Origin of the sequence: Pseudomonas morbosilactucae, from assembly GCF_023241715.1 — a bacterium.
Lineage (GTDB): Bacteria > Pseudomonadota > Gammaproteobacteria > Pseudomonadales > Pseudomonadaceae > Aquipseudomonas > Aquipseudomonas morbosilactucae.
The window spans coordinates 1-56,115 of sequence record NZ_JALQCW010000038.1 but is presented as its reverse complement, the minus strand read 5'-3'; the positions used below and the strand labels follow the sequence as shown (position 1 = coordinate 56,115).

52 protein-coding genes and 2 pseudogenes (1 of these 54 only partly in view) are annotated in these 56,115 nt (G+C 61.8%); 20 read left to right on the top strand and 34 right to left on the bottom strand.

Annotated features, from left to right (window positions below):
* The 17 genes from nuoI to M1B34_RS16570 form a co-directional block, all read right to left on the bottom strand.
* Positions 1-509, bottom strand: partial view of an NADH-quinone oxidoreductase subunit NuoI gene (gene nuoI, locus M1B34_RS16650; protein WP_007920177.1) — the 5' portion only. Its footprint begins 40 nt before the window's first position; 509 of the gene's 549 nt are visible here — the first part of the coding sequence; its start codon is at positions 507-509; its stop codon lies off the left edge, out of view.
* 11 nt (positions 510-520) lie between these two features.
* Positions 521-1,528, bottom strand: a complete 1,008-nt coding sequence (nuoH, locus tag M1B34_RS16645; RefSeq protein WP_123335509.1) for an NADH-quinone oxidoreductase subunit NuoH — start codon at positions 1,526-1,528, stop codon at positions 521-523.
* Complete coding sequence (gene nuoG / locus M1B34_RS16640; protein ID WP_268265668.1) at positions 1,525-4,239, bottom strand: NADH-quinone oxidoreductase subunit NuoG; 2,715 nt, start codon at positions 4,237-4,239, stop codon at positions 1,525-1,527. The genes nuoH and nuoG overlap by 4 nt, the downstream gene beginning before the upstream one ends.
* A 135-nt stretch (positions 4,240-4,374) precedes the next feature.
* Positions 4,375-5,730, bottom strand: coding sequence for an NADH-quinone oxidoreductase subunit NuoF (gene nuoF / locus M1B34_RS16635; RefSeq protein WP_123335513.1), 1,356 nt, complete (start codon positions 5,728-5,730; stop codon positions 4,375-4,377).
* Entirely contained in the window at positions 5,727-6,224 is a 498-nt protein-coding gene (nuoE, locus tag M1B34_RS16630; protein WP_123335515.1) for an NADH-quinone oxidoreductase subunit NuoE, read from the bottom strand. The genes nuoF and nuoE overlap by 4 nt, the downstream gene beginning before the upstream one ends.
* Before the next feature lie 2 nt (positions 6,225-6,226).
* On the bottom strand, positions 6,227-8,011 hold the full coding sequence (nuoC, locus tag M1B34_RS16625) for an NADH-quinone oxidoreductase subunit C/D (protein WP_123335517.1): 1,785 nt from the start codon (positions 8,009-8,011) through the stop codon (positions 6,227-6,229).
* A gap of 73 nt (positions 8,012-8,084) precedes the next feature.
* Positions 8,085-8,759, bottom strand: a complete 675-nt coding sequence (locus M1B34_RS16620) for a NuoB/complex I 20 kDa subunit family protein (protein ID WP_123335519.1) — start codon at positions 8,757-8,759, stop codon at positions 8,085-8,087.
* Between the two features lie 10 nt (positions 8,760-8,769).
* The gene (locus tag M1B34_RS16615) at positions 8,770-9,183 is read right to left on the bottom strand and encodes an NADH-quinone oxidoreductase subunit A (RefSeq protein ID WP_011062185.1); all 414 of its coding nucleotides are present in this window, start codon (positions 9,181-9,183) and stop codon (positions 8,770-8,772) included.
* Between the two features lie 585 nt (positions 9,184-9,768).
* Positions 9,769-11,094, bottom strand: a complete 1,326-nt coding sequence (aceA, locus tag M1B34_RS16610) for an isocitrate lyase (protein ID WP_123335521.1) — start codon at positions 11,092-11,094, stop codon at positions 9,769-9,771.
* A 514-nt stretch (positions 11,095-11,608) separates the two neighbouring features.
* Positions 11,609-12,364, bottom strand: a complete 756-nt coding sequence (locus M1B34_RS16605; protein WP_268263418.1) for a secretin N-terminal domain-containing protein — start codon at positions 12,362-12,364, stop codon at positions 11,609-11,611.
* Between the two features lie 220 nt (positions 12,365-12,584).
* Positions 12,585-13,010: a GNAT family N-acetyltransferase gene (locus tag M1B34_RS16600; RefSeq protein WP_123335525.1), complete on the bottom strand. Its 426-nt coding sequence runs from the start codon at positions 13,008-13,010 to the stop codon at positions 12,585-12,587.
* Complete coding sequence (locus M1B34_RS16595) at positions 13,003-14,169, bottom strand: ribosomal protein uL16 3-hydroxylase (protein ID WP_268265667.1); 1,167 nt, start codon at positions 14,167-14,169, stop codon at positions 13,003-13,005. The genes M1B34_RS16600 and M1B34_RS16595 overlap by 8 nt, the downstream gene beginning before the upstream one ends.
* Before the next feature lie 83 nt (positions 14,170-14,252).
* Positions 14,253-15,623, bottom strand: coding sequence for an adenylosuccinate lyase (purB, locus tag M1B34_RS16590; protein WP_123335529.1), 1,371 nt, complete (start codon positions 15,621-15,623; stop codon positions 14,253-14,255).
* A 126-nt stretch (positions 15,624-15,749) separates the two neighbouring features.
* Positions 15,750-16,373 (bottom strand): high frequency lysogenization protein HflD, encoded by a 624-nt coding sequence (hflD, locus tag M1B34_RS16585; RefSeq protein WP_123335531.1) that lies wholly within the window; start codon positions 16,371-16,373, stop codon positions 15,750-15,752.
* Positions 16,370-17,491, bottom strand: a complete 1,122-nt coding sequence (mnmA, locus tag M1B34_RS16580; RefSeq protein WP_123335533.1) for a tRNA 2-thiouridine(34) synthase MnmA — start codon at positions 17,489-17,491, stop codon at positions 16,370-16,372. The genes hflD and mnmA overlap by 4 nt, the downstream gene beginning before the upstream one ends.
* Before the next feature lie 71 nt (positions 17,492-17,562).
* A complete protein-coding gene (locus M1B34_RS16575) occupies positions 17,563-18,009 on the bottom strand; it encodes an NUDIX hydrolase (protein ID WP_123335535.1) in 447 nt (148 codons plus the stop codon).
* A 139-nt stretch (positions 18,010-18,148) separates the two neighbouring features.
* Positions 18,149-20,374: an NADP-dependent isocitrate dehydrogenase gene (locus tag M1B34_RS16570; RefSeq protein ID WP_268265666.1), complete on the bottom strand. Its 2,226-nt coding sequence runs from the start codon at positions 20,372-20,374 to the stop codon at positions 18,149-18,151.
* 493 nt (positions 20,375-20,867) lie between these two features.
* On the opposite strand from M1B34_RS16570, the gene icd reads away from it, so the two are divergent.
* Positions 20,868-22,124 carry an NADP-dependent isocitrate dehydrogenase gene (gene icd, locus M1B34_RS16565; RefSeq protein WP_268265665.1) on the top strand — a complete coding sequence of 419 codons (1,257 nt, stop codon included), beginning with the start codon at positions 20,868-20,870 and terminating at the stop codon, positions 22,122-22,124.
* A 77-nt stretch (positions 22,125-22,201) separates the two neighbouring features.
* Here icd and cspD read toward each other — a convergent pair whose 3' ends face one another.
* Positions 22,202-22,459 (bottom strand): cold shock domain-containing protein CspD, encoded by a 258-nt coding sequence (gene cspD / locus M1B34_RS16560; protein ID WP_123335539.1) that lies wholly within the window; start codon positions 22,457-22,459, stop codon positions 22,202-22,204.
* 225 nt (positions 22,460-22,684) lie between these two features.
* Between cspD and clpS the strand changes: the two genes are divergently transcribed.
* Positions 22,685-23,047 (top strand): ATP-dependent Clp protease adapter ClpS, encoded by a 363-nt coding sequence (gene clpS, locus M1B34_RS16555; RefSeq protein ID WP_011062173.1) that lies wholly within the window; start codon positions 22,685-22,687, stop codon positions 23,045-23,047.
* Positions 23,048-23,076: 29 nt separating this feature from the next.
* Positions 23,077-25,347, top strand: coding sequence for an ATP-dependent Clp protease ATP-binding subunit ClpA (gene clpA / locus M1B34_RS16550; RefSeq protein ID WP_123335541.1), 2,271 nt, complete (start codon positions 23,077-23,079; stop codon positions 25,345-25,347).
* Positions 25,348-25,467: 120 nt separating this feature from the next.
* On the opposite strand, the gene infA is transcribed toward clpA, so the two are convergent.
* From infA to trxB, 4 genes are all read right to left on the bottom strand, one after another.
* Positions 25,468-25,686: a translation initiation factor IF-1 gene (gene infA, locus M1B34_RS16545; protein WP_002553999.1), complete on the bottom strand. Its 219-nt coding sequence runs from the start codon at positions 25,684-25,686 to the stop codon at positions 25,468-25,470.
* Positions 25,687-25,786: 100 nt separating this feature from the next.
* Positions 25,787-26,494 carry an arginyltransferase gene (locus M1B34_RS16540; protein ID WP_123335543.1) on the bottom strand — a complete coding sequence of 236 codons (708 nt, stop codon included), beginning with the start codon at positions 26,492-26,494 and terminating at the stop codon, positions 25,787-25,789.
* A gap of 57 nt (positions 26,495-26,551) precedes the next feature.
* The gene (aat, locus tag M1B34_RS16535) at positions 26,552-27,232 is read right to left on the bottom strand and encodes a leucyl/phenylalanyl-tRNA--protein transferase (RefSeq protein WP_123335545.1); all 681 of its coding nucleotides are present in this window, start codon (positions 27,230-27,232) and stop codon (positions 26,552-26,554) included.
* A gap of 71 nt (positions 27,233-27,303) precedes the next feature.
* Positions 27,304-28,254 (bottom strand): thioredoxin-disulfide reductase, encoded by a 951-nt coding sequence (trxB, locus tag M1B34_RS16530; protein ID WP_268263416.1) that lies wholly within the window; start codon positions 28,252-28,254, stop codon positions 27,304-27,306.
* A 297-nt stretch (positions 28,255-28,551) separates the two neighbouring features.
* On the opposite strand from trxB, the pseudogene ftsK reads away from it, so the two are divergent.
* From ftsK to cysG, 6 genes and pseudogenes are all read left to right on the top strand, one after another.
* Positions 28,552-30,959, top strand: a pseudogene (gene ftsK, locus M1B34_RS16525) (DNA translocase FtsK).
* 68 nt (positions 30,960-31,027) lie between these two features.
* Entirely contained in the window at positions 31,028-31,651 is a 624-nt protein-coding gene (gene lolA / locus M1B34_RS16520; protein ID WP_123335551.1) for an outer membrane lipoprotein periplasmic chaperone LolA, read from the top strand.
* Positions 31,652-31,685: 34 nt separating this feature from the next.
* Positions 31,686-33,011: a replication-associated recombination protein A gene (locus M1B34_RS16515; RefSeq protein ID WP_123335553.1), complete on the top strand. Its 1,326-nt coding sequence runs from the start codon at positions 31,686-31,688 to the stop codon at positions 33,009-33,011.
* Positions 33,008-33,382, top strand: coding sequence for a fluoride efflux transporter CrcB (crcB, locus tag M1B34_RS16510; RefSeq protein ID WP_123335555.1), 375 nt, complete (start codon positions 33,008-33,010; stop codon positions 33,380-33,382). The genes M1B34_RS16515 and crcB overlap by 4 nt, the downstream gene beginning before the upstream one ends.
* Positions 33,383-33,398: 16 nt before the next feature.
* Positions 33,399-34,679, top strand: a complete 1,281-nt coding sequence (gene serS / locus M1B34_RS16505) for a serine--tRNA ligase (protein ID WP_123335557.1) — start codon at positions 33,399-33,401, stop codon at positions 34,677-34,679.
* A complete protein-coding gene (gene cysG / locus M1B34_RS16500; RefSeq protein ID WP_268265664.1) occupies positions 34,680-36,074 on the top strand; it encodes a siroheme synthase CysG in 1,395 nt (464 codons plus the stop codon).
* A gap of 66 nt (positions 36,075-36,140) precedes the next feature.
* On the opposite strand, the gene M1B34_RS16495 is transcribed toward cysG, so the two are convergent.
* The 9 genes from M1B34_RS16495 to M1B34_RS16455 all read right to left on the bottom strand — a co-directional run bounded on the left by M1B34_RS16495 (position 36,141) and on the right by M1B34_RS16455 (position 41,297).
* The gene (locus tag M1B34_RS16495; RefSeq protein ID WP_268265663.1) at positions 36,141-37,139 is read right to left on the bottom strand and encodes a glutathione S-transferase family protein; all 999 of its coding nucleotides are present in this window, start codon (positions 37,137-37,139) and stop codon (positions 36,141-36,143) included.
* 89 nt (positions 37,140-37,228) lie between these two features.
* On the bottom strand, positions 37,229-38,230 hold the full coding sequence (locus tag M1B34_RS16490) for a glycosyl transferase family protein (RefSeq protein ID WP_123335563.1): 1,002 nt from the start codon (positions 38,228-38,230) through the stop codon (positions 37,229-37,231).
* The gene (locus M1B34_RS16485; protein WP_268265662.1) at positions 38,227-38,562 is read right to left on the bottom strand and encodes a TusE/DsrC/DsvC family sulfur relay protein; all 336 of its coding nucleotides are present in this window, start codon (positions 38,560-38,562) and stop codon (positions 38,227-38,229) included. The genes M1B34_RS16490 and M1B34_RS16485 overlap by 4 nt, the downstream gene beginning before the upstream one ends.
* On the bottom strand, positions 38,559-38,855 hold the full coding sequence (gene tusB, locus M1B34_RS16480) for a sulfurtransferase complex subunit TusB (RefSeq protein ID WP_123335579.1): 297 nt from the start codon (positions 38,853-38,855) through the stop codon (positions 38,559-38,561). The genes M1B34_RS16485 and tusB overlap by 4 nt, the downstream gene beginning before the upstream one ends.
* Entirely contained in the window at positions 38,855-39,217 is a 363-nt protein-coding gene (tusC, locus tag M1B34_RS16475) for a sulfurtransferase complex subunit TusC (protein WP_123335581.1), read from the bottom strand. The genes tusB and tusC overlap by 1 nt, the downstream gene beginning before the upstream one ends.
* Position 39,218: 1 nt before the next feature.
* A complete protein-coding gene (tusD, locus tag M1B34_RS16470) occupies positions 39,219-39,611 on the bottom strand; it encodes a sulfurtransferase complex subunit TusD (protein WP_123336095.1) in 393 nt (130 codons plus the stop codon).
* Between the two features lie 65 nt (positions 39,612-39,676).
* The gene (locus M1B34_RS16465; RefSeq protein WP_123335583.1) at positions 39,677-40,381 is read right to left on the bottom strand and encodes a YoaK family protein; all 705 of its coding nucleotides are present in this window, start codon (positions 40,379-40,381) and stop codon (positions 39,677-39,679) included.
* Between the two features lie 43 nt (positions 40,382-40,424).
* Positions 40,425-40,760: a DUF6388 family protein gene (locus tag M1B34_RS16460; protein ID WP_268265661.1), complete on the bottom strand. Its 336-nt coding sequence runs from the start codon at positions 40,758-40,760 to the stop codon at positions 40,425-40,427.
* 36 nt (positions 40,761-40,796) lie between these two features.
* A complete protein-coding gene (locus tag M1B34_RS16455) occupies positions 40,797-41,297 on the bottom strand; it encodes an RDD family protein (protein WP_268265660.1) in 501 nt (166 codons plus the stop codon).
* 184 nt (positions 41,298-41,481) lie between these two features.
* On the opposite strand from M1B34_RS16455, the gene M1B34_RS16450 reads away from it, so the two are divergent.
* The gene (locus tag M1B34_RS16450) at positions 41,482-42,234 is read left to right on the top strand and encodes an outer membrane beta-barrel protein (protein ID WP_268263610.1); all 753 of its coding nucleotides are present in this window, start codon (positions 41,482-41,484) and stop codon (positions 42,232-42,234) included.
* 115 nt (positions 42,235-42,349) lie between these two features.
* Here the strand turns inward: M1B34_RS16450 and M1B34_RS16445 are convergent, their stop codons facing one another.
* Together M1B34_RS16445 and M1B34_RS16440 are read right to left on the bottom strand one after the other, a co-directional pair.
* The gene (locus tag M1B34_RS16445) at positions 42,350-43,612 is read right to left on the bottom strand and encodes an OprD family porin (RefSeq protein WP_268265659.1); all 1,263 of its coding nucleotides are present in this window, start codon (positions 43,610-43,612) and stop codon (positions 42,350-42,352) included.
* Between the two features lie 151 nt (positions 43,613-43,763).
* Positions 43,764-44,651: a LysR family transcriptional regulator gene (locus M1B34_RS16440; protein WP_123335593.1), complete on the bottom strand. Its 888-nt coding sequence runs from the start codon at positions 44,649-44,651 to the stop codon at positions 43,764-43,766.
* A gap of 124 nt (positions 44,652-44,775) precedes the next feature.
* Here M1B34_RS16440 and M1B34_RS16435 point away from each other — a divergent pair, with 124 nt between their 5' ends.
* From M1B34_RS16435 to M1B34_RS16390, 10 genes are all read left to right on the top strand, one after another.
* On the top strand, positions 44,776-45,924 hold the full coding sequence (locus M1B34_RS16435) for a muconate cycloisomerase family protein (protein WP_268263612.1): 1,149 nt from the start codon (positions 44,776-44,778) through the stop codon (positions 45,922-45,924).
* Positions 45,925-45,934: 10 nt separating this feature from the next.
* Positions 45,935-46,225 carry a muconolactone Delta-isomerase gene (gene catC, locus M1B34_RS16430; RefSeq protein ID WP_123335597.1) on the top strand — a complete coding sequence of 97 codons (291 nt, stop codon included), beginning with the start codon at positions 45,935-45,937 and terminating at the stop codon, positions 46,223-46,225.
* 52 nt (positions 46,226-46,277) lie between these two features.
* Positions 46,278-47,207 (top strand): catechol 1,2-dioxygenase, encoded by a 930-nt coding sequence (gene catA, locus M1B34_RS16425; protein ID WP_123335599.1) that lies wholly within the window; start codon positions 46,278-46,280, stop codon positions 47,205-47,207.
* Positions 47,208-47,370: 163 nt separating this feature from the next.
* Positions 47,371-48,327 carry an AraC family transcriptional regulator gene (locus M1B34_RS16420; RefSeq protein WP_268265658.1) on the top strand — a complete coding sequence of 319 codons (957 nt, stop codon included), beginning with the start codon at positions 47,371-47,373 and terminating at the stop codon, positions 48,325-48,327.
* Between the two features lie 586 nt (positions 48,328-48,913).
* A complete protein-coding gene (benA, locus tag M1B34_RS16415) occupies positions 48,914-50,278 on the top strand; it encodes a benzoate 1,2-dioxygenase large subunit (RefSeq protein WP_123336097.1) in 1,365 nt (454 codons plus the stop codon).
* On the top strand, positions 50,275-50,763 hold the full coding sequence (gene benB, locus M1B34_RS16410; protein WP_123335602.1) for a benzoate 1,2-dioxygenase small subunit: 489 nt from the start codon (positions 50,275-50,277) through the stop codon (positions 50,761-50,763). The genes benA and benB overlap by 4 nt, the downstream gene beginning before the upstream one ends.
* Before the next feature lie 10 nt (positions 50,764-50,773).
* Positions 50,774-51,787, top strand: coding sequence for a benzoate 1,2-dioxygenase electron transfer component BenC (gene benC / locus M1B34_RS16405; protein WP_268265657.1), 1,014 nt, complete (start codon positions 50,774-50,776; stop codon positions 51,785-51,787).
* 87 nt (positions 51,788-51,874) lie between these two features.
* The gene (locus tag M1B34_RS16400; protein ID WP_268265656.1) at positions 51,875-52,648 is read left to right on the top strand and encodes a 1,6-dihydroxycyclohexa-2,4-diene-1-carboxylate dehydrogenase; all 774 of its coding nucleotides are present in this window, start codon (positions 51,875-51,877) and stop codon (positions 52,646-52,648) included.
* Between the two features lie 249 nt (positions 52,649-52,897).
* Entirely contained in the window at positions 52,898-54,226 is a 1,329-nt protein-coding gene (locus tag M1B34_RS16395) for an MFS transporter (RefSeq protein ID WP_268265655.1), read from the top strand.
* Between the two features lie 63 nt (positions 54,227-54,289).
* Positions 54,290-55,501 (top strand): benzoate/H(+) symporter BenE family transporter, encoded by a 1,212-nt coding sequence (locus M1B34_RS16390; RefSeq protein WP_268265654.1) that lies wholly within the window; start codon positions 54,290-54,292, stop codon positions 55,499-55,501.
* On the opposite strand, the pseudogene M1B34_RS16385 reads toward M1B34_RS16390, so the two are convergent.
* Positions 55,486-55,974: pseudogene (locus M1B34_RS16385) on the bottom strand (methyl-accepting chemotaxis protein); the annotation flags it as partial. The gene M1B34_RS16390 and the pseudogene M1B34_RS16385 sit on opposite strands and share 16 nt — an antisense overlap.
* Positions 55,975-56,115 lie beyond the last annotated feature (141 nt).

The window sequence follows — 56,115 nt, the reverse complement described above, 5'->3', positions numbered from 1 at the left end:
TTTTGCGCGGAGCCTTTTGGCTTACCGGCAATGGCCATACCTGCAACACGATAGAAGTTGTAATCAGGGTTCTTTCCGGGACCGGAGATCAGCAGATCTTCTTTCTCGTAAACCAGGTCCTGACGTTTGAACTCGGCCATCTCGAAATCCGGTGTCAGCTGGATCGCGGTGGTCGGGCAAGCTTCCTCGCAGAGGCCGCAGAAAATGCAGCGCGAGAAGTTGATGCGGAAGAAGTCCGGGTACCAGCGACCGTCTTCGGTTTCAGCTTTCTGCAGCGAGATGCAACCCACCGGGCATGCCACGGCGCACAGGTTGCAGGCTACGCAGCGTTCTTCGCCGTCGGGGTCGCGGGTGAGCACGATGCGGCCGCGGTAGCGCGGCGGCAGGTACACCGCCTCTTCGGGGTATTGCAGGGTGTCGCGTTTGCGGAAGCCATGGCCGAAAACCATCACCAGGCTGCGCAACTGGGTACCGGTACCCTTAACGATGTCGCCAATATATTTGAACATGGGTCAAATCCTCACTGAACCGCGCCCGCTGGCGTGTTCAACAACACGATCGCAGCGGTCACCAGCAAATTGATCAGGGTCAGCGGCAGGCAGAATTTCCAGCTGAAATCCATCACCTGGTCATAGCGCGGACGCGGGATAGAAGCGCGCAGCAGGATGAACAGCATGATGAAGAACGCGGTCTTCAGGGCGAACCAGACGAAGGACAGTTGCGGCAGGATGCCGAACGGACCGTGCCAGCCACCGAAGAACAGGGTGACCAGCAATGCCGAGATCAAGATGATGCCGATGTACTCACCGACGAAGAACATGCCCCATTTCATGCCGGCATATTCAATGTGGTAACCGTCGGCCAGTTCCTGTTCCGCTTCCGGCTGGTCGAAGGGGTGACGGTGAGTCACGGCCACGCCAGCGATGAAGAAGGTACAGAAGCCGAAGAACTGCGGAATGATGAACCACAGGTTCTGCGCCTGGTACTCGACGATGTCGCGCATGTTGAAGGAGCCGACCTGAATCACGATGCCCATCAGCGCCAGGCCCATGAACACTTCATAGGACACGGTCTGGGCCGAAGCCCGCAGGGCGCCCAGGAGGGCGAACTTGTTGTTACTCGACCAGCCGGCGAACAGCACCGCGTAGACCGACAAGCCGGCCATGGCGAAGAAGAACAGCAGGCCGATGTTCAGGTCCGCGACACCCCAGGTCGGGGTGATCGGGATGATGGCGAAGGCGATCAGCAAGGCGCTCATGGCCACGACCGGTGCCAGGGTGAAGATCACCTTGTCGGCAAACGGCGGGGTCCAGTCTTCCTTGAAAAACATCTTCAGCATGTCGGCGGCGATCTGGAACATGCCAAACGGGCCAACGCGGTTCGGACCGTAACGGTCCTGCCACCAGCCCAGCAGGCGACGTTCGACAAAGCTCAACAGCGCCCCGCAGACCACAACGGCCAGCAGGATGACGATGGCTTTGATGACCGTCAGGATCACGTCGATCACTTCAGGGGTGAACCAGGTCATTGCGCTGCCTCCTGCAGACCGTCAACGGATTTGCCAAAGATCGCCGGTGGAATGCCCGCCAGGCCAGCAGGCAGGCCCACCAGGCCAGCACCCAGCTCTTCGTTGATGCGCAGTGGCAGACGCAAGGTCTGGCCAGCGACATTCACCGCGAGCAGGGCGCCCTCGTTGACACCCAGGCGATCGGCTTCGGACTTGGCCAGGGCGACATAAGGCGCCGGGATGCGTTCCTGGACCGGAGCGGCTTTGGAAGAGTTCTCTTCGCTGCCGAACAGGTGGTAGAACGGCACCGCTTGCCAAGTGCCTTGCGCCGGGGAGAAGGCGCGTGGCGCAGTGGCGAACCAGTTGAGCCGGTCGCCCTGGGTTTCGATCAGGCGGGTGCCCGGGTCACCGGCACGCAGATGACCACCGACTTCGTCCTGGAACTTGTTCCACGCCTGCGGCGAGTTCCAACCTGGCGACCAGGCGAATGGCACTTGCTGACGGGGTTCGGCGGAGCCCGAGTAACCTTCCATGGAGAAGGCGAACGCGGTGTCGGTGTCTTGCGGGGTGCGCGGTTCGTGCACGCTGATGTTGGCGCGCATGGCTGTACGGCCGGAGTAACGCAGCGGCTCACGGGCCAGCTTCATGCCCTTGATGCGGAATGCTGCGGACGGTGCGGCGTCGACGATACGGGCCAGTTGCGGTGCGCTGGAAGCGACGGCAGCCGTCACGTGGTCGAGCTGGGTCCAGTCGATCGGCTGGTTCAGCAGGGTGGCACGCAGGGCATGCAGCCAGCGCCAGCCTTCGTGGACCAGGATGCTGGCGTCCATGTACTTCGGATCGAAGACCTGGAAGAAGCGCTGGGCACGCCCTTCCTGGCTGACCAGAGTACCGTCGCCTTCGGCGAAGCTGGCTGCTGGCAGGACCAGGTGGGCGCGGTCGCTGGTGGCGGTTTTCTGGTGGTCGGCGACGATCACGACTTTCGCCGCGTTCAGCGCTGCATCCACCTTGGCCGAATCGGTGCGGGTGTAGAGGTCGTTTTCCAGGACCACGAGTGCATCGGCCTGGCCGTCGATCACCGCTTGCAGGGCGGCATCCACCGACTCGCCACCGAGCATGGCCAGGCCGAGGCTGTTGGCTTCCGGCACGATCAGGCTGATGGAACCGGCTTTTTCGCGCAGCTTCAGGGCCTTGGCGATGTTGGCAGCGGCTTCGATCAGCGCCTTGGAACCCAGGGAGGTACCGGCAATGATCAACGGACGCTTGGCCGCCAGCAGGGCGTCGGCGATGCGCTTGGCCAGCTCCAGGGCTTCGCTGTCCAGGCCTTCAACGGCCGGGGCGCTGGCGTCGAGGGCGTGGGCCACAGCGAAACCGATACGCGCCAGGTCGTCGGGGGCTGCGTGTACGCATTCCTCGGCCACGTCGTCGAGCTTGGTTTCAGCCAGGCTGGCGATAAACAGCGGGTTCAGCGCGTGCTGGCCGATGTTCTTCACCGCGGCGTCGAGCCAAGGCTGGACGCGCATGGCGTCGGCCATTTCTTCGGCCTTGCCCTTGACCGACTGGCGCAGGGCCAGGGCCATGCGGGCGGCGGTTTGGGTCAGGTCTTCACCGAGGACGAAAATCGCGTCGTGGTCTTCGATGTCGCGCATGTTCGGTACCGGCAGCGGGCTGTCGTTCAGCACTTGCAGGACCAGACGGATGCGCTCCAGCTCGGAGGCTTCGATACCCGAGTAGAAGTGCTCGGCGCCGACCAGTTCACGCAACGCGAAGTTGCTTTCCAGGCTGGCGCGTGGCGAACCGATACCGACGATGTTGCGACCGCGCAGCAGGTCGGCGGCTTTATCCAGCGCGTCGTCCAGGCTCAGCTTGGCGCCATCGGCCAGCAATGGCTGACGTGGGCGGTCTTCGCGGTTGACGTAGCCATAGCCGAAACGGCCACGGTCGCACAGGAAGTACTGGTTGACCGAACCGTTGTAACGGTTCTCGATGCGGCGCAGCTCGCCGTAACGTTCGCCCGGGGAGATGTTGCAACCGCTGGAGCAGCCATGGCAGATGCTCGGCGAGAACTGCATGTCCCATTTGCGGTTGTAGCGCTCGGAGTGAGTCTTGTCGGTGAACACACCGGTCGGGCAGACCTCGGTGAGGTTGCCGGAGAACTCGCTTTCCAGCACGCCGTCTTCAACGCGACCGAAGTACACGTTGTCGTGTGCGCCGAATACGCCGAGGTCGGTGCCGCCGGCGTAGTCCTTGTAGAAACGCACGCAGCGATAGCAGGCAATGCAGCGGTTCATTTCGTGGGAAATGAACGGGCCGAGGTCCTGGTTCTGGTGGGTACGCTTGGTGAAGCGATAACGGCGCTCGTTGTGGCCGGTCATCACCGTCATGTCTTGCAGGTGGCAGTGACCGCCTTCCTCACAGACCGGGCAGTCGTGGGGGTGGTTGGTCATCAGCCATTCAACAACACTGGCGCGGAAGGCCTTAGATTCTTCATCGTCGATGGAGATCCAGGTGTTGTCGGTGGCCGGCGTCATGCAGGACATGACGATACGACCACGGGTGTCGTTCTCGTCGGTGTACTGCTTGACCGCGCACTGGCGACAGGCACCGACGCTACCTAAAGCGGGGTGCCAGCAGAAATAAGGGATGTCGAGGCCTAGTGACAGACATGCCTGTAACAGGTTGTCTGCCCCATCGACTTCGAGCGCTTTGCCGTCTACGTGGATAGTGGCCATGGTTCAAAGGTCTTCGTTGGCCCGGTGTCAGCGGGCGTGGCTAATGGAATCTTGTTATGCATGCGAATCAACACAGCCGTTCACGGCGTCATCGCACGGCGGGCGAGGGGCACGGACCCTTCGCCCTTTTAAGCGTTACGCGCCGACTACGATCGGTCGGGCCAGAGGCGGGACGGCGGCGCTGGTAGGCGCGATGCCGGCTTCGAACTCTGGACGGAAGTATTTGATGGCACTGCCCAACGGCTCCACGGCACCCGGTGCGTGAGCACAGAAGGTCTTGCCCGGGCCGAGGAAACCCACCAGGCCCAGCAGGGTCTCGATGTCACCGGGCTGGCCTTCGCCTTTCTCGATGGCCATCAGGAGCTTGACGCTCCACGGCAGACCGTCGCGGCACGGGGTGCAGAAACCACAGGATTCACGGGCGAAGAACTGCTCCATGTTGCGTAGCAGGGACACCATGTTGACGCTGTCGTCCACCGCCATGGCCAGGCCGGTACCCATACGGGTGCCGACTTTGGCGATGCCGCCGGCGTACATTTGTGCGTCCAGGTGTTCAGGCAACAGGAAACCGGTACCGGCGCCGCCTGGCTGCCAGCACTTGAGCTTGAAGCCGTCGCGCATGCCGCCGGCGTAGTCTTCGAACAGCTCGCGCGCGGTCACGCCGAACGGCAGTTCCCACAGGCCTGGGTTCTTCACTTTGCCGGAGAAGCCCATCAGCTTGGTGCCGTGGTCTTCACTGCCTTCGCGGGCCAGGGATTTGTACCACTCCACGCCGTCGCCGATGATCGCCGGCACGTTGCACAGGGTCTCGACGTTGTTCACGCACGTCGGCTTGCCCCACACGCCCACGGCGGCAGGGAAGGGCGGCTTGGAGCGCGGGTTGGCGCGGCGGCCTTCCAGGGAGTTGATCAGTGCGGTTTCTTCACCGCAGATGTATCGCCCGGCGCCGGTGTGGACGAACAGCTCGAAATCGAAGCCGCTGCCCAGGATGTTCTTGCCCAGCAGGCCCGCGGCCTTGGCTTCTTCCACGGCACGGTTGAGGTGCTTGGCGGCGGTGGTGTATTCGCCACGCAGGAAGATGTAGCCACGGTAGGTTTTCAGTGCGCGGGCACTGATCAGCATGCCTTCGATCAGCAGATGGGGCTGTTGCTCCATCAGCATGCGGTCCTTCCAGGTGTTGGGTTCCATTTCATCCGCATTGCACAGCAGGTAGCGGATGTTCATGGATTCGTCTTTGGGCATCAGGCCCCACTTCACCCCAGTGGGGAAGCCAGCACCGCCGCGACCCTTGAGGCCGGCGTCCTTGACGGTCTGGACGATGTCGTCCTGGGACAGGTCGGCGAAGGCCTTGCGCGCTGCCGCGTAGCCATTCTTGGCCTGGTATTCGTCGAGCCAGATCGGCTCGCCGTCGTCACGCAGACGCCAGGTCAGGGGATGGGTTTCTGCGCTGCGCTGGATGCGGTTGGCAGGGCCGAAGGATGTCAGGGTCATACGTAGCCCTCCAACAGTTTGGCGACGCCAGCAGGCTGTACGTCACCGAAAGTGTCGTCGTCGATCATCAGCGCCGGGGCCTTGTCGCAGTTGCCCAGGCAGCACACCGGCAGCAGGGTGAAGCGGCCGTCGGCAGTGGTTTGGCCCAGGCCGATGCCCAGCTTGCTCTGGATCTCGCTGACCACCGATTCATGGCCGCCGATGTAGCAGACCATGCTGTCGCAGACACGGATGATGTGTCGACCGACCGGCTGACGGAAGATCTGGCTATAGAACGTCGCTACGCCTTCTACGTCGCTGGCCGGGATGCCGAGGATTTCGCCGATGGCGTAGACCGCGCCATCCGGCACCCAGCCACGTTCCTTCTGGACGATCTTCAGGGCTTCGATAGACGCCGCGCGCGGGTCTTCGTAGTGATGCAGCTCGTGCTCGATGGCCGAGCGCTCGGTTTCGCTCAGGGCGAAACGGTCTGTCTGGATAAGCGTGCTGTTCATGCTTAGCGGTCCACGTCGGCCATAACGAAGTCGATACTACCCAGGTACGCGATCAAGTCCGCGACCATGCTGCCGCGGATCACCGAAGGGATCTGCTGCAGGTGCGGGTAGCTTGGGGTACGAATCCGGGTGCGGTAGCTCATGGTGCCGCCATCGCTCGTCAGGTAATAACTGTTGATGCCCTTGGTCGCTTCGATCATCTGGAAGGATTCGTTGGCCGGCATGACCGGGCCCCACGAAACTTGCAGGAAGTGCGTGATCAAGGTCTCGATGTGCTGCAGGGTGCGCTCTTTCGGCGGCGGCGTGGTCAGCGGGTGATCCGCCTTGTACGGGCCTTCCGGCATGTTGCGCATGCACTGGTCGATGATCTTGATGCTCTGGCGCATTTCTTCGACGCGAACCATGCAACGGTCGTAGGCATCGCCATTGGCCGCCAGCGGTACTTCGAATTCGAAGTTCTCGTAGCCGGAGTAAGGGCGCGCTTTACGCAGGTCGAAATCGCAGCCGGTGGAACGCAGGCCTGCACCGGTGACGCCCCATTCCAGGGCTTCCTTGGTGTTGTAGGCGGCGACACCGATGGTCCGGCCTTTGAGGATGCTGTTCTGCAGGGCGGCCTTGGTGTATTCGTCCAAGCGCTTGGGCAACCATTCGACGAAGTCCTTGACCAGCTTTTCCCAGCCGCGAGGCAGGTCGTGGGCAACACCACCGATGCGGTACCAGGCCGGGTGCAGACGGAAACCGGTGATGGCTTCGATCACCGTGTAGGCCTTCTGGCGGTCGGTGAAGGTGAAGAACACCGGGGTCATCGCGCCCACGTCCTGGATGTAGGTGCCCAGGAACAGCAGGTGGCTGGTGATGCGGAAGAACTCGGCCATCATGATGCGGATGACGTCGACCTTCTCTGGGACCTTGATGCCGGCCAGCTTCTCGACCGAGAGCACGTACGGCAGGTTGTTCATCACCCCGCCGAGGTAGTCGATACGGTCGGTGTAGGGGATGAAGCTGTGCCAGGACTGACGTTCGGCCATCTTCTCGGCACCACGGTGGTGGTAGCCGATGTCCGGAACACAGTCGACGATCTCTTCACCGTCCAGTTGCAGGATGATGCGGAAGGCACCGTGAGCCGAAGGGTGGTTCGGGCCGAGGTTGAGGAACATGTAGTCCTCGTTGGCCCCGGAACGCTTCATGCCCCAGTCTTCCGGACGGAAGCGTGCGGCTTCCTCTTCCAGTTGCTGCTTGGCCAGGCTCAGGCTGAACGGGTCGAATTCGGTGGCGCGGGCCGGGAAGTCCTTGCGCAGCGGGTGACCTTCCCAGGTCGGCGGCATCATGATGCGCGACAGGTGCGGGTGGCCCGGGAAATCAATGCCGAACATGTCCCAGACTTCACGCTCGTACCAGTTGGCGTTCGGCCAGATACCGGTCACGGTCGGTACGCTGAGGTCGCTTTCGGATAGGGCGACCTTGATCATCACGTCGCTGTTACGTTCGATCGACAGCAGGTGATAGAACACGGTGAAATCGGCGCCGCTCGGCAGACCCTGGCGCTTGGTACGCAGACGCTCGTCCACGCCATGCAGGTCATAGAGCATGACGTACGGCTTGGGCAGGTTGCGCAGGAAGGTCAGGACTTCAACGAGTTTGGAGCGGGTAACCCACAGCACCGGCATGCCGGTGCGGGTGGCCTGGGCGGTGAACGCCTCAGGGCCAAAACGGTTATTGAGTTCGACGACCACATCCTGGTCGTCAGCCTTATAAGGCGGGATGTACAGAGCACTGCCTGTAGTCATGGTTTTTTATCGCTTTCGGTCAACGTAAAGAATGAAGCCAGCTTCTCGTTTCTTTCTTAAGAGCAGATCTGGATCAGACTTCGTCGGGGCTGCGCAGGTTGGTGACCTGAATACGCTGTTCGCGGCGCTGTTCCTTTTGCGAAGGCATCTCGGCGCGGTATACGCCTTGATCGCCAACGACCCAGGAAAGTGGACGACGCTCCTTGCCAATCGACTCTTGCAAGAGCATCAAGCCTTGCAGGAAAGCTTCAGGGCGCGGTGGGCAGCCAGGCACGTAGACGTCCACGGGCAGGAACTTGTCCACCCCCTGAACAACGGAGTAGATGTCGTACATGCCACCGGAGTTGGCGCACGAACCCATGGAGATAACCCACTTCGGCTCGAGCATTTGCTCGTAGAGACGCTGAATGATCGGCGCCATCTTGATGAAGCAGGTTCCGGCAATAACCATGAAATCCGCCTGACGCGGCGATGCCCGGATCACCTCGGCGCCAAAGCGCGCGATGTCGTGGGGCGCCGTAAAGGCGGTGGTCATTTCCACGTAGCAGCAGGACAGGCCGAAGTTGTACGGCCACAGGGAGTTTTTACGCCCCCAGTTGACCGCGCCACTCAGCACGTCTTCCAGCTTGCCCATGAAGATGTTCTTGTGAACCTGATCCTCTAACGGATCGGAAACGGTTTCCCGTTCGCCGATCGGGTACTGATCGTTAGGAGCATCGGGGTCGATCCTGGTGAGATTGTATTGCATCGCCAAAGCCTCATTGTTTTAGCTTCGCCTGCCGCTTACGACGACCTTCCGGAGCCCAATCAAGAGCCCCCACCCGCCAAAGGTAGACAAGACCTGCCAACAGAATTGCTATGAAAACGAGAGCTTCGACGAATCCGGTCCAGCCGCTTTCGCGGACGGACACAGACCAGGCAAAGAGAAAGAGGGCTTCGATATCGAAGATCACGAAGAGCATCGCGACCAGATAGAATTTGGCTGAGAGCCGCAAGCGGGCGCCACCTGTAGGTAGCATGCCGGACTCGAACGGTTCGTTTTTGCTGCGGCCCCAGGCTTTTGACCCGAGGAGGCTGGAGACACCGAGCATGAAGGCGCAGAGGCCGACAACACCCAGAAGGAAAATGGCAAAGCCCCAGTTGTGGGCCATGAGTCCTGTCGCTTCGGGCATGCTGGTAATCCTTAACAGAGAGCAAGGGTCTCTGAGCTTGATAAAGAGATAAAGCAGTGACGATATGTCGCAGCGCAATGAATCGCGGTGATTTTATGGCTAAACATCGGGCAAGTAAAATTTCTAAAGCGAAATTGTTTATTGGAATAACGACATAGGTCACCTTTGAAGGGCCACAAGCCGCGCCCTGCGGGCATTAGCGGGGGTTTTGTTAATTATGTTTTGTTGTTCATGTAACGACTGTTATTAGGGCTAAATGATAATCAGTATTATTTGGAATGCTTTTTAAACTGTTTTCCATCCCACCCTCGGAAAGTTGCTGTTTATATGCCTGTTACTGCAAGTAGCAGGGGTGCACCTTTTAACCTGTTTCGCCACCGGTAACACCGCCCTGGATCAATATTTTTGTCGGTTGGGTCGGGGGTGTTTGGCCGGCAAAGGGTAGGGCGGCGAGGGCAATCGCGACGAGCTGGCTTCTACCGGGCAAAAAAAACGCCCCGAACCAGTCGGGGCGTCAGGTGTGCAGCACAGCCGTTAGTGTCTAGCGGGTCGGCTGTGGCTGTTTGTTCAAGCCTTGCAGCTCAATCAGTGGAACTGTTCTTCTTCGGTGGAGCCGGTCAGGGCGGTCACCGAGGACGAACCGCCCTGGATCACGGTGGTCATGTCATCGAAGTAGCCGGTGCCCACTTCCTGTTGGTGAGCCACGAAGGTGTAGCCCTTGGCGGCGTCGGCGAACTCCTGCTCTTGCAGCTTCACGTAGGCGGTCATGTCGTTGCGGGCGTAGTCGTGCGCCAGGTTGAACATGCTGTGCCACATGTTGTGAATGCCGGCCAGGGTGATGAACTGGTGCTTGTAGCCCATGGCGGACAGTTCGCGCTGGAACTTGGCGATGGTCGCGTCGTCCAGGTTTTTCTTCCAGTTGAAGGAAGGCGAGCAGTTGTACGACAGCAGTTGGTCCGGGTATTCCTTTTTGATCGCTTCGGCGAAGCGACGGGCCTCGTCCAGGTCCGGCTTGGCGGTTTCGCACCAGATCAGGTCGGCATAAGGCGCGTAGGCCAAGCCACGAGCGATGGCTTGGTCCAGGCCGGCGCGTACTTTATAGAAGCCTTCCTGAGTACGTTGGCCAGTGACGAAAGGCTGATCGTACGGGTCGCAGTCAGAGGTCAGCAGGTCTGCGGCGTTGGCGTCGGTACGGGCCAGGATGATGGTCGGCGTACCGGCAACGTCGGCGGCCAGGCGGGCAGCGGTGAGCTTCTGCACGGCTTCCTGGGTTGGAACCAGTACCTTGCCGCCCATGTGGCCGCATTTTTTCACCGAAGCCAGCTGGTCTTCGAAGTGCACGCCGGCGGCGCCTGCTTCGATCATGCTTTTCATCAGCTCGTAGGCGTTCAGTACGCCGCCGAAACCGGCTTCAGCGTCAGCCACGATCGGCGCGAAGTAGTCGATGTAGCCGTCGTCGCCCGGGTTCTTGCCGGCTTTCCACTGGATCTGGTCGGCACGACGGAACGAGTTGTTGATGCGCTTGACCACGGTTGGAACCGAATCCACCGGGTACAGCGATTGGTCGGGGTACATGGATTCTGCGGAGTTGTTATCCGCAGCCACTTGCCAGCCGGACAGGTAGATCGCCTGGATACCGGCTTTGACCTGTTGCACAGCCTGGCCGCCGGTCAGGGCGCCCATGCAGTTGACGAAATCTTTCTCAGGACGGAAGGACGGCTTGGCCCCTTGGGTGACCAGGTTCCAGAGTTTCTCGGCGCCCATGCGTGCCAGGGTGTGCTCAGGTTGCACAGAGCCACGCAGACGGACCACGTCGGCAGCGGAGTAGGTACGAGTCACGCCTTTCCAGCGCGGGTTTTCAGCCCAGTCTTTTTCAAGGGCTGCAATTTGCTGTTCGCGTGTCAGTGCCATGGAGATAAACCTCGTCGCGTCTTGTGTAAAAAGTCGTTCTTGGGCGGAAAATTCCGGATCGCCATTCACGCATCACAGAAGTGGGCGTGTAGGGCTGCTCGCTGACCAGAAGCTTAGGCGCTCAAGTCGGGTTTGGCGGGGATGGCGACGGGTGAACGATGGGCTCGAGGGGAAAGTGAGCAGGTGAAGGCCAGCTGTCGGGCGTATTCGGGCGTCGTGGGCCTTTATACGATCCATCAGTGTGTTGCCGATCTACCTAATTACGCTTCCGTCCCTCGGGACAACTTCGTTCCAGTCGCAATCTCGTCAAACACACCTTGTGGGCGGTACAGACACGAATCGGCTCAGGTGGGTAGGTTAGAGCGGCGATCCGAAGGCCCTTGCCAGGGCCCCTGATTAGCGGGAGCGAGGCCATCATGCCTTCGGTTTTTTGGCTCGTCAAACGTTTTGTAGTGCTTTTTTTCAAGCACTACATCTTTAGTCTAAGACGACTAATCAGTCAGTTTTTGGTGCTTTAGTCCAAGGCGTCGACCTTGACCCGCAAGGTCATGTCATCCCGGCCTTGAGTCGAGTAGCTGCGGCCCAGGCCCTGTTTGTCGGCCAGTGTCTGGCGGTTGACGCCGGCCAGGGTGATCCACTCGCCCAGACGTCCGCTGACCGTTGTGTCGGTACTTTGTACGTTCACTACATCGGGACGTTCCTGGCTCATTCGGTCACGATTGGTGCTGATACTCAGGTGCACGGTCTCGCCGGTGACACTGGCGGTGACGTAGAAGCCCTGGGTGACGTTGCGGTACTGGGTCTGGTTCTGCGGGCGGCCGTATGCATCGGGCTGGGTGGTGGTCAGCGGTACGCTTTGCCCAACCTGGATCAGTGCCGGCACGCCTTCACTGGCCTGGATCTGTTGAATCCCGCCGTCGCGGCTTTCCGTGCTGCGGCTGATGATGCGGGCCTGCGGTGCGCCATTGATTGAATAACCCTGGCTGTCCTGGACGTTGTTTTCGTTGGTGTCCACGGTGATCAGCAAGCGCTTGGCAGCGGTGTCCAACTGGGCGAGAAACGCCCGCAGTTCGTTGATTTTTTCGGGTTCGGCGTTAACGATCAGTTGGTTGCCGTAGGCGCTGACCTTGCCGTCCTTGCCGATAAAGTTCTGCGCCACGGGGAGCAGGTCGGCGCTGGTGCGGTTGTTCAGGGGCACGATCTCGGTGGCGGCCATGACCGAAAAGCTGAAGGTCAGAAGCAGCGTTGTGAGCAGGGTGCGTAGGGACATTTCCGTTATCTCCACAGGAAAGGGGGCGCGTACAGCCTGGAGTTTGACAGTTTGTCGGCGCTGGCGGGGGCAAGTTGAATCGCAGATGGCAAAACGCCCCGGCCTCCTGGGGTCCAGCTTAGCGTGCCGGATTGGGGAGGGCGGGGCGTTTTTGGGTGTTGCTCAAGCGCCTGTGCGGGCGGCGTACATCCTGTGGGATGAGGCTGCACGCAATGGCTGCCTAGTCGTCTGCGCGAACCATGTCGACGTGAGGAATCCCGGCTTCAAGGAATTCTTCGCTGACAATGCGAAAGCCCAGGCGCTCGTAGAACGGGGTGGCCTGGACCTGGGCGCTGAGCATCTGTTGCTTGAGCCCGCGTTCCTGGGCTTCGCCGATCACCGCGTGCATCAGGGCGTCGCCGACCTTCAGCCCGCGCCAGTCCTTGAGCACTGAAACCCGGCCGATATGGCCGTCGGTCAGCAGGCGCGCGGTACCGATCGGAAAGTCGCCTTCGAACGCGAGGAAATGCACCGCGCTGTTGTCATCGGCGTCCCATTCAAGCTCGGGTGGAACGGATTGCTCGGCGATGAACACCGCTTCACGAATGCGCCGGATCTCGGCGTTGTCCTTTTGCCAGTCTGCGACACGTACGCGAATCTTATTCATCGGCAAACCCCAGGCTTCCTTGCTTGATCAGTTCGCACAGCAGGCCACGGCTGTCTTCATCCGCCAGCCATGGGCCGAGGTTGTCGATGTGCAGGGCGTCGGCGGCGCAGATCATCTTCAGCAGTTCGCGCAGGTTGCCCGGCAGCAAACGGCTCTGGCCGCTGGCGAACAGCAGCAGGTCGTCGTCCACTTCAGACCAGGCCAGGCGCGCGCTTGGGTTGCGGATCAGCACCGCGCCTTGCTCCAGGCTGCCCAGCAGGTCTTCTTCTTCCAGTTCCGGGCCGACCACCAGTTCCGGGTAGCGCGGTTCGGTCATGAACTGGCCGAACCAGGTCAGCAGCAGGCGTTCGTCGCTCATGTGCTCGGCCAGCAGGCCCTTGAGGCGATCGAGGGCGTCGTGCTGGATCTGGTGCGGGTCGCTGACCGGCTGCGCGTCGGCGTCGGTGTAGCGATCTTCGTCAGGCAGGAATTGGCTGAGGAAGTCGGTGAAGTGGGTCAGCACTTCGGCGGCGCTTGGGGCGCGGAAACCCACCGAGTAGGTCATGCAGTCATCGACGGCCACACCGCAATGGGCCAGGCGCGGCGGCAGGTAAAGCATGTCGCCGGGTTCCAGGACCCATTCCGCGGTCTCTTCGAATTCGGCGAGGATGCGCAGGTCGGCATGGGCCAGCAGCGGGCTCTCGGAGTCGCACATCTGGCCGATTTTCCAGTTGCGCTTGCCGTGGCCCTGAAGCAGGAACACATCGTAATTGTCGAAGTGCGGGCCCACGCTGCCACCCGGGGCGGCGAAGCTGATCATCACGTCATCGATGCGCCAGCTCGGCAGGAAGCGGAAGTGCTCCAGCAGTTCGGCCACTTCCGGTACGAATTGGTCGACCGCTTGTACCAGCAGGGTCCAGTCGCGCTCCGGCAGCTTGCTGAATTCGTCTTCGGCGAAGGGGCCGCGACGCAGCTCCCAGGGGCGCTCGCCGTTTTCGATGATCAGGCGCGATTCGACTTCTTCTTCCAGGGCCAGGCCGGCCAGTTCGTCGGCATCGATCGGGCTTTCGAAGTCAGGCAGGGCCTGGCGGATCAGCAGGGGTTTCTTCTGCCAGTAGTCGCGCAGGAATTCCCGTGCGGTGATGCCGCCCAGAAGTTGCAGAGGAGTATCAGGATTCATGTGTAACCTATTGAAAAATTGCATTTTTCAGACAGAAATAAAAACGCCCGGCGCGGCCGGGCGTCTCAGGGGCTTGCAGTCGGTCAGATGCGCTTGGCTTGTGCCACGGCATTGCCGATGTAGCTGGCCGGGGTCAGCTTTTTCAGTTCAGCCTTGGCGGCTTCTGGCATTTCCAGGCCGTCGATGAAAGTCTGCAGGGCTTCTGGGCTGATGCCTTTGCCACGGGTCAGTTCTTTCAGTTTTTCGTAAGGGTTTTCGATGTTGTAGCGGCGCATCACGGTCTGGATCGGCTCGGCCAGGACTTCCCAACAGGCGTCCAGGTCGTCGGCGATCTTCTGAGCGTTGAGCTCCAGCTTGCTGATGCCTTTGAGGCTGGCTTCATAGGCGATGACGCTGTGGGCGAAACCGACGCCCAGGTTGCGCAACACGGTGGAGTCGGTCAGGTCGCGCTGCCAGCGGGAGATCGGCAGTTTGCTCGCCAGGTGCTGGAACAGGGCGTTGGCGATCCCCAGGTTGCCTTCGGAGTTTTCGAAGTCGATCGGGTTGACCTTGTGCGGCATGGTCGACGAGCCGATTTCGCCGGCAATGGTGCGCTGCTTGAAATAGCCCAGGGAAATGTAGCCCCAGATATCGCGATCAAAGTCGATCAGGATGGTGTTGAAGCGAGCGATCGCGTCAAACAGCTCGGCGATGTAGTCGTGGGGTTCGATCTGGGTGGTGTAGGGGTTGAAGCCCAGGCCCAGCTCGTCTTCGATAAAGGCGCGGGCGTTGGCTTCCCAGTCGATTTCCGGGTAGGCCGACAGGTGAGCGTTGTAGTTGCCCACGGCGCCGTTGATCTTGCCCAGCAGCGGGACGGCAGCCACTTGAGCGATCTGGCGCTCCAGGCGGTACACCACGTTGGCCAGTTCTTTGCCCAGGGTGGTTGGCGAGGCCGGTTGGCCGTGGGTGCGCGAGAGCATCGGCACGTCGGCGAAGCGGATCGCCAGCTCACGGATGGCTTCGGCGGTCTGGCGCATCAGCGGCAGCATCACGTCATCGCGGCCTTCACGCAGCATCAGGGCGTGGGACAGGTTGTTGATGTCCTCGCTGGTGCAGGCGAAGTGGATGAACTCACTGACGTTGGCCAGCTCAGGCAGCTTGGCAGCCTGTTCCTTGAGCAGGTACTCAATGGCTTTGACGTCGTGGTTGGTGGTGCGCTCGATCTCTTTCACACGCTCGGCGTGCTCCAGGGAGAAGTTTTCCGCCAGGGTATTGAGCACGGCGTTGGCTTCGGCGGAGAACGCCGGAACTTCGCTGATGGCGCTGTGGGCGGCCAGGCGCTGGAGCCAGCGCACTTCAACCAGAACGCGAGCACGGATCAGGCCGTATTCGCTGAAAATAGGGCGCAGGGCCTGGGTTTTGCCGGCGTAGCGGCCGTCAACAGGGGAAACCGCAGTGAGCGAAGAGAGCTGCATGGGGTGTTCTCGGACAGTCGGGCAACGAAATGGGGCGCGTATCATACATGAAAATATCCGCCGGTCCGTTGCCAACTGACCAGCGTCTTACGCGTTACTGACTACAAAAAGTCTTTCGGGCGCGGCTCAGCTGCTGCGCATCAATGGGTAGAGCTCTTTCAACAATTTGCGTCGGCTGATTACCAGCTGCCAGCGATGGCCGCCCAATTGCCGCCACAACCGGGCGGAACGAATGCCGGCCAGGAGCAGGGCGCGGATCTTCGAGGCGTTGCTCGGCTGCTGCAGGTTGCGCATGTCGCCGTGCACCTGGATGCGCTGGCGCAGGGTGCTCAGGGTGTCCTGATACAGCCCGCCACACGCGGCGATCACGTTTTCGTGGGCGGGGCCGAAGTGCTCCACCTGGGACTGGATCTGCGGCAGGCGCTTGCCGATGGTCTCCAGCAAGTCTTCACGCTTGGCCAGTTGGCGCTCCAGGCCCAGCATCGACAGCGCGTAACGCAGGGGTTCGCGTTGCAGGGTGCTGGGGTCGCGTTCCAGGGCGCCGATCAAGGCGCGATAACCTTCGCGCAGGTTGATGTCGTCGCCGCCGTAGACTTCCAGGGTGTCTTTCGGGTCGCGGATCAGCAGGCTACCGAGCATGCAGCTCAGGCCGGCTTCGGTGACTTGACCGGTCTTGGCGATCTTGTCCACCAGTACCGCGGCCAGGAATACACCGCCCAGGGCCGTCAGTTGCTCCTGAGTCGGGCTCATTTGCTGCTCCAGGGTTCGGCCACTTCGATCACGCCGCCGCCGAGGCAGACTTCGCCGTCGTAGAACACCACGGACTGGCCGGGTGTCACTGCGCGTTGCGGGTCGTCGAAGGTGGCGCGGTAGCCAGTGGCAGTCTGCTCCAGGGTGCAGGGCTGGTCGTTCTGGCGATAGCGCACTTTTGCCGTCAGCCGCCGTGGCTGGCTCAAATCGATGGGGTTGACCCAATAAATCTCGGACGCCAACAGGGCGCGGGAGAACAGCCAAGGATGATCGTTGCCCTGGCCGACGATCAGCTCGTTGTGCTCCAGGTCTTTGATCAGCACGTACCACGGCTCGTCACTGGCGTCTTTCAAGCCGCCGATGCCCAGGCCCTGACGCTGGCCGATGGTGTGGTACATCAGGCCATGGTGGCGGCCGATGATTTCACCTTCGGTGGTCTTGATCTCGCCCGGCTGGGCCGGCAGGTACTGCTTGAGGAAGTCGCTGAAGCGACGCTCGCCGATAAAGCAGATGCCGGTGGAGTCTTTCTTCTTCGCCGTGGCCAGGTCGTGTTTCTCGGCGATGGCGCGGACTTCTGGTTTTTCCAGCTCGCCCACCGGGAACAGGGTCTTGGCGATCTGTTCGCCACCTACGGCGTGCAGGAAGTAGCTCTGGTCCTTGTTCGGGTCCAGGCCCTTGAGCAGTTCGGTGCGGCCATCGATGTCGCGGCGGCGCACGTAGTGGCCGGTGGCGATCAGGTCGGCGCCGAGCATCAGGGCGTAGTCGAGGAACGCCTTGAACTTGATTTCGCGGTTGCAGAGGATGTCCGGGTTCGGCGTGCGACCGGCCTTGTATTCGGCCAGGAAGTGCTCGAACACGTTGTCCCAGTATTCAGCCGCGAAGTTAGCGGTGTGCAGCTTGATGCCGATCTTGTCGCACACGGCCTGGGCGTCGGCCAAGTCGTCCATGGCGGTGCAGTATTCCGTTCCGTCGTCTTCCTCCCAGTTCTTCATGAACAGGCCTTCCACCTGGTAACCCTGCTCCATCAGCAGGAGGGCGGAAACGGAAGAATCCACGCCGCCGGACATGCCGACGATGACGCGCTTCTTTTGGGTGTCAGAAGGGGCTGGATCACGCATAGGAATTCAATGGGTGTCTTGAAAAAGGACGCGATTCTAACAGGCTGCGGCCTGCAAGGCGAAAACTGCGGTTAAAGCGACGGGCGGATCAGCGCCAGGCTGTGCAATTGGCCGTCGAGGTAGTCGTCCAGGCATTGCAGGATCAGCTCGCTGCGCCAGTTGGCGCGCTGTGCCAGCAGCTCGTCACGGCTCAGCCAGCGTGGGCCGATGATGCCGTGGTCCAACTGATAGTCGGGGTGGTGGCGCAGGGGCTTGGCGGCAAAGCACACGCGTTGGTAGGTCACGCCGTTGCTGGGTGCCGTGTAGAGGTAGATGCCGACAACGCCGGTCAACTCCACGTCCCAGCCGGTTTCTTCCAGGGTTTCGCGGATGGCGGCCTGCAGCAGGCTCTCATCGGCATCCAGGTGCCCCGCGGGTTGGTTGAGCACAGCCTGTTCGCCCTGATACTCCTCGACGAACAGGAAGCGACCCTGGTCTTCGACGACGGTGGCGACGGTGATATGGGGTTGCCATTCCATAAAGGCATTCCTTTATTAAGTGCAGGAGCCGGCTTGCCGGCGAAGCGAGCGCCGCTTTTTTCACCGGCAAGCCAGCTCCGGCGGTGTCTAGAAGCACAAACCCCGGCACATGGCCGGGGTTTGTGTAGGGCGGGCCTGCTTACACCAGCGCAGCGATGGCTGCGTTGAGGGTAGCGCTCGGGCGCATGGCCTTGCTCACCAGTTCAGGCTTGGCGCTGTAGTAGCCGCCGATGTCCACAGGCTTGCCTTGAACGGCGTTGAGCTCGGCAACGATGGTTGCTTCGTTCTCGGTCAGGGTCTTGGCCAGGGCGCTGAACTGCGCTTGCAGGGCAGTGTCCTCGGTCTGGGCTGCCAGGGCTTGTGCCCAGTACAGCGCCAGGTAGAAGTGGCTGCCGCGGTTGTCGATGTTGCCGACTTTGCGCGAAGGCGACTTGTTGTTGTCGAGGAACTGGCCAGTGGCCTGGTCCAGAGTCTTGGCCAGAACCAAGGCTTTCGGGTTGTTGTAGGTGTGACCCAGGTGCTCCAGGGAAGCGGCCAGGGCCAGGAACTCACCCAGGGAGTCCCAGCGCAGGAAGTTTTCTTCCAGCAGCTGTTGTACGTGTTTCGGCGCCGAACCGCCGGCGCCGGTTTCGAACAGGCCACCGCCGTTCATCAGCGGCACGATGGACAGCATCTTGGCGCTGGTGCCCAGTTCCATGATCGGGAACAGGTCGGTCAGGTAGTCACGCAGCACGTTGCCGGTCACCGAGATGGTGTCCTTGCCTTCGCGGGTGCGGGCCAGGGTGAAGTTCATGGCTTCAACCGGGGACATGACGCGGATGTCCAGGCCAGCGGTGTCGTGATCCTTCAGGTAAGCCTGAACTTTCTCGATCATCACACCGTCGTGGGCGCGCATTGGGTCCAGCCAGAAGATCGCTGGGGTGTTGCTGGCGCGAGCACGGTTGACGGCCAGTTTGACCCAGTCCTGGATCGGCGCGTCTTTGGTCTGGCACATGCGGAAGATGTCGCCGGCTTCGACGTTCTGTTCCAGCAGCAGGTTGCCCTTGCCGTCGGTGACGCGGACCACGCCGTCAGCCTTGATCTGGAACGTCTTGTCGTGGGAACCGTACTCTTCGGCTTTTTTCGCCATCAGGCCAACGTTTGGCACGCTGCCCATGGTGGTCGGGTCGAAAGCGCCATTGGCTTTGCAGTCTTCGATCACCGCCTGGTAGATGGTGGCGTAGCAGCGGTCCGGGATCACCGCCTTGGTGTCGTGCAGCTGGCCATCGGTGCCCCACATCTTGCCGGAGTCACGGATCATGGCCGGCATCGAGGCGTCGACGATAACGTCGCTCGGCACGTGCAGGTTGGTGATGCCTTTGTCGGAGTTGACCATCGCCAGGGATGGGCGGGCTGCGTAAACAGCCTGGATGTCCGCTTCGATCTGCGCCTGCTGTTCAGCCGGCAGGGCCTTGATACGGGCGTACAGATCGCCAATGCCGTTGTTCAGGTTGAAGCCGATTTCCTTGAGCACGTCAGCGTGCTTGGTCAGGGCGTCTTGATAGAACTCGGCAACGATCTGGCCGAACATGATCGGGTCGGAGACCTTCATCATGGTGGCTTTCAAGTGCACCGACAGCAGTACGCCTTGTTTTTTGGCGTCGTCGATTTCGGCAGCGATGAAGGCGCGCAGGGCCTTTTTGCTCATCACGGCGCAATCGAGGATCTCACCGGCTTGCACGGTGGTCTTTTCTTTCAGGACGGTGGCGGTGCCGTCTTGAGCGATCAGCTCGATTTTAACGCTGTCCGCGGCTTCGATCAGGGCGGCTTTTTCGCTGCCGTAGAAGTCGCCGTTGCTCATGTGAGCAATGTGGGACTTGGAGTCTTTGGCCCAGGCGCCCATTTTGTGCGGGTGCTTGCGTGCGTAGTTCTTCACCGACAGCGGAGCGCGACGGTCGGAGTTGCCTTCACGCAGGACCGGGTTCACGGCGCTGCCCTTGACCTTGTCGTAACGTGCACGGGTTTCTTTTTCCGCGTCGGTGGTTACGGTTTCCGGGTAGTCCGGCAGGGCGTAGCCCTGGGCCTGCAGTTCCTTGATCGCGGCTTGCAGCTGCGGAGTCGAGGCACTGATGTTAGGCAGCTTGATGATGTTGGCTTCCGGAGTGACGGCCAGTTCGCCCAGTTCGGCGAGGTGGTCCGGCACCGCTTTGGCGCCCAGCTGCTCGGGGAAGCTGGCGAGGATACGGCCAGCCAAAGATATGTCCCGGGTTTCCACGGCGATATCAGCGGAAGCGGTGAAGGCCTCTACGATAGGCAGCAGCGAATAGGTGGCGAGGGCGGGAGCTTCGTCGGTGAAGGTATAGATGATCTTCGAGCGGGTGGGCATATTCGGATTAACTCTCTTCTTTGCTATAGCGTGCGCAGAAACTCGAGGTGCGCCGGGTAAGCGCGTTCGTTCAAAGGTCATCCATGAGCCGAATGTCGAGATTTCTTCGCGGTGATGTTGGGTGCATCAGTCGAGCGTCAAGCGGGTGGGCTGCGATAACAACCCGGCTTTTTCGGGCGGAAAGTCTCGTAATAGACAGGTCAGCCGTCGTGACTCTGTGGTCAGCGGCGGCATTATACATAGGTAGCTAGCAAAACGCCGATGCTTCATAAGCAAGCGAAGTCGTCCATTGGTCTAAAGGTCGCAGGCGGGGCAGGGGCGTAGAGTCGCGGCGGATGCTTGAATTTGGCGCTTTTCCCTTTGCATTCAGGCTTGTAGGCCAGGATTGGTGCGGCTTTCAGCGCATATGACGGGATCCTGAGGTTCCCGTGCAGATTCAACTGGGTTACGCTCGAACGCAGCCAGATGTTCAACCCACACAACGGAGTTCAGCATGGGATACAAGAAGATTCAGGTTCCAGCCGTCGGCGACAAAATCACCGTCAACGCAGACCATTCTCTCAATGTTCCTAACAACCCGATTATCCCGTTCATCGAAGGCGATGGCATTGGCGTCGATATCAGCCCGGTCATGATCAAGGTCGTCGATGCTGCTGTTAAGAAAGCCTACGGGGGCGAGCGCAAGATTTCCTGGATGGAAGTGTATGCCGGGGAAAAAGCGACTCAAGTGTACGATCAGGACACCTGGCTGCCTCAGGAAACCCTGGACGCAGTCAAGGATTACGTGGTTTCCATCAAAGGCCCGCTGACCACGCCGGTGGGTGGCGGCATTCGCTCCTTGAACGTGGCGTTGCGTCAACAGCTGGACCTGTATGTGTGCCTGCGCCCGGTGCGCTGGTTCGAAGGCGTGCCCAGCCCGGTGAAGAAGCCTGGCGACGTCGACATGACCATCTTCCGTGAAAACTCTGAAGATATTTACGCCGGCATCGAGTGGAAGGCCGGTTCGGCAGAAGCCACCAAGGTCATCAAGTTCCTTAAAGAAGAAATGGGCGTCACCAAGATTCGTTTCGACGAAAACTGCGGCATCGGCGTCAAGCCGGTTTCCCTGCAGGGCACCAAGCGTCTGGCGCGCAAGGCGTTGCAGTATGTCGTGGATAACGACCGTGACTCGCTGACCATCGTGCACAAAGGCAACATCATGAAGTTCACCGAAGGTGCCTTCAAAGAGTGGGCCTATGAAGTGGCGGCCGAGGAGTTCGGGGCGACCCTGCTCGACGGCGGCCCGTGGATGCAGTTCAAGAACCCGAAAACCGGCAAGAATGTTATCGTCAAGGACGCCATCGCCGACGCCATGCTCCAGCAGATCCTGCTGCGCCCGGCCGAATACGATGTGATCGCGACTCTCAACCTCAACGGTGACTACCTGTCCGACGCCCTGGCGGCGGAAGTGGGGGGCATTGGTATCGCACCAGGTGCCAACCTGTCCGACACCGTGGCCATGTTCGAGGCCACCCACGGCACCGCGCCGAAATACGCGGGCAAAGACCAGGTGAACCCGGGCTCGCTGATTCTCTCTGCGGAAATGATGCTGCGGCACATGGGGTGGATCGAAGCCGCTGACCTGATCATCAAGGGCACGAACGGCGCTATCTCGGCCAAGACCGTGACCTATGACTTCGAGCGCCTGATGGATGGTGCGACGCTGCTGTCGTCGTCCGCATTCGGTGATGCTTTGATCTCGCACATGTGAGCTGACCCACGCTGAAATGAAACCGCCACTCAATCCCTTGAGTCGGCCGGTTTTTTATGACTGGATGTGGAAAAAAATCAGCTGAGAACGCTTTCTGCCTGAGTGTCGGTGGCAGCGATGTCGCCGGGAACCACCAGGGCGCTGATTTTTACGGCGTGCAAGCCTTTGGGGCCTTGGATGATCTCGAAGCTCACGGCCTGGCCGGCTTTCAGGGTTTTATAACCATCCATTTCGATGGCCGAGTAGTGGGCGAAGAGGTCATCGCTCTTGCCTTCCTCATTAATGAAACCGTAGCCCTTGGCATTGTTGAACCACTTGACCTTGCCGCTTGCCATACTCATATCCCTCTGCAACAGACTCCATCACTGGAGTATCATCCAGTTCATCCGCAGCCAAACCCGATAAATAAGGTTGACGCTGTGGACCTTTATTACCCAATGTGGGCTCTATTGGTTGTAACACCGTTTTGCCGATAGTCAAGGTGACCCGGCGGTCGGAGTTGAAATCCTCCCAGGGCGCCCCCACCACTGTATTTGCTCAACTAACGAACCTTTCTTTCCATGCATGCAATCAGCCAGATTCGACTAACATTCAATCAGGATCGCCCGGACTTGCACGACGACGATTCCGCTGGCTTGGCTGTACAGGAAGCTAAGCCTGCGTTACAGGCGCCGCCGATGTACAAGGTGGTTTTATTCAACGATGACTACACGCCGATGGATTTCGTCGTCGAAGTGCTCGAGATGTTTTTTAACCTGAATCGCGAGCTGGCAACCAAGGTCATGCTGGCCGTCCATACAGAAGGACGTGCAGTATGTGGATTGTTTACCCGCGACATCGCCGAGACCAAGGCCATGCAGGTCAATCAGTACGCCAGGGAAAGCCAGCATCCGCTACTCTGTGAAATCGAGAAGGACGGTTAACGCCGACCACTTGGGTATGAGGTGAAGCTATGTTAAACCGCGAGCTCGAAGTCACCCTAAATCTCGCCTTCAAGGAGGCCCGTTCGAAACGTCATGAGTTCATGACCGTCGAGCACCTTTTGTTGGCTCTTTTGGATAATGAGGCCGCCGCCACTGTTCTACGTGCCTGCGGAGCAAACCTCGACAAACTCAAGCACGATCTGCAGGAGTTCATCGACTCCACCACGCCACTGATCCCTGTCCATGACGAGGACCGTGAAACTCAGCCAACCCTGGGTTTCCAGCGTGTACTGCAACGTGCTGTCTTTCATGTGCAGAGCTCGGGCAAGCGGGAAGTGACTGGCGCCAATGTGCTGGTAGCCATTTTCAGTGAGCAAGAGAGTCAGGCGGTGTTCCTGCTGAAACAGCAGAGCGTTGCCCGTATCGACGTGGTCAACTACATCGCCCATGGCATCTCCAAGGTGCCGGGGCATGGCGATCATTCTGAAGGTGAACAAGAGATGCAGGATGAAGAGGGTGGTGAGTCTTCTTCTTCGAGTAATCCTCTGGACGCTTATGCCAGCAACCTCAATGAGCTCGCGCGCCAGGGTCGTATCGATCCGTTGGTAGGGCGTGAGCTGGAAGTTGAGCGCGTTGCGCAGATTCTTGCCCGTCGACGCAAGAACAACCCGCTGCTGGTGGGTGAGGCGGGCGTCGGTAAAACCGCCATCGCCGAAGGCCTGGCCAAGCGCATTGTCGATAACCAGGTGCCTGATCTGCTGGTCAACAGCGTGGTCTACTCCCTGGACCTCGGCGCGTTGCTGGCGGGGACCAAATACCGCGGTGACTTCGAGAAGCGCTTCAAAGCGTTGCTCGGCGAGCTGAAAAAACGTCCTCAGGCAATTCTGTTCATCGACGAAATCCACACCATTATCGGTGCCGGTGCGGCATCCGGTGGGGTGATGGACGCCTCGAATCTGCTCAAGCCGTTGCTGTCTTCGGGTGATATCCGTTGCATCGGCTCGACCACCTTCCAGGAATTCCGCGGCATCTTCGAGAAGGATCGGGCCTTGGCTCGGCGCTTCCAGAAGGTCGATGTGTCCGAGCCTTCGGTGGAAGACACCATCGGCATCCTGCGGGGCCTTAAGGGGCGCTTTGAAGCGCATCACGGCATCGAGTACAGCGATGAAGCCCTTCGCGCCGCAGCGGAACTGGCCTCGCGCTACATCAATGATCGGCATATGCCGGACAAGGCCATCGACGTTATCGACGAGGCGGGCGCCTATCAGCGTCTGCAGCCGGCCGAGAAGCGTGTGAAGCGCATCGAAGTGGCTCAGGTGGAAGACATCGTGGCGAAAATCGCCCGGATTCCCCCAAAGCACGTCACCAGTTCCGACAAGGAATTGCTGCGTAACCTCGAGCGTGACCTGAAGTTGACGGTGTTTGGCCAGGACGCGGCGATCGATTCGCTGTCCACAGCGATCAAGCTGTCCCGTGCCGGGCTCAAGTCGCCGGACAAACCGGTCGGTTCCTTCCTGTTCGCCGGTCCAACCGGTGTCGGCAAGACCGAAGCGGCGCGGCAACTGGCCAAGGCGCTGGGGATCGAGTTGGTGCGTTTCGACATGTCCGAGTACATGGAGCGCCATACAGTTTCCCGTTTGATCGGTGCCCCTCCCGGCTATGTCGGTTTCGACCAGGGCGGTCTGTTGACGGAGGCCATCACCAAGCAGCCGCATTGCGTGTTGCTGCTCGATGAAATCGAGAAGGCCCATCCGGAAGTCTTCAACCTGCTGTTGCAGGTGATGGACCACGGTACCCTGACCGATAACAATGGGCGCAAGGCGGACTTCCGCAACGTCATCGTCATCATGACCACCAACGCCGGCGCCGAAACGGCTGCCCGGGCTTCCATTGGCTTCACTCATCAGGATCACTCTTCCGATGCAATGGAAGTGATCAAGAAGAGCTTCACGCCGGAGTTCCGCAACCGTCTGGACACCATTATCCAGTTTGGTCGCCTCAGCCATGAGGTCATCAAAAGCGTGGTGGACAAGTTCCTTACCGAACTGCAGGCGCAGCTGGAAGACAAGCGCGTGCAGTTGGAAGTCACCGATGCTGCTCGCAGCTGGTTGGCGCAAGGCGGTTACGACGCGGCAATGGGTGCGCGGCCGATGGCTCGCTTGATTCAAGACAAGATCAAGCGTCCGCTGGCGGAGGAGATTCTGTTTGGCGAGTTGGCCGACCATGGCGGTGTGGTTCACATCGACATCAAGGACGGCGAGCTGACCTTCGACTTCGAAACCACGGCGGAAATGGCCTGATAGCCATTTGAAGCAACACAGCCAAAGGCACCGCAAGGTGCCTTTGTGCTATCTGGCCCGTGGGTTTTTTCGACGCACACAAAAACGCCCGGCATAACCGGGCGTCTTGTATTGACTTGCTTAGCGGGCGCGGTAAGTGATGCGCCCTTTGCTCAAGTCATAGGGCGTCAGCTCGACGCGCACTTTGTCACCGGTAAGAATACGAATGTAGTTCTTGCGCATCTTGCCGGAGATATGCGCGGTTACGACGTGCCCATTTTCCAACTCCACACGAAACATGGTGTTGGGCAGGGTGTCGACGACAGTGCCTTCCATTTCGAAGCTGTCTTCTTTCGACATGCAGTAAAGCCCTCGGTGTCCAATGAATGGCCCGGTGCAACTGCGCCAGGCAAAAGCGGCGTGCATTGTGCCCGAAAAATGGGGTTTAAGCCAAGACCTTCTAGTTGAGGATCACCCAGCGTTGATTAATCAGCAGCTCTATGGGGCGATATTGGGTTTTGTAATTCATTTTTTTGCAGTTCTTGATCCAATAGCCGAGGTACACCGCGTCCAGGCCCATTCGCAAGGTTTCGCCGATTTGCCACAAGATGGCATAACGCCCAAGGCTGCGACGCTCTTCGTCGGGTTCATAGAAGGTGTAGACCGCAGAGAGCCCGTTGGGCAGTTGGTCGGTCACGGCCACCGCCAGTAGGCGACCTTCCAGGCGAAACTCATAGAAACGGGAAAACGGCAGGTCGCGCACCAGAAAAGTCGAAAACTGATCGCGACTCGGGGGGAACATGTCGCCATCGGCATGGCGCTGTTCGATATAGCGTTGATAGAGGTCGAAATACTCTTCGCTGAATACTGGCTTGACCGGTGCCACCGTCAGGTCGGCATTACGCTTGAGAATACGTTTCTGCTGTCGGTTGGGCAGGAACTGCGCCACCGGAATGCGTGCTGGGACGCACGCGTTGCAGTTTTGGCAGTGAGGCCGATAAAGATGATCGCCACTGCGACGAAATCCCATTTCCGACAGGTCTGCATAGACGTGCACATCCATGGGCTGGCTGGGGTCGAGGAACAGGGTCGTCGCCTGTTCGTCGGGCAGGTAGCTGCAGGAGTGGGGTTGAGTGGCATAAAACTTCAAGCGCGCCAACTCGGTCATGAGGCAACCCTCGGAATAAGCGTTGAATTAAGTGTAAGCCACCGCTGTGAAAACCGCTCAGGAAACCCATATGGCGCGGCTGGGCTGATCCAGGTGGCGTTTCAGGTAGCCGGCGAATTCCTCGCGGGCAATGGCGCGGGCACCGAGGCTGTGCAGGTGCTCGGTGGGCATCTGGCAATCGATCAAGGCAAAGCCCCAATCCCGCAAATGCTTGACCAGGGTGGCAAAGCCGACCTTGGAGGCGTTGTCGGCACGGCTGAACATCGATTCGCCGAAAAACAGCTGGCCCATCGCCAAGCCATAAAGGCCTCCGACCAATTGGCCCTGGTCCCAGACTTCCACCGAATGGGCGTAGCCGCGTTGATGCAGTTGCAGGTAGGCCTGCTGCATGGCCTCGGTGATCCAAGTGCCGTCGGCGTAGGCCCGGGGTTGCGCGCAGGCGTGAATGACGGCGGCAAAATCCTGGTCGAAGGTGACTTGGTAGCGTTCTTGGCGCAGCAACTTGCCGAGGCTGCGAGAGACGTGCAGCTCGTCTGGAAACAGGACCGTGCGCGGGTCCGGCGACCACCAGAGAATCGGCTGGCCTTCGGAGAACCAGGGGAAGCAGCCGTGGCGATACGCCTGGATCAGGCGATCGGCGGACAGGTCGCCACCGGCGGCCAGCAAGCCGTTGGGGTCGCGCAGGGCTTTTTCCAGAGGTGGAAAATCCAGGGTGTTGCGTTGTAACCAGGTCAGCATGGTATTCAGACTTGCGGAAGGGGAGGGCAGTGGCGGGCATTCGCAGCCCGCCGCTAGCGTAGGACGGCGGGTCAGTGGTCGTCGAGGAATTTCTCTGCGTCCAGGGCCGCCATGCAACCGGCACCCGCTGAAGTAATGGCCTGGCGATAGACGTGGTCAGCCACATCGCCCGCCGCAAACACCCCCTCGATCCCAGTGGCGGTGGCATTGCCCTCACTGCCACCCTTGACCAGCAGGTAGCCGTCGCGCATCTCCAGTTGGCCCTGGAACAGCTCGGTGTTGGGTTTGTGGCCGATGGCGATAAACACGCCGGCCAGCGCCAGCTCCCGGGTTTCGCCGCTGAGGCTGTCACGCAGGCGCGCGCCGGTTACGCCGCTGGCATCCCCCAGCACTTCGTCCAGGTTCTGGTTCCAGTGCAGGCGGATATTGCCGTTGGCGGCCTTTTCGAAGAGTTTGTCCTGGAGGATTTTCTCCGAGCGCAGTTTGTCGCGGCGATGCACCAGGTGCACTTCCTTGGCGATGTTCGACAGGTACAGGGCTTCCTCCACGGCGGTGTTGCCGCCGCCGACCACTGCGACCACTTGGTTGCGATAAAAGAAGCCGTCGCAGGTGGCGCAGGCCGAGACGCCCTTGCCGGCAAACGCCTCTTCGGACGGCAGGCCCAGGTACTGGGCTGAAGCGCCCGTGGCGATGATCAGCGCGTCGCAGCTGTAGACGCCGCTGTCACCCTTGAGGATAAACGGCCGCTGCTGCAACTCCGCGGTATGGATGTGGTCGTAGACGATCTCGGTGTCGAAGCGCTCGGCATGCTTTTGCATACGCTCCATCAGCGCCGGGCCGGTCAGGCCTTCCACATCCCCCGGCCAGTTATCGACTTCGGTGGTGGTGGTCAACTGGCCGCCGGCCTGCAAGCCGGTGATCACCGTCGGTTTGAGGTTGGCGCGGGCGGCATACACGGCGGCGCTGTAACCGGCAGGGCCGGAGCCCAGGATAATCACGCGAGAATGCTTCGTTTGGTTCATAAAAACACCTCATAAGCCTTTGTCACAAAAGAGAATGCATGCTCAAATTGCGGACTGCGTAACCAGCCTTTGGCGATGCTGTCCGCGTGATATCACGGCGTGGCATGGCCAGGACGGATCCGTACAATCCAGATATGTATCCAGCATATTCAGAATTGCACTATTTCAGGATCAAGGGGCAGAGTGTTAAAAGTAGCCCCAGTTATGCCGGTCAACTTTATTTACCTGCTCGGCTTGAGCAGTATTTTGTAGTCAATCAACAGTTGGACGCGCCCCTGGCGCAGGAAAAGACGCGTTTTGAAGAAATCCACCGCAGCACCTAAAACAGTAGTTCCCGCCTGGCGTCAGCAATTGCACTACCGACTCAAGGAAGGTGCGCTGATTGCCATTGGAGCCCTGTGCCTGTTCTTGATGATGGCATTGTTGACCTATGGCAAGGACGATCCGGGCTGGAGCCATAACAGCAAGATTGAAGATGTACAGAACTTCGGCGGCCCTGCCGGTTCTTACAGCGCCGATATCCTGTTTATGGTGTTGGGTTATTTCGCCTATATCTTTCCACTGTTGCTGGCGATCAAGACTTATCAGATTTTCCGCCAGCGCCACGAGCCTTGGCAGTGGAGCGGCTGGCTGTTCTCCTGGCGCCTGATCGGCCTGGTGTTCCTGGTGCTGTCGGGCGCGGCGCTGGCGCACATTCATTTTCACGCGGCCACCGGTTTGCCGGCCGGCGCCGGCGGTGCCTTGGGCGAGAGCCTGGGCGACCTGGCAAAAAATGCCCTGAACATCCAGGGCAGCACCCTGATGTTCATTGCCCTGTTCCTGTTCGGCCTGACGGTGTTCACGGACCTGTCGTGGTTCAAGGTGATGGACATCACCGGCAAGATCACCCTCGACCTGTTTGAACTGTTCCAGGGCGCCGCCAACCGTTGGTGGGCCGCTCGCGTCGAACGTAAACAACTGGTGGCGCAATTGCGCGAAGTGGATGCCCGGGTCGACGAAGTGGTGGCCCCGACCGTGACCGACAAGCGCGAGCAGGCCAAGGTCAAGGAGCGCTTGATCGAGCGCGAGCAGGCCCTGAGCAAGCACATGTCCGAGCGCGAGAAGCAGGTGCCGCCGGTGATTGCCCCTGCGCCGCCGAAAGCGCCGGAGCCGAGCAAGCGTGTGCAGAAAGAGAAGCAAGTGCCGCTGTTTATCGACAGCGCGGTAGAAGGCACCTTGCCGCCGATTTCGATCCTCGACCCGGCAGAAAAGAAACAACTGAATTACTCCCCCGAATCCTTGGCGGCCGTTGGCCACTTGTTGGAAATCAAGCTCAAGGAATTCGGCGTCGAAGTGTCCGTGGACTCGATCCACCCCGGCCCGGTGATTACCCGTTACGAGATCCAGCCGGCCGCCGGCGTGAAGGTCAGTCGTATCGCCAACCTGGCCAAGGACTTGGCCCGCTCCCTGGCCGTGACCAGCGTGCGCGTGGTGGAAGTAATTCCCGGCAAGACCACCGTGGGCATCGAGATTCCCAACGAAGACCGGCAGATCGTGCGCTTCTCCGAAGTGTTGTCGACGCCTGAGTACGATAACTTCAAGTCGCCGGTCACTCTGGCCCTGGGCCACGACATCGGTGGCCGGCCGGTGATCACGACCTGGCGAAGATGCCGCACCTGCTGGTGGCCGGTACCACCGGTTCCGGTAAGTCGGTGGGGGTCAACGCGATGATCCTGTCGATCCTGTTCAAGTCCGGGCCGGATGACGCCAAGCTGATCATGATCGACCCGAAAATGCTTGAGCTGTCGATCTACGAAGGCATCCCGCACCTGCTGTGCCCGGTGGTGACCGACATGAAAGACGCCGCCAATGCCCTGCGCTGGAGCGTGGCCGAGATGGAGCGGCGCTATAAGCTGATGGCGAAGATGGGCGTGCGTAACCTGTCCGGCTTCAACCACAAGGTCAAGGAGGCCGAGGAGGCCGGCACGCCGCTCACCGACCCACTGTACAACCGCGAGAGCATCCACGATGAAGCGCCGCTGCTGACCAAGCTGCCGACCATCGTGGTGGTGGTGGACGAATTCGCCGACATGATGATGATCGTCGGCAAGAAGGTTGAAGAACTGATTGCCCGTATCGCCCAGAAGGCCCGTGCCGCTGGTATCCACTTGATCCTCGCGACCCAGCGCCCTTCGGTGGACGTGATCACCGGTCTGATCAAGGCCAACATCCCGACCCGCATGGCGTTCCAGGTATCCAGCAAGATCGACTCGCGGACCATCATCGACCAGGGTGGCGCCGAGCAACTGCTGGGCCACGGTGACATGCTTTACATGCCACCGGGCACCAGCTTGCCGATTCGAGTCCACGGTGCGTTTGTTTCCGACGACGAAGTGCACCGTGTGGTGGAAGCCTGGAAACTGCGGGGCGCCCCGGAATACAACGACGACATCCTCAACGGTGTCGAAGAGGCGGGCAGCGGTTTTGACGGTGGCAGCGGCGGCGGTGACGGCGATGATGCCGAGACCGACGCGCTCTACGACGAAGCCGTGCAGTTCGTCCTGGAAAGCCGCCGGGCCTCCATTTCGGCGGTGCAACGCAAGCTGAAAATTGGCTACAACCGTGCCGCACGCATGATCGAAGCCATGGAAATGGCGGGTGTGGTCACCGCCATGAACACCAACGGTTCCCGGGAAGTCCTGGCCCCTGGCCCCTCCCGCGACTGATCACAGAGACGACCCGGGTGGCGCAATGACGCGCCGCCTGTATTCCCACGACATTGATGAGGACTCCCATGCGTCTTATCCGCATGTTGCTGCTGCCGGTACTGGCCATTACCACCTTGTCGGCCCACGCCGATCCGAAGGACGTGGCGCGTCTGACCCAATTGCTGGAAAAATCCCAGACCCTGACGGCGCGCTTCTCCCAGCTGACCCTCGATGGCAGCGGCACCCAGTTGCAGGAAACTGCCGGTGAAATGTCCCTGCAGCGCCCTGGCCTGTTCTACTGGCACACCGACGCGCCGCAAGAGCAACTGATGGTGTCCGATGGTCAGAAAGTCTCTCTGTGGGACCCGGACCTGGAACAAGTGACCATCAAGAAGCTCGACCAGCGTCTGACCCAGACCCCGGCCTTGCTGCTGTCCGGTGACGTGTCGAAAATCAGCGAAAGCTTCGACATCAGCGCCAAGGAAGCCGGCGGCGTGATCGACTTCACCCTCAAGCCGAAGACCAAGGACACCCTGTTCGACAGCCTGCGCCTGTCGTTCCGCAATGGCATGGTCAACGACATGCAGTTGATCGACAGCGTCGGCCAACGCACCAACATCCTGTTCACCGGGGTCAAGGCCAACGAGCCGATCCCGGCGTCCAAGTTCAAGTTCGACATCCCCAAGGGTGCCGACGTGATTCAAGAGTAACCAGCCGAAACACACGAGGTTGCAAAGGTACGCCATGGACCTGTTTCGTAGTGCCCCGATCGCTCAACCCCTGGCCGCCCGCTTGCGTGCGGTCAACTTGGACGAGTACGTCGGTCAGCAGCACCTGTTGGCCCGGGGCAAGCCTTTGCGCGAAGCCCTGGAGCAGGGCGCCCTGCATTCGATGATCTTCTGGGGCCCGCCCGGGGTGGGCAAGACCACCCTGGCACGGCTGCTGGCGGAAGTCTCGGATGCGCACTTCGAAACGGTTTCGGCGGTGCTGGCCGGGGTCAAGGAAATCCGTCAGGCGGTGGAAATCGCCAAGCAGCAGGCCGGTCAATACGGCCGTCGGACTATCCTTTTCGTCGATGAAGTGCACCGCTTCAACAAGTCCCAGCAAGATGCCTTCCTGCCGTATGTGGAAGACGGCACCCTGATCTTTATCGGCGCCACCACCGAGAACCCGTCTTTCGAGCTGAACAACGCGTTGCTCTCCCGGGCGCGGGTCTATGTGCTCAAGAGCCTCGACGAGGCGGCGCTCAAGACCCTGGTGCAGCGCGCGCTTACCGAAGAGCGTGGCCTGGGTCAGCGCCAGTTGAGCCTCAGCGACGAAGGCTTCCAGATGCTGCTGTCGGCGGCGGATGGCGATGGCCGGCGCCTGCTCAACCTGCTGGAAAACGCCTCGGACCTGGCCGAAGACGGCAGCGAGATGGGCGTCGACCTGCTGCAAAGCTTGTTGGGCGACACCCGTCGGCGTTTCGACAAGGGCGGTGAAGCCTTCTACGACCAGATTTCCGCATTGCACAAATCGGTTCGCGGCTCCAACCCTGACGGCGCCCTGTACTGGTTCGCACGCATGCTCGATGGCGGCTGCGACCCGCTGTACCTGGCCCGGCGCGTGGTGCGCATGGCCAGCGAAGACATCGGCAACGCCGACCCTCGTGCCCTGAGCCTGTGCCTTGCAGCCTGGGATGTGCAGGAGCGCCTCGGCAGCCCGGAAGGCGAGCTGGCGGTGGCCCAGGCCATCACCTACCTGGCCTGTGCGCCGAAAAGCAACGCCGTGTACATGGGCTTCAAGGCCGCCATGCGCAGCGCCGCCGAGCATGGTTCCCTGGAAGTGCCGCTGCACCTGCGCAATGCCCCGACCAAGCTGATGAAGCAGTTGGGCTATGGCGACGAATACCGCTACGCCCACGATGAGCCGGATGCCTACGCCGCCGGTGAAGACTATTTTCCCGAAGAACTTGAGCCGCAACCTTTCTACCAGCCGGTGCCCCGTGGCCTGGAATTGAAGATCGGTGAAAAGCTCAACCACCTCGCCGCCCTGGATCGCTCAAGCCCCCGCCAGCGGAGAAAACCGTGATTCCATTGATTCTCGCCGTCTCGGCGGGCGGCGTCGCCGGCACCCTGTTGCGCTTTGCCACCGGCAATTGGATCAGCGCCAATTGGCCGCGGCACTTCTATACCGCGACGCTGGCCGTTAATATCGTCGGCTGCTTGCTGATCGGTGTGTTGTACGGCCTGTTTTTGCTGCGCCCGGAAGTGCCCATCGAGGTGCGTGCCGGGTTGATGGTGGGCTTCCTCGGCGGCCTGACGACTTTTTCATCCTTTTCCCTGGATACCCTGCGTCTGCTGGAAAGCGGGCAGGTGCCGCTGGCCCTGGGCTATGCGGCCATCAGTGTATTCGGCGGGCTGCTCGCGACCTGGGCCGGCCTGACCTTGACCAAACTTTGATAAACGAGAGACCGACATGCTCGATTCCAAACTGTTACGTAGCAACCTTCAGGACGTAGCGGATCGCCTGGCATCCCGTGGCTTTGTCCTGGATGTGGCACGCATCGAAGCGCTGGAAGAACAGCGCAAGACCGTGCAGACCCGCACCGAACAACTGCAGGCTGAACGTAACGCGCGCTCCAAATCCATCGGTCAGGCCAAGCAGCGCGGCGAAGACATCGCGCCGCTGATGGCTGATGTCGAGCGCATGGGCAACGAGCTGACTTCCGGCAAGGCCGAGCTGGAAAGCATCCAGTCCGACCTGGATTCGATCCTCTTCGGCATTCCCAACCTGCCTCACGAATCGGTGCCCGTGGGCGCTGACGAAGACGGCAACGTCGAAGTGCGCCGTTGGGGCACCCCGACCGCCTTCGATTTCCCGATCCAGGACCACGTCGCCCTGGGCGAGAAGTTTGGCTGGCTGGACTTTGAAACCGCCGCCAAGCTGTCCGGCGCCCGTTTCGCCCTGCTGCGCGGGCCGATCGCCCGTCTGCACCGCGCCCTGGCGCAGTTCATGATCAACTTGCACACCAGCGAGCACGGCTACGAAGAGGCCTACACGCCTTACCTGGTCCAGGCCCCGGCGCTGGTGGGCACCAGCCAGCTGCCGAAGTTCGAAGAAGACCTGTTCAAGATCACGCGCGAAGGCGAAGCCGATCTGTACCTGATCCCAACCGCCGAAGTGTCGCTGACCAACATTGTCTCGGGCGAGATCCTCGATCCGAAGCAACTGCCGTTGAAGTTCGTTGCTCACACCCCGTGCTTCCGCAGTGAAGCCGGTGCGTCGGGTCGCGACACCCGCGGCATGATCCGCCAGCACCAGTTCGACAAGGTCGAGATGGTCCAGGTGGTCGAGCCTTCGACCTCCATGGAAGCCTTGGAAGGCCTGACGGCCAACGCCGAGAAAGTCCTGCAACTGCTGCAACTGCCGTATCGCGTGCTGGCACTGTGCACCGGCGACATGGGCTTCAGTGCGGTCAAGACCTACGACCTCGAAGTCTGGGTGCCAAGCCAGGACAAATACCGCGAAATCTCTTCGTGCTCCAACTGCGGCGACTTCCAGGCCCGTCGTATGCAAGCGCGTTTCCGCAACCCGGAAACCGGTAAGCCGGAATTGGTCCACACCCTCAACGGCTCCGGCCTGGCCGTAGGCCGGACCCTGGTCGCGGTGCTGGAAAACTACCAGCAGGCCGACGGTTCGATCCGTGTGCCGGACGTGCTCAAGCCATACATGGGCGGCATCGAGGTCATCGGCTAAATGGAATTTCTGCCGCTGTTTCACAACCTCCGCGGCAGCCGTGTGTTGGTGGTCGGTGGGGGGGAGATTGCCTTGCGCAAATCCCGCCTGCTGGCCGACGCCGGTGCGCAACTGCGGGTCGTTGCGCCCGAGATCGAAGTGCAATTGCAGGAACTGATCGTCGCCAGTGGCGGCGAATCCCTGCTGCGCGGCTATCTTGAGTCGGACCTGGACGGCTGCACCCTGATCATCGCCGCCACCGACGATGAGCCGCTCAATGCTCAAGTGTCCGCCGATGCCCATCGGCGTTGCGTGCCGGTCAATGTGGTGGACGCGCCCGCCCTGTGCAGCGTGATCTTCCCAGCCATTGTCGACCGCTCACCGCTGGTCATTGCGGTCTCCAGTGGCGGCGATGCGCCGGTGCTGGCGCGCCTGATCCGGGCCAAGCTGGAAACCTGGATTCCGTCCACCTACGGCCAACTGGCCGGTTTGGCCGCGCGTTTTCGGGCGCAGGTCAAAGGGCTGTTCCCGGATGTCCAGCAGCGCCGGGCGTTTTGGGAGGATGTGTTCCAGGGGCCGATTGCCGACCGCCAACTGGCCGGTCAGGGTTCCGAGGCCGAGCGCCTGCTGATCGCCAAGATCGAAGGCAAGGCGTCCCACGCACCGGGCGAGGTTTATCTGGTGGGGGCGGGCCCGGGTGATCCGGACCTGCTGACCTTCCGCGCCTTGCGCCTGATGCAGCAAGCGGACGTGGTGTTGTACGACCGTTTGGTCGCACCGGCGATTCTTGAACTGTGCCGCCGCGATGCCGAGCGGGTCTACGTCGGCAAGCGTCGCGCCGACCACGCCGTGCCCCAGGACCAGATCAACCAGCAATTGGTGACCCTGGCCAAGCAAGGCAAGCGGGTGGTGCGCCTCAAGGGCGGCGATCCGTTTATCTTTGGGCGAGGCGGGGAAGAGATCGAAGAACTGGCGGCCCAAGGCATTCCCTTCCAGGTGGTGCCGGGCATTACCGCGGCCAGCGGCTGTTCGGCGTATGCCGGCATTCCGTTGACCCACCGGGATTACGCCCAGTCCGTGCGTTTTGTCACCGGCCACCTCAAGGATGGCAGCACCAACCTGCCGTGGAGCGACCTGGTCGCGCCTTCGCAAACCCTGGTGTTCTACATGGGGTTGGTGGGCTTGCCGACCATCTGTGAGTCGTTGATCCAGCACGGTCGCTCGGCCGATACCCCGGCGGCCCTGATCCAGCAAGGCACCACCGCCAATCAGCGGGTGTTCACTGGCACCCTGGCGAACCTGCCGCAATTGGTGGCGGAGCATGAAGTGCATGCGCCGACCCTGGTGATCGTCGGTGAAGTGGTGCAGCTTCGCGAGAAGCTCGCCTGGTTCGAAGGCGCCCAGTCCAGCGTCTGAAAGCTTCGCCGGCAAGCCTGCCCCCACACGATCTGTGTAGGTGCCGGCTCGCTGGCGAAAGCGTCCTTATTTCCCCTGCCACACCCCTCGGCCACTCAAGCTCTGCCGGTCATGGGCTGCGTTGAAATCCTGCTGCGGCCCCTTCGGCACAATCCCGGTGGGGTTGATGGTGCGATGGCTGGCGTAGTAGTGCCCCTTGATATGGGTGAAGTCCACGGTCTCGGCGATTCCCGGCCATTGGTACAGCTCCCGCAGCCAGTTCGACAGGTTCGGGTAGTCGGCAATGCGCCTCAGGTTGCACTTGAAGTGGCTGTAATACACCGCGTCGAACCGAATCAGGGTGGTGAACAGGCGGATATCCGCTTCAGTCAGGTAGTCGCCCGCCAGGTAGCGGTTTTCCCCCAGGCGCTGCTCCAGCCAATCCAGCTCTGCGAACACATCGTCAAACGCCGTTTCATAGGCCTGCTGTGACGTGGCGAAACCGGCGCGGTACACACCATTGTTGACGGCCGGGTAGATGCGCTCGTTGAGGGCGTCGATCTGGCTGCGCAAGGCTGGCGGGTAGAAGTCCAGGGTATTGCCGGTCAGGCCGTCGAAGGCGCTGTTGAACATGCGGATGATCTCCGCCGATTCGTTGCTGACAATCCGTTGCTGCTGTTTGTCCCAGAGCACTGGCACGGTGACGCGGCCGGTGTAGTCGGCGGTATCGGCGGTGTAGCGCTGGTGCATAAAGTTCAGGTGGTCGAGGGCATCGCCGCTGGAGCCGAAGTCGCGATCGAAGGTCCAGCCGTTTTCCAGCATCAGCCAGCTGACCACGGACACGTCGATCAGGCCTTCAAGGCCTTTGAGCTTGCGCAGGATCAGGGTGCGATGGGCCCAGGGGCAGGCCAGGGAGACGTAGAGGTGGTAACGACCGGCTTCGGCTGCAAAGCCGCCAGTGCCGCTGGGCCCTGGCGCGCCGTCGGCGGTGACCCAGTGGCGGCGCTGTGCTTGCTCACGTTGGAACGAGCCGTCTTTGCTTTCATACCACTGGTCATGCCAGCGCCCTTCGATCAGCAGACCCATGGGAAAACTCCTCAGCTATTTTGCGTTGGAGTGCAGTCTATTCCGATGAGTTCGAACAAAAAGCGCAAAGCCTGGGGCTTTATGATCGATTAAATTGATTGGTCTCGGCCGTCCCAATATTGCTGGGCCAACTCGAACGCCTGCTCCCGGGGCGTGCCCAAGCCGCGCAAGGCCAGGGCCATGGTGGCGATCAGCGCCAGTTGCGGGTAGCTGTCCACCACCTCGCCACGCCAGACCGCAATCAGTTGGGCTGGGTCGAGGCTGGCTGGCTTCACATGGCGCTGCGCCGACAGGGCCGGCCACTCTTCATCCCAACTGACGCCGCCGGTGCTGCCGTACAGATGGCTGAGGCTGTCCGGGTTGATTTCGATTTCGCCGCCGTCGCCTTTGATCACGATCACGTTGTCCCCCAGCAGGCCGCTGGCATCGCGGTGCACGCCCTGGTAGCCGGGGTGGAAAATACTCTGCAGACCGCAGCGCGCGCCCAGCGGGTTGAGAATTCGCGCCAGGGAGTGAATCGGCGAACGCAGGCCCAAGGTGTTGCGCAGGTCGATCATGCGCTGCAACTGCGGGGCCCAGGCTCCGAGGGGAATAAAGGCCAGGTTGCCCTGATCCAGGGCCTGGCTCACCGAAGCCCAGTTGTGGCACAAGGGAATCCCCAGGGGTTCCAACAGTTGCTCGGTGTACAAACGCCCGGCGGTGTGGGCGCCGCCGCCGTGCAGCAGGATGCGTACGCCGTTTTGCGCCAGGCATTTGGCCGCCAGCAGGTACCAGGGCAGGTGGCGTTTCTTGCCGGCGTAGGTTGGCCAGTCCAGGTCCAGGGCAATCGCCGGGGCGTGCAGACGCTCGCGCAAGGCTTCGGTGAAACCGGCCAGTTCCTCCGGGCTTTCTTCCTTATGCCGCAACAACATAAGGAAAGCGCCGAGTTGGGTGTCCTCGACTTTTTCGTCCAGCAGCATGCCCATCGCCTCTCGGGCTTCTTCCCGGGTCAGGCTGCGGGCGCCGCGCTTGCCCTTGCCGAGGATGCGAACGAACTGGGCGAAGGGGTGCTCGGCCGGGGTTTCGGTGATCAGCGGGGTGAAGTCGTTCATAGGCAATTGGTCGGTTTCGGCAGGCCCGCCAGCTTGGCGGCAAGTTTGGCGGGAGTGCCTTTGAACAGGCGGTTCAGGTGCAGGCTGTTGCCCTTGTCCGGGCCCAGCTTGAGGGCGGTGTACTTGATCAGGGGCCGGGTGGCCGGCGACAACTGAAACTCTTGGTAGAAGCCGCGCAGCAACTCGAGAATTTCCCAATGTTCGGGCGTCAGGTCCAGCGCTTCAGCCGCGGCCAGGGCCTCGGCCGCTTCATGGGACCAATCCCCCAGGTCCACCAGGTAACCGTCCTTGTCCAGTTCGATGGCGCGTTCGCCCACAATCAGTGCGTTCATAGCCAGGTGTTGACCTTGTCATGGGCCAGGGTCAGCTCGACGTACGCCGGGTAGTCGATGGCCTTGGCCCCGCTCGGTAGCTCGATGCCCCGGGCCTGCAGGTCTTCCTCCAGCACGAACAGGGCCAGGGCTTCACGCCCAGCAAGCTCGGCCCAGGCGGCAGTCCCCGGTTGCAGGGCATACACCGCATCGCCGCACAGCAGCAGGGCGTCCTGGCTGCCCAGCAGGCGCAGGCAACTGCTCAGGCGAGTGTCGGTGAAGGGCGAATGGGACAGCACATGCAAAGTCGACATCAGAGGGTCATCACTTGGTCGTAACGGTCGATAAGGGCCTGCAGTTCGGCGTTGCCGAGCACCTGCACCTCATCCAGGTTCAGCGCTGCCGGGTCCAGGCCCCGTTGCGCCATGCTGCTGGCGCAGGCAAACAATTCCTCGACGCCAAACAGCGACAAGGCCTGCAGGTTGGCGCTCAGGTCTTTCTGCTGCAGGGCCAGGGCCTTTTGCCCCGGCGCCAGTTGCAGCACGCCGTCGTCGAGAAACAGTACGCCGATGGGCAGGTCGAAGGCGCCGCCGGCGAGGACGATGTCCAGCGCTTCCCGGGCGCCGGGGCCGGACCAAGGGGCCTGGCGGCTGACAATCAATAGGGACTTGGGCATTTCAAGGCCCTCCAAAGCAGATCAGGCGATCGGCCGCTTGCACCGCATCGTGCAACTGGCCCAGGCCGGATAATTCCCAGGGGGCTTCGATATTCACCGCCGAGCGCTGATAGCGCTGGGCCTCTTCGGCATTCAATACGCCACGGCGCAACGCGGCAGCGATGCACACCACGCCATCGAGCTGGTGCTGGCTGACGAAGTCGCGCCATTGCCGGGGCAGGTCCTGCTCATCCTGGGGCGTGACGACGGTGTTGGCGGCGCTGTGCACGCCGTCCTGATAAAAAAACAGCCGGACAATCTCATGCCCGCCGGCCAGGGCCGCCTGGGCGAACAGCAGGGCGCGGCGCGAGGAGGGCGTGTGCGCGGCGGAGAACAGGGCGATGGCGAACTTCATGACGGACTCGGTCAGCAAATCTGGCGCAATGATAAAGCTTTCTGCGCGGCCCGGCGAAGCCCGATTCAGCGCGGCATGTAACCCAGTTGCCAACGGTGGGGAATCTTCAGCGACGCCAGCCCCAGCAGCGCCGACAACGCGCCGCTGACCCACAGCGCGCGGATGCCCATCTGGTGTTCCAGCAGTGCGCCGATCACTGCTCCGACCAGCATCCCGGTCCACGGCACCAGTTGCACCCGCCAGCCACTGCGCCGCTCACCGAGCATCCAGCGCCCCAGCCCGCGGCCGAAGCGAGACAGGGCGCCGGTGACGTAGGTCAGGCCCACGGGCAGGCCGTTCACCTGTTCCACCGCCGCGTTGAGCATGCCCATGGCAATAATCGCCACCAGCAGCGCCGGCAGTTGGCTGGTAAACGGCCAGGCTGCCGCCGCGCACAGCAGGGTGGCGGTGCACAGCAGCAGGGGCAGGGCGCGGCGGCCGCCGAGGCGACTGACGACGATGCCCAGGGCGTTGCCGAGAATAAAGGTGGCGATGCACAGCAGCAGGCGCAGGGTCAGGCTGAAGTCGCCGTCGCTGATGGCCACCGCCATGCGCGTGGTGTTGCCGCTCATAAAGGAGACGAAATCACCGGTGGCCATAAAGCCGATGGCGTCGGTCATGCCCGCCAGCACCGACAGGCTGGCCACCAGGCCAAGGCCGATCCGACCACGCCATTTCTGGGTATGCAGCAACCCTGGGTGGGTACGGGGTTTGGGGGGCAGTGGCAGCATCAGCGAGCACTCATGGGCGGTGGTCCTAGCGGGTGAACGGTGCCTAGCGTACGAAGTCCAGGCCGTGCAACTGGCAGTATTCTGCCCAGTCCATGCCAGCCATTTCCGCCACTTCCTTGTGCACTTCCAGGCGCTGGGCCTGGAAATCTTCAGCGCTGGCGGCCGTCAATTGCAAGCTCAGTTCCCAGGCAAACAGCCCCAGGCGTTCGGCTTCGGCCTCGAAGGCTTCGTGCAGACGTTCGTCGCGGTACTGCTCCGGGGTTTCGCCCTTGACCTGGGCCTCCAGCGGGTTGAGCTTGTCCAGCGATTCGCGCAGATCGGGGCGGGCGGCGAGGAAGCGGTCCAGGGCCAGTTGGTGATGGGGTGCGTGGGCGGGCATCAGGGCTCCTTGAGGGGCACGGGCAGCCTTGATGGTTCAAGGCTGGGTCGTTGGCTGTTCGGGCATTTCGCTACGCATCTGCTGCAGGTCCTTGCGCGGGATCACGTAGGTGCGGGCGAGCATATCGCCTATTCGCTGGCAGCGGCGTGATTCCGTGCAGGCCAGAAAGGGGATAAACAGCAAGGCTGCTTCCGGGTAGCGGGTCGCGCCCCTGATCAGCACCTGGATCAGCGTCGGCGCGCCACCCGCGCCATTGATCACCACCAGGCCCAAGGCGTACTTGCCGGGTGTCCGCCCCTTGAACAAGTACTCCCAGGCCACGAAGCACAAGGGCCCGATCACCATGAACAGGATCGAATGCAGATAGGGTTCCCGCCACCGCTGTTGCTCAAGCTCGAGCATTGCGCTGACCGATGGCAGCGCCAGCAGCCCGTGAAGGCCCAGGGACAGGATTAAATACACCAGTACCACCACCACGTGGTCGAGCACAAAGGCAACGCCGCGGCGCAGGATCAGTTGGGTTCTTGAGACGTCCATGTGGGTTTCCGGAATTCCTGGCAGAGCGGGTGGCGCATTGTACGGTGCAACACTGAAGGCCGTCCCAACGGCGTAAAACTGTGGGGTGGTGCACAGGGTGGCAAGAAAACCTGAACCTTTTCAAAGTCCTGCTGTTCGAAGGCGTTGGTAAATGATTTGCCTTCTAAATGGAGATTGAAAAGCAATGTCAAGGTTACTCGCACGCCTGCTGGTGAAATCCTCCGCCGTTGTCCTGGCCGCGCTGCCGGTTTGCGTCATGGCGGCACCGGCCACCGGCCCCATTTCTACCCTGGGCATCATGGGCAGTTACAACGACTTCAAGCTCGACGACGGGGGCGACAGGCAGGACTACCACCTGCCCGAGGCCGGGGTGTTCTACACCTTCGGCAACAAGCTGACCGGTGAAGCCGGGTGGGTCTACCAGGCAGGTGTCGAAGCCAAGTTCGGCAAAAGCGACGATAACAAGCTCAAGGAAGGGCAAGCCGACCTGGACCTGGGCTGGCGCGCCGCCCTGGATGCGCGCAATTTTGTCGACGTGCTGGTGGGCGGCGGTTACAGCTGGACCCGCTACGAGCCCGAGACCGACGACTTCGACCTGCACCTGACCAACAAGTCGCCGTTCGCCAAGGCAGCAGTGGGCTACAACCACCAGTTCGACAACGGCACCCTGCGAGTGGAATTGGGGGCACGCCGCGCCTTCAACGCCAAGACCCACATCAAGGTCGATGGCCTGGGCAGCGACAACGTGGACCTCAAGGACCGCACCAACCCTTACGCCGAAGTCAGCTTCCTGATGAACCAGAACGCCGCGATGCCAGTCATGGCCGGTGTCTACTACACCCGCACCGAATACAAGCTGGACCAGGATTCGGACGTCGCCGACAACACCCGCCTCAAGCGCAACGAATACGGCGTCAAGGTCGGCCTGGCTTTCTAAAGCCATCGACGGCAAGCCGGCTCCTACAGGATGGTTACGCCGCATATCCCCTTGTAGGCGCTGGCTTGCCAGCGATCACGCCCTCAAACCTTGCGCCCCTGTTACGGGTGGGGCTCTACAACAGCTTCCACGTATAGCTCAGCAACACCCGGTTCTCATCGATGTCGGTACGGTAGTTGGAGCGCGCCGCGACGTTGCGCAGTTTGATCCCCAGACCGCCCAGGGTGCCAGACTGCACCACATAACCGATGTCCAGGTCGCGTTCCCAGTCCTTGCCTTCATAGCCTTTGCCGGTGTCCACATTGTCGCCGCTGATGTAGCGCACGGTGGTGGTCAGGCCGGGAATGCCCATGGCCGCGAAGTCATAGTCATAGCGCGCCTGCCACGAGCGCTCGTCGGCGTAGGCGAACTCATAGGTCGGTACTTCGTTGCCCAGGGGCGTAATGTTGGCAAACACCCGGGGGAACGAACTGTCGCCGAACATTCCCTGGTAGCCCACATAGAAGGTATGCCCGCCACGCTTGGCCGAGAGCAGGGAGAAGAACGCCCGGTTGTCGATCGGCCCCAGCAATTGGCGGCCGTCCTCATTGGCGTCGTAGTAGCCGAGGTTGGCCCCGAGAACCCAGGTGCCCACTGGCTGACTGTGCTTGAGGCCGAGAAAGCGCTGTTGATAGAGGTCTTCCAACTGGCCGTACCAGGCGCTGACTGTGGTGCGCTTGCCATTGAAGGCGTAGTCGGCACCGCCGTAGTTGAACCCGTCGCTGCTGACCTGGCGTTGCGGTACATGGCCCAGCATGGCCTGCAAGTCGCTGTGGCCGGATTCGTTGCGCAGGCTGGTGGAGCGCAGGTGGCCGCCTTGCAGGGTCAGGCCGTCGATGTCGTTGGAGGTCAGGCTGGCACCCTGATAGGACGGCGGCAGCAAGCGGATATCACTGAAGCTCAGCACCGGCAGGTTGGGTTGCAACTCACCGACCCGCAGCTCGGTTTTGCCCAAGCGCACTTTCAGTGCCGCCCCCAGTCGGCTGTAACTGTCCGCCGCCTCGCCATCCGCTTGCACTGGCAGCAGGCCGCTGTTGACCCGGCCCTTGCCGCTGTCCAGCTTGAGCCCCAGGGTGCCGATGGCGTCCACCCCGATGCCCACCCACCCCGGTGTATAGCCGGATTTGACATTGAGGATGAAGCCTTGGGCCCATTCCTGAGCCATGGATTTTTCCGGGCCGCGGATATCGGAGTAGTCCCGGCTGAAAAAGTAGTTTCGCGCTTGCAGGGTGGCCGTCGCGTCTTTGATAAAGCCGCCGTCATCGGCCAACAGGGGAAGGGGGGCACTCAGGCACAGCGCGCCGCAGGACAGCACGCCCAGGTTCTTCGCAGGTTTCATTGCTTTTCACTCTTATTGTTATTGAAAGCAGTTCACTGCCGCGCAGGCTAGGCACGTGGTGGGGCGGGCAATAGCCGCTTTGTGCAGACCTTTATCCCTTTTCTGCACAGGGGAGGCGCGACCCGTGGCGGGTCGCGATTAAACGCCGGGCTCAGGTTCGGCCGGCGCGCAGTTCGTCGATCATCCGCAGGCAATGTTCCAGCCCGGGCGAGCCGTCGCCGACCCGGCGGCTGAGGATGATGGGGGAGGTGGCGTTGCTTTCCAGCAAGGGGCTGAAGCCGATGTCATCGCGGTGCAGCACCTGCACCGAGGCCGGCACCAGGGTGATGCCGATACCGGCGCCCACCAGGCCGATGGCGGTCTGCAGCTCATTGGTCCACTGGGCAATCTTGATGTTCAGGCCGTGGGCGCCGAACAGCGCGATCACATGGTCGGCATAGCTGGGCCGTGGGTTGCCGGGGTACAGCACAAAGGGCTCTTCGGCCAGTTGCGCCAGGGTCACCGGTTGCCCCAGCAGCGGGTGGCCGGCGGGCAGGGCGGCCACCAGGCGATCCTCGGTCAGCACGCGCTGGACGATGGCCGGGTCGTCGATGTGAATGCGCCCGAAGCCAATGTCGATACGCCCGGCCTTGAGGGCTTCGACTTGTTGCAAGGTGGTCATTTCCGAGAGCCCGAGTTCCAGCTCCAGGCCCTCGTTGCCGCGCAGGCGGCGGATCAGTTGTGGCAGCACCCCGTACAGCGTGGAGGGCGCAAACCCGATGCCCAGCCAGGTTTTTTGCCCTTGGCCGATGCGCCGGGTGTTGTCGCAAACCTTGGTCAACTGCTCCAGCAGCACGCTGGAATGGTCATAGAAAAACCGCCCGGCCTCGGTTAGCCGCAGCGGTCGGCCGCGCTCCAGCAACAGCACCCCGAGTTCGTCCTCCAGTTGCTGGATCTGCCGGCTCAAGGGCGGCTGGGCGATGTGCAGGCGCTCGGCGGCGCGGGTGAAGTTGAGGGTTTGCCCCAGCACCTGGAAGTAACGCAGATGACGCAGCTCCATGCAGCCTCCGATGAGATTTGTGAATACCTTTAAGGTATCGAGCCAGATCAATTCTATATTGGAACCTCGGAAAAAGCCGGAACAGAATCGGTTCCATAACTTCAAGAACCTGACGGGTATGGACATGCTTGCTTCCGCCATTGAATCGATCGAAACGATTATCGTCGATCTGCCGACCATCCGCCCCCACAAGCTGGCCATGCACACCATGCAGAACCAGACCCTGGTGCTGATCCGCCTGCGTTGCGCAGACGGTATCGAAGGGATTGGCGAGTCCACCACCATCGGTGGCCTGGCTTACGGCAACGAAAGCCCCGACAGCATCAAAACCAACATCGACCGTTTCTTTACCCCGCTGCTGGTCGGTCAAGACGGCGCCAACATCAACGCCGCCATGTTGCGCCTTGAGCGCAGCATCCGTGGCAACACCTTCGCCAAATCAGGTATCGAAAGCGCCTTGCTCGACGCCCAGGGCAAACGCCTGGGGTTGCCGGTCAGCGAGCTGTTGGGCGGCCGCGTGCGGGATGCCTTGCCCGTGGCCTGGACCCTGGCCAGCGGCGACACCGCCAAAGACATCGCCGAAGCCGAACAGATGCTCGACCTGCGCCGCCACCGCATCTTCAAGCTGAAGATCGGCGCCGGTGAAGTGGACCGCGACCTGGCCCACGTGATCGCGATCAAAAAAGCCCTGGGCGACCGCGCCAGCGTGCGGGTCGACGTCAACCAGGCCTGGGACGAGGCCGTGGCCTTGCGGGCCTGCCGCATCCTCGGCGGCAACGGCATCGACCTGATCGAACAACCCATCTCGCGCAACAACCGTTCGGGCATGGTTCGCCTCAACGCTTCGAGCCCGGCGCCGATCATGGCTGACGAATCCATCGAATGCGTGGAAGACGCCTTCAACCTTGCCCGCGAAGGTGCGGCGTCGGTGTTCGCCCTGAAGATCGCCAAAAACGGCGGCCCCCGCGCCACCCTGCGCACCGCGGCGATTGCCGAGGCAGCGGGCATCGGCCTGTACGGCGGCACCATGCTCGAAGGCGGCATCGGCACCCTGGCCTCGGCCCATGCCTTCCTGACCCTGAACAAGCTGAGTTGGGACACCGAGCTCTTTGGTCCCTTGCTGCTGACCGAGGACATCCTTCAAGAGCCACCGGTCTACCGCGACTTCCAACTGCATGTGTCCACGGCCCCAGGCCTGGGCTTGAGCCTGGACGAGGAGCGCCTGGCGTTCTTCCGCCGTGACAAAAACACCCCCACCCTTCATCACGTCTGAGGAGAGCGTCATGCTGTTCCACGTCAAGATGACCGTGAATCTGCCGGTCGATATGAACCCCGAACGCGCCGCCCAGCTCAAGGCCGACGAAAAGGCCCTGGCCCAGCGCCTGCAACAGCAGGGCAAGTGGCGGCACCTGTGGCGCATCGCCGGCCTGTACGCCAACTACAGCGTGTTCGACGTCGACAGCGTGCAAGAACTGCACGACCTGCTGATGCAATTGCCGCTGTACCCGTACATGGCTATCGAAGTCGATGCGATGTGCAGGCATCCTTCGTCCATTCATGAGGATGACCGCTGAGCCCGTGCCAGCCCGTTCAACACTCTAATAAATACAAGATGAGGAATTAATCATGAACGTCAAAATCTCCCATACTGCCGCCGCCCAGCAGTTTCTCGAAGAGGCCAGCGGCCAGTTCACCGAAGGCGGCAACCCACGGGCCAAGGCGATCATCTACCGCATCCTGCGTGACTCGGTGAACATCATCGAAGACCTGGCAGTGACCCCGGAAGAATTCTGGAAAGCCGTCAACTACCTCAACGTGCTGGGTGCGCGCCAGGAAGCCGGTTTGCTGGTGGCCGGCCTGGGCCTTGAGCACTACCTGGACCTGCTGATGGACGCCGCCGACGAACAGGCCGGCAAAAGCGGCGGCACCCCGCGCACCATCGAGGGCCCGCTGTACGTGGCCGGCGCACCCCTGAGCCAGGGCGAAGCGCGCCTCGACGACGGCGTCGACCCGGGCGTGGTGCTGTTCATGCAGGGCCAGGTCAAGAACACCGCCGGCGAGCCATTGGCCGGGGCCATTGTCGACGTGTGGCACGCCAACACCGGCGGCACCTATTCCTACTTCGACGGCAGCCAGTCGGAGTTCAACCTGCGCCGGCGCATCGTCACCGACGCCGAGGGCCGCTATCGCTTCCGCAGCATCGTGCCGTCCGGCTACGGCTGCCCGCCGGATGGCCCGACCCAGCAACTGCTGGACCAATTGGGTCGCCACGGCCAGCGCCCGGCGCACATCCACTTCTTTATCTCGGCGGACGACCATCGTCACCTGACCACCCAGATCAACCTGGACGGCGATCAGTACCTGCACGACGACTTCGCCTACGCCACCCGCGACGAGCTGATCGCCCAGATCACCTTCAGCGAAGACCCGGCGCGGGCCCAGGCACTGGGCGTCAGCGGGCGCTTTGCCGAAATCGAGTTCGACTTCACCCTGCAGTCGTCGGCCCAGCCTGAAGAGCAGCAGCGCATGGAGCGAGTGCGCGCCCTGGAAGACTGATAAATGATGTGCTGATGTTTCCAACCACGGGATGACCTAGCGGCCGTCCCGTGGTTTTTGGCATTGTGGCAAGCGTTGTAAAACAGTGTTTAAAAGCGTTGCGTGATAAGCCAGCGGTGGCGATCGATCACCGTCCGATAATAACAATCAGAGTGACCGGGTTATGGAAACGCATCTGTTGAGTGAGCGCAGTCGGGTGTTTGTGCAGGCCGACCCCTACGCGGTATCCGGCTATGTGAACCAGCACGTGGGCAATCACTGCATTCGCCTGCCCAAGTCCGGCAGCCCCCAGGCCAGCCTCAATCACCGCCAGTTTGCCAGCCTCGACTTGTGCAGCATCAGTTACGGCGGCAGCGTGCGTGTAACCTCGCCGGCCCTGGAAACCATCTACCACCTGCAAGTTCTGTTGCGCGGCCACTGCCTGTGGCGCGGCCATCAGCAGGAACATTACTTCGCCCCGGGCGAACTGTTGCTGATCAACCCCGATGACCCGGTGGACCTGACCTATTCCGACGATTGCGAAAAATTCATCATCAAGATGCCCACCCGCCTGCTGGAGTCGGTGTGCCAGGAACAGCGCTGGCTGTACCCGGGGCAGGGCGTGCGCTTTTTGGAAAACCGCTACCAGTTGCATGAGCTGGAAGGCTTTATCAACCTGCTGAGCATGGTCTGTCGCGAGGCCGAGGCGGCCGAGTGCATGCCCAAGGTCCAGGAGCATTACGCGCAGATCGTGGTCAGCAAAATGCTCAGCCTGATGAAGACCAACGTCCGGCGCGCAGGCCTGGGTTCATCGTCGGCGACCTTCGAGGCGATTGCCGACTACATCGAGCGCAACCTCAAGCAAGACATCGGCTGCGAAGAGCTGGCGCAACAGGCGCAAATGAGCCTGCGCTCGCTGTACGGCCTGTTCGAGCGCAACGCCCAGACCACCCCCAAGCACTACATCCGCCAGAAGAAGCTGGAGCGGGTCCACGCCTGCCTGCGCGACCCCAGCAGCCACGTGCGCAACGTCACCGAACTGGCCATGGACTTCGGCTTCCTGCACCTGGGGCGCTTCTCGGAAAACTACCGCAAGCAATTCGGCGAACTGCCCTCCGACACCCTCAAACGCCGCCACTGACCCCACGCTCCCGTAGGTGGCTCGCCAGCGATAGCGTCCCGGAAGCCGCCATCGCCGGCAAGCCGGCTCCTACAATGGTTCTGCGAGCTAGCCCCTGTAGGAGCTGGCTCGCCAGCGATAGGGCCCGCCAGCCCAACACAACGCTCAAGACCGCCATCGCCGGCAAGCCGGCTCCTACAACGGTGTTGCGGGCTGGCCCCCTGTAGGCGCTGGCTCGCCAGCGATGAGGCCCGCCAGCCCAACACAACGCTCAAGACCGCCATCGCCGGCAAGCCGGCTCCTACAACGGTGTTCTGGGCTGCCCCCCTGTAGGAGCTGGCTTGCCAGCGATAAGGCCCGCCAGCCGAACACAACGCTCAAGACCGCCATCGCCGGCAAGCCGGCTCCTACAATGATGTTGCGGGCAGGCCCCCCTGTAGGAGCTGGCTTGCCAGCGATGAGGCCCGCCAGCCCAACACAACGCTGAAGACCGTCACCACCCGGCACCTTGCAGAAAACGGATAGTGGTCTGCACGCAACGGATATTGTCCCTTCAACCCCCGCCCTAGCATGAGCCTGCCTGATAAAAACAATGGAGGCGGCGGCCATGTCCCTGCGACCCGAATACCTTCACTCCCTGCTTGAAGAAGATAAAGAGCAAGGCGTCTACCGTTGCAAGCGGGAGATGTTCACCGACCCCCGGCTGTTCGACCTGGAGATGCAACACATCTTCGAAGGCAACTGGCTGTACCTGGCCCACGAGAGCCAGATCCCCAACAACAACGATTACTACACCACCACCATGGGCCGCCAATCGATCTTTATTGCGCGCAACAAGGACGGGGTGCTCAACGCCTTTCTCAACGCCTGCAGCCACCGCGGCGCCATGCTCTGCCGACACAAGACCGGCAACAAGTCGTCCTACACCTGCCCGTTCCATGGCTGGACCTTCAACAACTCCGGCAAGCTGCTCAAGGTCAAGGACCCGGCCGCCGCAGGTTACCCGTCGAGCTTCAACTGCGAAGGCTCCCACGACCTGACCAAGGTGGCGCGTTTCGAGTCCTATCGCGGCTTCCTGTTCGGCAGCCTCAAGGCCGATGTGGCGCCACTGGTGGAGCACCTGGGCGAGTCGGCGAAGATCATCGACATGATCGTCGACCAGTCCGTCGACGGCCTGGAAGTGCTGCGCGGTTCGTCCAGCTACATCTACGAAGGCAACTGGAAGCTCACCGCCGAAAACGGTGCCGACGGCTACCACGTGAGCTCGGTGCACTGGAACTACGCCGCCACCCAGAACCAGCGCAAGCAGCGCGAGGCGGGTGAAGACATCCGCACCATGAGCGCCGGCAGCTGGGCCAAGCAGGGCGGTGGTTTCTACTCCTTCGACAAGGGCCACATGCTGCTCTGGACCCGCTGGTCCAACCCCGAAGACCGCCCGCTCTACGAGCGCCGCGACGAACTGGCCCAGGACTTTGGCCAGGCCCGCGCCGACTGGATGATCGAGAACTCGCGCAACCTGTGCCTGTACCCCAACGTCTACCTGATGGACCAGTTCAGCTCGCAGATCCGCATTGCCCGGCCGATCTCCGTGGACCGCACCGAAATCACCATCTACTGCATCGCGCCCAAGGGCGAAAGCGACCACGCCCGCTCCAGCCGCATTCGCCAGTACGAAGACTTCTTCAACGTCAGCGGCATGGCCACCCCCGACGACCTGGAGGAATTCCGTTCCTGCCAGATGGGCTACCAGGGCAGCACCAGCGCCTGGAACGACATGTCCCGCGGGGCCGAGCACTGGGTCGAAGGCCCGGACGAGGCGGCGAAAGAGATTGACCTGCACCCGATCCTCAGCGGCGTGCGCACCGAAGACGAAGGCCTGTTCGTGATGCAGCACAAGTACTGGCAGGAAACCATGCTCCGCGCCCTGGCGGCCGACGAGTCCCGCAAGATCGCCGTGGAGGCCGTGCAATGAGCCTTTCCTACGACGCCGTGCGCGACTTTCTGTACCGCGAGGCCCGCTACCTGGACGACAAGGACTGGGACAGCTGGCTGGAACTCTATGCCCCCGACGCTACCTTCTGGATGCCGTCCTGGGATGACAACGACGAGTTGACCGAAGACCCACAGCGGGAAATTTCGCTGATCTGGTACGGCAACCGTTGCGGCCTGGAAGACCGGGTGTTCCGGATCAAGACCGAACGCTCCAGCGCGAGCATTCCCGACACCCGCACCTCGCACAACCTGAGCAACATCGAGCTGCTGGAACAGGCCGACGGCCTGTGCACGGTGCGCTTCAACTGGCACACCCTGAGCTTTCGCTACAAGACCGTGGACAGCTACTTCGGCAGCAGTTTCTACACCTTGGATGTGCGCGGCGACAACCCGCTGATCAAGGCCAAGAAAGTCATCCTGAAGAACGATTACGTTCGCCAGGTCGTCGATTTCTACCACCTCTGAGGCGACTGCCATGACCCATCAAATCGCACTCAACTTCGAAGACGGGGTGACCCGTTTCGTTGCTGCCAACGCCGGGGAAACCGTGGCCGACGCAGCCTATCGTCAAGGCATCAACATCCCCCTGGACTGCCGCGACGGCGCCTGCGGCACCTGCAAATGCTTTGCCGAGGCCGGGCGTTATGACCTGGGCGAGGAATACATCGAAGACGCCTTGACCGCCGACGAGGCCGAGCAGGGTTTTGTCCTCACGTGCCAGATGCGCGCCTTGAGCGATTGCGTGGTGCGGGTGCCGGCCTCGTCCGACGTCTGCCGCACGGCGCAGGCGACCTTCAGTGCCAGCATCAGCGCGGTGCGCCAGCTCTCCGACAGCACCATCGCCCTGTCGATCAAGGGCGAGTCCCTGAGCAAGCTGGCGTTTCTGCCGGGGCAGTACGTCAACCTCGGGGTGCCCGGCAGCGAGCAGACCCGGGCCTATTCCTTCAGCTCCCTGCAGCGCGACGGCGAGGTCAGCTTCCTGATCCGCAACGTGCCCGGCGGGTTGATGAGCAGCTTCCTTACCGGGCGGGCCTTGGCCGGCGACAGCATGACCCTGGCCGGCCCTCTGGGCAGCTTCTACCTGCGGGACATTCGTCGGCCGCTGTTGCTACTGGCCGGCGGCACCGGCCTTGCGCCGTTTACCGCGATGCTGGAGAAAATTGCCGAGCAGGGCAGCGAGCATCCGTTGCACCTGATTTACGGCGTGACCAACGACTTCGACCTGGTGGAGCTGGACCGCCTGGAAGCCTTTGCCGCGCGCATCCCCAACTTCAGCTTCAGCGCCTGCGTGGCCAACCCCGAGAGCCAGCACCCGCTCAAGGGCTACGTGACCCAGCACATCGAACCCCGGCACCTGAATGGCGGGGATGTGGATGTGTACCTGTGCGGCCCGCCGCCGATGGTCGAGGCCGTGAGCCAGTTCATCCGCGAACAAGGCATCGCCCCGGCGAACTTCTACTACGAGAAATTCGCCGCCAGCGCCGCCTGAGCCCATATCGCCGTTGTAGGAGCCGGCTTGCCGGCGATGAGGCCCGCATCCACACCCAGCTCCTCAACCCTAACCCCCGAGGTCGCCATGAACCGCTTCCCAAACAAAGTCGCCCTGGTCACCGGCGCCGCCCAAGGCATCGGCCGGCGTGTCGCCGAGCGCCTGGCCGAGGAGGGCGCCAGCCTGATCCTGGTGGACCGCTCCGAACTGGTGTTCGAACTCCAGGCCGAACTGGCCGCCCAGTACCCGGTGCTGGCCCTGACCGCCGACCTTGAGCAATACGCCGAATGCGAACGCGTCATGGCCGCCGCTGTCGAGCGTTTCGGCCGCCTCGACGTGCTGGTCAACAACGTCGGCGGCACCATCTGGGCCAAACCCTTCGAGCACTACGAGCCGGCGCAGATCGAAGCCGAAGTCCGCCGTTCGTTGTTCCCGACCCTGTGGTGCTGCCACGCCGCGCTGCCGTTCATGCTGGAGCAGGGCAGCGGCGCCATCGTCAACGTTTCGTCCATCGCCACCCGCAGCATCAACCGCGTGCCCTATGGCGCGGCCAAGGGCGGGGTGAATGCCCTGACCGCCTGCCTGGCCTTCGAAACCGCCGGGCGCGGCGTCCGGGTCAATGCCACCGCCCCCGGCGGCACCGAAGCGCCGCCACGACGCATCCCCCGCAACAGCGCCGAACAGAGCCCGGAAGAGAAAGTCTGGTATCAGCAGATCGTCGACCAGACCCTCGACAGCTCCCAGATGAAACGCTACGGCACCATCGACGAACAGGCCGCGGCGATCCTCTTCCTGGCCTCCGACGAAGCCTCCTACATCACCGGCATGGTCATGCCCGTAGGCGGTGGCGACCAAGGCTGACCCCCTATGTAGAAGCCGGCTTGCCGGTGCCCGCTTGCCGGCGATGAGGGCCTTGGATGTTGCATAGGCCTTGAGGGCGCCATCGCTGGCAAGCCAGCTCCTACAGGGGGCAGGGTGTTGCAGGGGGTTTGTAGGAGCCGGCTTGCCGGCGATCCGCCACGCCAAGGTCCCCCTGAATCAACCCCCAACCTCAACCCCCAAACAACACGTCCACCCGGTCTCTAAAAACAACAACAAGAGTCAGATGCCATGCGAAAAATAGACAGCAATACCCTGATCGACGAGGCGCGTTTCAACGCCTTCCACTGGCGCGTGCTGTTCTGGTGCGCGCTGATCATCATCTTCGACGGCTACGACCTGGTGATCTACGGCGTGGTGCTGCCGGTGCTGATGCAGGAGTGGGGGCTGACCCCGCTGCAGGCCGGGACCCTGGGCAGCTACGCGTTGTTCGGCATGATGTTCGGTGCGCTGTTTTTCGGTTCGCTGTCGGACCGTATCGGGCGCAAGAAGGTGATCGCGGTCTGCGTGATCCTGTTCAGCGGCTTTACCGTGCTCAACGGCTTTGCCCGCAACCCCACGGAGTTCGGCATCTGCCGCTTTATCGCCGGCCTCGGCATCGGCGGGGTGATGCCCAACGTGGTGGCGCTGATGAGCGAATACGCGCCGAAGAAAATCCGCAGCACCCTGGTGGCGATCATGTTCAGCGGCTATTCAGTGGGTGGCATGCTGTCGGCCAGCCTGGGCATTGTGCTGCTGCCGAATTTCGGCTGGCAGTCGGTGTTCTATGTGGCGGTGATTCCCTTGCTGCTGTTGCCGCTGATCCTCAAGTTCCTCCCGGAGTCGGTGGGCTTCATGCTGCGTCAGGGTCGGGAGGAAGAGGCGCGGCAGGTGTTGCAGCGCATCGAACCGAGCTTTGTGCCGCAAGCCGGCGACGTGTTCATCAAGGCCGCGCTCAAGGCTCCGGGCACGCCGGTGGTGCAGCTGTTTCGCGATGGCCGGGCCCTGAGTACCTTGATGCTCTGGGTCGCATTTTTCTGCTGCCTGTTGATGGTCTACGCCCTCAATTCCTGGTTGCCCAAGTTGATGGCCAGCGCCGGTTATGGTTTGGGGTCGAGCCTGATGTTCCTGCTGGTGCTGAACTTCGGGGCGATCTTCGGCGCCGTGGGCGGTGGCTGGATCGGTGATCGGCTGAAGCTGCAAAAAGTCCTGGTGGCGTTCTTTGTGGTGGCGGCGCTGTCCATCAGCCTGCTGGGCTTCAAGAGCCCGACGGCGGTGCTTTACGGCTTGATCGCGATTGCCGGCGCCACCACCATCGGCACGCAGATCCTGGCCTATGCTTGCGTCGCCCAGTTCTACCCGATGGCCATGCGTTCCACCGGCCTTGGCTGGGCCTCGGGCATCGGGCGCAGCGGGGCGATTGTCGGGCCGATCCTGGGCGGTGCCCTGGTGGGCATCCAGTTGCCGTTGCACTACAACTTCATGGCTTTCGCCATTCCCGGTGCGGTGGCGGCCCTGGCCATGTGTTTTGTCTATCAGCGCCCGGCTCGGACTCAGCCCCTGGCCGAGGCCAGCGCCTAGCCCGTTACAGGGCGGTGCGGCGAGCACGGATGCCGCCGCGCCGCCCGCGGTTTTGGAGTGAGCATGAACAGCCTGTTCAAGGACTTTTCCCTGTCGGCCGTGGTGGCCGGCTTTATCGCCACGCTGATTTCCTACGCCGGGCCCCTGGTGATTATCTTCCAGGCGGCCAAGGCTGCCGGTTTGCCCGAGGAGGTGCTGGCGTCCTGGGTCTGGGCCATTTCCATCGGCAGCGGCGTACTGGGCATCGTCCTCAGCCTGCGCTTCAAGGTGCCGGTGATCATCGCCTGGTCGGCGCCGGGCTCGGCGTTGCTGGTGGCGCTGTTGCCGGGCATCAGCCTGAATGAAGCGGTGGGCGCCTACCTGGTGGCCAGTGCGTTGATTCTGCTGGTGGGGCTCTGCGGTATTTTCGACAAGGTCATCGGCAAGCTGCCGGCGGCGATTTCCGCAGCGATGCTGGCGGGGATCCTCTTCAGTTTCGGCACCCAACTGTTCCGTTCCATGGCCGACAAGCCGCTGCTGGTGGGGGCCATGTTCGCCACTTACCTGCTGTTCAGGCGGGTGTTGCCGCGCTACGCGGTGTTGGCGGTGCTGCTGGTGGGCTGCGGTATTTCCCTGGGGGCCGGGGAGATCCAGCAGTCGGCCCTGGTGATCGGCCTGGCCACGCCCCATTGGATCAGCCCGGCCTTCAGTTGGCATGGGCTGTTCAACGTGGCGCTGCCGTTGGTGGTGGTGGCCCTGACCGGGCAATTTGTCCCGGGCATCGCCGTGCTGCGCAACGACGGCTATCAAACCCCGGCCAGCCCGATCATCGCCAGCACGGGCCTGGCCAGCCTGGTGCTGGCGCCGTTCGGCTGCCACGGCCTGACCCTGGCGGCGATCACCGCGGCCATCTGCACCGGACGCGAGGCCCATGCCGACCCGGCCAAGCGCTACATGGCCGGGGTCATGGGCGGGGTGTTTTACCTGGTGTTGGGGATCTTCGGCGCGACCCTGGTTTCCCTGTTCAGCGCCTTCCCCCGGGAGCTGATCGCGGCGCTGGCGGGCTTGGCGCTGTTCGCGGCCATTGGCGGTGCCTTGAGCGGTGCCATGGCGGTGCCCCATGACCGCGAGGCCGCGCTGATCACCTTTCTGGTCACGGCCTCGGGCATGTCTTTGTTCGGCTTGTCGGCGGCGTTCTGGGGGCTGATCTTCGGCCTCGCTGCCCACGCCGTGCTGACCCTGCGCCGCCCACGGGTAGCGGCGGCCGCAGTGGAAAGGGTTCAGACCCGGAACTGATCCGCCAGGCGCAGTTGCTGGGTCGCCAGGTCGTTGAGCTGGATGCTGACCTGGGCCGATTCGTCGGCCTGGCCGCTCAGGGTTTCGGTGACCTGACGGATCGCCGCCACGTTGCGATTGACCTCTTCGGCGACCACGCTCTGCTCCTCGGCGGCGCTGGCGATTTGCAGGTTCATGTCGCTGATCACCAGCACCGCCTGGCTGATGCGCTGCAACGCCGCCACCGCATCCTGCACTTGGCTGGCGCTGTCCTGGGCCTGGCTGTGGCTGCTGTGCATCGACGTCACCAGGGCCTGGGTACTGCCCTGGATCTGCTCGATCACCCCGCGAATCTGCTCGATGGAATCCTGGGTGCGCCGCGCCAGGTTGCGCACCTCATCGGCCACCACGGCAAAACCGCGTCCGCTTTCCCCGGCCCGGGCGGCTTCGATGGCGGCGTTCAGGGCCAGCAGGTTAGGTCGTTCGGCAATGGCCGCGATCACGGTCCAGCACCTTGCCGATTTCCCGTGACTGCCTCGGCCACGGGTCGTGCACTTGCTGCAGGGCCTGCCGACATCGCCTGCCATACATGGCCTGGATCGAATCCAGGGTCTCGATCAACCCGGGCTGCCCGT

Excerpts from the sequence above, each read along its gene's own strand:
- M1B34_RS16605 (WP_268263418.1), bottom strand. The coding sequence starts at position 12,364 with ATGTCCCTACGCACCCTGCTCACAACGCTGCTTCTGACCTTCAGCTTT.
- mnmA (WP_123335533.1), bottom strand. The coding sequence starts at position 17,491 with ATGCGTGATCCAGCCCCTTCTGACACCCAAAAGAAGCGCGTCATCGTC.
- M1B34_RS16615 (WP_011062185.1), bottom strand. The coding sequence starts at position 9,183 with ATGCCCGAAGCGACAGGACTCATGGCCCACAACTGGGGCTTTGCCATT.
- benB (WP_123335602.1), top strand. The coding sequence starts at position 50,275 with ATGAGCCTTTCCTACGACGCCGTGCGCGACTTTCTGTACCGCGAGGCC.
- M1B34_RS16595 (WP_268265667.1), bottom strand. The coding sequence starts at position 14,169 with ATGAATCCTGATACTCCTCTGCAACTTCTGGGCGGCATCACCGCACGG.
- aat (WP_123335545.1), bottom strand. The coding sequence starts at position 27,232 with ATGCTGACCTGGTTACAACGCAACACCCTGGATTTTCCACCTCTGGAA.
- icd (WP_268265665.1), top strand. The coding sequence starts at position 20,868 with ATGGGATACAAGAAGATTCAGGTTCCAGCCGTCGGCGACAAAATCACC.
- nuoC (WP_123335517.1), bottom strand. The coding sequence starts at position 8,011 with ATGACTACAGGCAGTGCTCTGTACATCCCGCCTTATAAGGCTGACGAC.
- M1B34_RS16620 (WP_123335519.1), bottom strand. The coding sequence starts at position 8,759 with ATGCAATACAATCTCACCAGGATCGACCCCGATGCTCCTAACGATCAG.
- M1B34_RS16440 (WP_123335593.1), bottom strand. The coding sequence starts at position 44,651 with ATGGAGCTGCGTCATCTGCGTTACTTCCAGGTGCTGGGGCAAACCCTC.
- M1B34_RS16485 (WP_268265662.1), bottom strand. The coding sequence starts at position 38,562 with ATGAACGCACTGATTGTGGGCGAACGCGCCATCGAACTGGACAAGGAC.
- nuoG (WP_268265668.1), bottom strand. The coding sequence starts at position 4,239 with ATGGCCACTATCCACGTAGACGGCAAAGCGCTCGAAGTCGATGGGGCA.
- M1B34_RS16450 (WP_268263610.1), top strand. The coding sequence starts at position 41,482 with ATGTCAAGGTTACTCGCACGCCTGCTGGTGAAATCCTCCGCCGTTGTC.
- M1B34_RS16435 (WP_268263612.1), top strand. The coding sequence starts at position 44,776 with ATGCTTGCTTCCGCCATTGAATCGATCGAAACGATTATCGTCGATCTG.
- M1B34_RS16540 (WP_123335543.1), bottom strand. The coding sequence starts at position 26,494 with ATGACCGAGTTGGCGCGCTTGAAGTTTTATGCCACTCAACCCCACTCC.
- M1B34_RS16460 (WP_268265661.1), bottom strand. The coding sequence starts at position 40,760 with ATGCCCGCCCACGCACCCCATCACCAACTGGCCCTGGACCGCTTCCTC.
- trxB (WP_268263416.1), bottom strand. The coding sequence starts at position 28,254 with ATGAACCAAACGAAGCATTCTCGCGTGATTATCCTGGGCTCCGGCCCT.
- M1B34_RS16515 (WP_123335553.1), top strand. The coding sequence starts at position 31,686 with ATGGACCTGTTTCGTAGTGCCCCGATCGCTCAACCCCTGGCCGCCCGC.
- tusB (WP_123335579.1), bottom strand. The coding sequence starts at position 38,855 with ATGTCGACTTTGCATGTGCTGTCCCATTCGCCCTTCACCGACACTCGC.
- purB (WP_123335529.1), bottom strand. The coding sequence starts at position 15,623 with ATGCAGCTCTCTTCGCTCACTGCGGTTTCCCCTGTTGACGGCCGCTAC.
- benC (WP_268265657.1), top strand. The coding sequence starts at position 50,774 with ATGACCCATCAAATCGCACTCAACTTCGAAGACGGGGTGACCCGTTTC.
- cysG (WP_268265664.1), top strand. The coding sequence starts at position 34,680 with ATGGAATTTCTGCCGCTGTTTCACAACCTCCGCGGCAGCCGTGTGTTG.
- clpS (WP_011062173.1), top strand. The coding sequence starts at position 22,685 with ATGCATGCAATCAGCCAGATTCGACTAACATTCAATCAGGATCGCCCG.
- hflD (WP_123335531.1), bottom strand. The coding sequence starts at position 16,373 with ATGAGCCCGACTCAGGAGCAACTGACGGCCCTGGGCGGTGTATTCCTG.
- M1B34_RS16465 (WP_123335583.1), bottom strand. The coding sequence starts at position 40,381 with ATGCTGCCACTGCCCCCCAAACCCCGTACCCACCCAGGGTTGCTGCAT.
- M1B34_RS16495 (WP_268265663.1), bottom strand. The coding sequence starts at position 37,139 with ATGGGTCTGCTGATCGAAGGGCGCTGGCATGACCAGTGGTATGAAAGC.
- M1B34_RS16395 (WP_268265655.1), top strand. The coding sequence starts at position 52,898 with ATGCGAAAAATAGACAGCAATACCCTGATCGACGAGGCGCGTTTCAAC.
- benA (WP_123336097.1), top strand. The coding sequence starts at position 48,914 with ATGTCCCTGCGACCCGAATACCTTCACTCCCTGCTTGAAGAAGATAAA.
- nuoH (WP_123335509.1), bottom strand. The coding sequence starts at position 1,528 with ATGACCTGGTTCACCCCTGAAGTGATCGACGTGATCCTGACGGTCATC.
- M1B34_RS16490 (WP_123335563.1), bottom strand. The coding sequence starts at position 38,230 with ATGAACGACTTCACCCCGCTGATCACCGAAACCCCGGCCGAGCACCCC.
- catC (WP_123335597.1), top strand. The coding sequence starts at position 45,935 with ATGCTGTTCCACGTCAAGATGACCGTGAATCTGCCGGTCGATATGAAC.
- M1B34_RS16570 (WP_268265666.1), bottom strand. The coding sequence starts at position 20,374 with ATGCCCACCCGCTCGAAGATCATCTATACCTTCACCGACGAAGCTCCC.
- lolA (WP_123335551.1), top strand. The coding sequence starts at position 31,028 with ATGCGTCTTATCCGCATGTTGCTGCTGCCGGTACTGGCCATTACCACC.
- M1B34_RS16445 (WP_268265659.1), bottom strand. The coding sequence starts at position 43,612 with ATGAAACCTGCGAAGAACCTGGGCGTGCTGTCCTGCGGCGCGCTGTGC.
- M1B34_RS16400 (WP_268265656.1), top strand. The coding sequence starts at position 51,875 with ATGAACCGCTTCCCAAACAAAGTCGCCCTGGTCACCGGCGCCGCCCAA.
- M1B34_RS16455 (WP_268265660.1), bottom strand. The coding sequence starts at position 41,297 with ATGGACGTCTCAAGAACCCAACTGATCCTGCGCCGCGGCGTTGCCTTT.
- aceA (WP_123335521.1), bottom strand. The coding sequence starts at position 11,094 with ATGGCACTGACACGCGAACAGCAAATTGCAGCCCTTGAAAAAGACTGG.
- clpA (WP_123335541.1), top strand. The coding sequence starts at position 23,077 with ATGTTAAACCGCGAGCTCGAAGTCACCCTAAATCTCGCCTTCAAGGAG.
- nuoE (WP_123335515.1), bottom strand. The coding sequence starts at position 6,224 with ATGAACAGCACGCTTATCCAGACAGACCGTTTCGCCCTGAGCGAAACC.
- M1B34_RS16420 (WP_268265658.1), top strand. The coding sequence starts at position 47,371 with ATGGAAACGCATCTGTTGAGTGAGCGCAGTCGGGTGTTTGTGCAGGCC.
- cspD (WP_123335539.1), bottom strand. The coding sequence starts at position 22,459 with ATGGCAAGCGGCAAGGTCAAGTGGTTCAACAATGCCAAGGGCTACGGT.
- M1B34_RS16575 (WP_123335535.1), bottom strand. The coding sequence starts at position 18,009 with ATGGAATGGCAACCCCATATCACCGTCGCCACCGTCGTCGAAGACCAG.
- nuoF (WP_123335513.1), bottom strand. The coding sequence starts at position 5,730 with ATGACCCTGACATCCTTCGGCCCTGCCAACCGCATCCAGCGCAGCGCA.
- tusD (WP_123336095.1), bottom strand. The coding sequence starts at position 39,611 with ATGAAGTTCGCCATCGCCCTGTTCTCCGCCGCGCACACGCCCTCCTCG.
- infA (WP_002553999.1), bottom strand. The coding sequence starts at position 25,686 with ATGTCGAAAGAAGACAGCTTCGAAATGGAAGGCACTGTCGTCGACACC.
- serS (WP_123335557.1), top strand. The coding sequence starts at position 33,399 with ATGCTCGATTCCAAACTGTTACGTAGCAACCTTCAGGACGTAGCGGAT.
- catA (WP_123335599.1), top strand. The coding sequence starts at position 46,278 with ATGAACGTCAAAATCTCCCATACTGCCGCCGCCCAGCAGTTTCTCGAA.
- M1B34_RS16390 (WP_268265654.1), top strand. The coding sequence starts at position 54,290 with ATGAACAGCCTGTTCAAGGACTTTTCCCTGTCGGCCGTGGTGGCCGGC.
- tusC (WP_123335581.1), bottom strand. The coding sequence starts at position 39,217 with ATGCCCAAGTCCCTATTGATTGTCAGCCGCCAGGCCCCTTGGTCCGGC.
- M1B34_RS16600 (WP_123335525.1), bottom strand. The coding sequence starts at position 13,010 with ATGAATAAGATTCGCGTACGTGTCGCAGACTGGCAAAAGGACAACGCC.